The organism is Ruegeria sp. CDSC045, assembly GCF_059610725.1.
Map to the genome: position 1 here is coordinate 112,190 of NZ_JBXWOE010000009.1, position 52,339 is coordinate 164,528.

Below are 52,339 nucleotides of genomic sequence, written 5' to 3' on the forward strand. Positions count from 1 at the left end.
ATTTCGATGGATTTCTGGCCGCTTTGTCCTCGCGCAAACGCAAGAACATTCGCAAGGAACGCGCGCAGGCCTGCGCCTTTGGCGGTGAAATCCGCGCGTTGACCGGTGATGACCTGCGCCCTGAACATTGGGACGCGTTCTGGGAGTTCTATCAGGATACCGGCGCGCGGAAATGGGGCGCGCCTTATCTGACGCGGCAGTTCTTTGATATCGTTCAGGAAACCATGGCCGACGACATGGCATTGGTGCTGGCGGAACGCGGCGGCTATCCGATTGCGGGGGCGCTGAACTTTATCGGGCGTGAGACGCTGTATGGCCGCTACTGGGGCTGCGTCGAACATCATGCCTGCCTGCATTTCGAACTGTGCTATTATAGGGCAATCGACTTTGCCATTGCCCAAGGCCTGGCCAGGGTCGAGGCTGGGGCGCAGGGCGAACACAAGCTGGCGCGCGGCTATCTTCCCACGCGCACGCACAGCCTGCACTGGGTCAATGACCCCGGCTTTGCCGATGCGATCAAAAAATATCTGGACGCCGAGGCCCATGCAGTGGGAGAAGAAATCGAGATTCTGACTGATTATGGCCCGTTCAGAAAGTCGAACCCGGAGGAACACCAATGACCGAACTTCTGTCGACCGAGACCCGTGGCCCCTTGCTGGACCCGCTGTTCAAAAGCGGCTGGACCATGGTCAAGGACCGGGATGCGATCACCAAGACCTTTATGTTCGAGGACTTCGTCCACGCCTTTGGTTGGATGACCCAAGTGTCCATGTTTGCCGAGAAATGGAACCATCATCCCGAATGGTTCAATGTCTACCGCACGGTCGAGGTGACGCTGTCCACCCATGATGTCGGCGGGCTTTCGGCGCTGGACGCCAAGCTGGCCCGCAAGATGGACAGCCTGGTCTAACCGCTGTCACCGCGTGACCCGACACCTCCGGCAAGGCTGGCAACCTGACCCAGCCGCCTGAACTCGGCTGGGGTGACCAGGTTGTCACTAACGTCGATTTCGGCAGGTATCCGGGTAGTTCTGTTGCCGATCATGCGCACGGACCGTGCTGCGGGGTTGATGTCGAGACAACGCCGGTCATAGCAGGTCAGGCCATTGGTACTGATCTCTATCCTCGGTTGGCCATCAGGGCCGGTCACAATAGGGGCCTGCGGCACATCACATGCAGCAAGCAACCCCAACGCAAAAAGAGCACTCCATTTGGTCATTGCATACTCCTGTCTGGCCCAAGGCCGCAGAGCCTAGTCCAGTTGACCGTTGCTGTTCCGATCAGCAGAAATAAAATCTTCGGTCATATGCTGATCGTATTCCGTTCTTGAAATATTACTATCCCGGTCCCGGTCAACCTTTTGGAATTGCTTTATATCCAGAAACGGCTTGGCTTCATCCAGGCCCAATGTGCCGTTCTTGTCCTCATCCATCGTCTGGAACGCATAGTCGGAAAAGGCGTCGAACTCATCTTTCGACAGGAAGCCGTCATTATTGGTGTCGATGGCCTTAAGCTCATTCTCATGCAGCTCTGCCACGGTTTCGGCCGTTGCAGCACCCGCCAGGGACAATATCGACAGGACGATTGCGGTTTTCATCTTCATCCCTCTCAACATGCGAACCTCTGACCTTCAACGCCGCCGACCGCAGCACCCGCTGCCGTCAGGATGGTTTTCCCGGAACCGCCGCCAAACTGATTGCCGATGACACCGCCCAGCAAGGCACCACCCACTGTGCCGCTCAGGCAGGCGATCTCATGCTGTCGTGCGGCCTGTTGCTGCGGGGTAGGGGCCGGTCCACAAGCGCCAAGTGCGCCGGTCAGACCTAAAAGAAAGGTAAATGTCTTTAGGTTCATAAACAAACTCCCTGATGAATATGTACCAAGTATTCGCCCATCATGAGAGTGCCGCAAGTTAAATTGCGAAAATGGCCCCAGCAGCACTGGGGCCAGATCAGGTCAGATAACCTCTAACAGCCCTTCACCTGCGGAAATCTCGCAGACGCCGGGATTTTCCTCCAGGTTCATGGCGACCACTTTGCCGTCTTCGACCAGCATCGCATAGCGCTTGGACCTGCCGATCAGACCAACGGGCGGGGCGTCGAAATCCATCCCGATGGCTTTGGTGAATTCAGACGCCGCATCGGCCAACATGGTTAGGCCAGTCGCAGTTGCGCCGGTGGACTCGCCCCAGGCGCTCATGACAAAGGGGTCGTTGACCGAGATGCAGATGATTTCTTCCACGCCTTTTGCATCGAACTGGTCTTTGGTTCGCATAAAGCTTGGAACATGCGCCGTTGTGCACGTGCCGGTATAGGCGCCGGGCACGGCGAAAATGACAACCTTGCGCCCTTTGGTCTTGTCCGAAACGCGGACCTCTTCAGGGCCATTTGCCCCCATTTGGGTCAATGTGGCGTCGGGTAGAGTGTCACCTGTTGAAATCATTTTTTCGCTCCTGTCATTTGGATTTGCAGAGTCGGGCCTAGCCGCAATATAGGTGAGCTAACAAAAGTGACCACGGGAATTCGACAGGGTGAGGGGAATATGAGCCATATTGTCGTGATTGGCGCCGGCCAGGCAGGTGCTTCGCTTGTCGCCCGGCTGCGCAAAGATGGGTTCGACGGCGAGATTACTCTGATCGGCGCAGAGCCGCATTTGCCCTATCAGAGACCGCCTTTGTCCAAGGCCTATCTTCTGGGCGAGATGGGGCTAGAGCGCCTCTTCCTGCGCCCCGAAAACTTCTATACCGATAACAATATCACCCTGCGCCTTGGTCAGCGTGTGACCGGAATCGACCCTCAGGCCAAGACCGTGACGCTGGGTGATCAGGTTGTTGCTTACGACGAGCTGGCCCTGACCACCGGATCGGATCCGCGCCGCCTTCCAGCCGCTATTGGCGGCGATTTGGACGGGGTGCATGTGGTGCGTGATCTGTCCCATGTGGACGAAATGGAACCCTATGTGTCCGAAGGCGCGCGTGCGCTGATCGTGGGCGGAGGATATATCGGGCTTGAGGCCGCAGCCGTTTGCGCCAAGCGCGGGGTCAAGGTGACCCTGGTCGAAATGGCCGACCGCATTTTGCAACGGGTCGCCGCCCCCGAAACCAGTGACTATTTCCGAGCACTGCATTCCGAATATGGCGCCGATATCCGCGAAGGTGTCGGGTTGGACCGACTGCTGGGTGAAAACGGCAAGGTCACCGGCGCGGTGCTGACCGATGGAACAGAACTGGCGGTCGATTTCGTTGTTGTCGGCGTTGGCATCGCTCCTGCAACCCAACTGGCCGAGATGGCCGGGCTTGAGCTGGACAATGGCATCAAGACCGATGCGCATGGGCGCACCTCTGATCCGTCGATCTGGGCGGCGGGCGATTGCGCCTCATTCCCGCATGCTGGCGGGCGTATCCGTCTGGAAAGCGTGCCAAACGCGATTGATCAGGCCGAGATTGTTGCCCAGAACATGTTGGGCGCGGCAAAGGGTTATACTGCGACCCCGTGGTTCTGGTCGGATCAGTATGACGTCAAACTGCAGATCGCGGGCCTGAACACCGGGTATGACCGGGTGGTGACCCGCAAAGGTGACGGGCAGACCGTGTCCTTCTGGTACTATAAGGGCGATCAGCTGATCGCGGTCGACGCGATGAACGACCCGCGTGCCTATATGGTTGGTAAGCGTCTGATTGAAAGCGGAAAAACAGCTGATCCTGCTATTGTGGCCGACCCGGATGCGGACCTGAAACCGCTGCTCAGAGCGTGAGGATCATCTCCGGAGCCTTCCGAGGTCGGGCTTTGGCCTCGGTCGGCAAGGGGGACGCCGGCGCGCATCTGCGCCCGACCACAGACCGGGTACGCGAAAGCCTGTTCAACGTACTGGCCCATCAGATTGATTTTGACGGGCTGCGCGTGTTGGACCTGTTCGCAGGCACCGGTGCGCTGGGGCTTGAGGCCTTGTCGCGCGGTGCGGCACATGTGAGCTTTGTCGATGATGGCCGCGTGTCACAGGGCCTGATCCGCAAGAATATCGACCTGACCCGCAGCTCTGACTGTACCGAGCTGATCCGTCGCGACGCAACGCGGCTGGGGGCCAATCCCGACGCGCCTTATGACCTGATCTTCCTGGACCCGCCCTATGGCAAATCCCTTGGGCAAAAGGCGATTGCGGCTCTTTCTGACGGCTGGTTCGCACAAGGCGCCCTTGTCGTCTGGGAGGAAAACGCGCCCATGCAGCCGCCCGACGGGTTCGTGTTGCATAACAGCCGCAAATATGGCGACACGCATATCACCCTGATGTGGAATGGCGATCCGGATGCATGATCTGGTGATCTTTGATTGCGACGGAGTCCTGGTCGACAGTGAGCCGCTGTCCAATCAGGTACTGGTCGACAATCTTGCCCGTTATGGCCTGAACCTGACAATCGAAGACAGTATGAAGCTGTTCGTTGGGGGCACCATGACCGGGGTGCGGGACAAAGCCCGGGCGCTGGGCGCGGAGCTGCCCACAGGCTGGGTTGATGAGGTCTATGCGGAAACCTATGACCGGCTCCGACTTGGCGTGCAGCTGATGCCCGGCGTGGCGGACCTGCTGGCGGTTCTCGAGGCAAACGGGCTGCCCTTCTGTGTCGCCTCGAACGGCAGCCCGGACAAGATGCAGATCACTTTGGGTCAGAACGGGTTATGGGATCGGTTTCGCGATGTCGCCTTTTCGGCCCATGTCCTGAGAACGGCCAAGCCGGACCCGACATTGTTTCTGACTGCGGCTGAACGCTTCAACGCGTCAAACCCTCTGGTGATCGAGGACAGCCTCAGCGGCGTGACCGCAGCAAGCAGGGCACATATGCGCTGTTTGGCCTATGCACCGCATGGTGGCGGTAAAAAACTGGCCGCTGCGGGGGGCGAAGTCTTCTCTGACATGGCGCAGGTTCCGGCGCTTTTGGGGATTTGACCCGGTCATGTTACCCTGCGGGGCATGGACCGTGCACTGACCCCGTCGAATTGGTCACTTCCGCAAGAGGCTGACACCGCAACCGATCCCCAGCGCACGCCTCTGCGCGCGCCGGTTTTCATCCATGATGCGGTCACGCCATGGGGGCAGGAAACCCTGCTGCTAAAGCTGCTACGGGATCAGGCGGCGGATCAGGAAGAATAGGTCGGGTGGTACTTGCCGCCTGGCGACAGGGTAAAGATCTCGACCCCATCTGCCGTTACACCGACCGAGTGCTCAAACTGTGCCGACAGTGACTTGTCGCGCGTCACGGCGGTCCAGTCATCGGCCAACGTCTTGGTCTCGGGGCGGCCCAGATTGACCATCGGCTCGATGGTAAAGAACATGCCCTCTTCCAGAACCGCACCAGTGCCCGGACGGCCATAGTGCAGAACGTTTGGCGGTGCATGGAAGACCCGGCCCAGCCCGTGGCCGCAAAAATCGCGGACTACGCTCATCCGGTGTGCCTCGACAAATGATTGAATCGCGTGGCCGATATCGCCGAACGTGTTGCCGGGTTTGACCATCTCGATGCCCTTGAACAGGGCATCATGAGTGATCTGGATCAACCGTTCGGCTTTGCGTGGCAGCTTTCCCGCTACATACATGCGCGAAGTATCCCCGAACCAGCCGTCGACAATAACGGTCACGTCGATATTCAGGATATCGCCATCCTTCAGCTTTTTGTCGCCGGGAATGCCGTGGCAGACCACATGATTGACGCTGATACAGCTGGCATGCTGATAGCCCTTATATCCAATCGTGGCCGAAGTTGCGCCCGCATCCTCGACCATCTGCGTGATGAGCCCGTCAATCGCGCCAGTGGTCTGGCCGACGAACACATGATCGGCAATATCATCCAATATCCGCGCAGCCAAAGCCCCTGCCGCCTGCATGCCGGCAAAGTCACCCTGTTCATAGATACGGATACCGTCCTTGGTCAGACGGCCACGATGTTCTTTCATCGATGCGAGGCTCCAAATATTTCGCGCAGCACCCTTTTTACGCTGCTTGTGCAGAAAGTACCAGAGGGCGCACGGTCGCGGGTTAAGATGGGGATCAATGCCGTGGCTTCAAGGATTGGTCGGATCGCCTTTGTTGGGCGCGTGCTTTTTCAGAGCACATTGCCCAGTCAGAGGGGGTGCTAATGTCGGTTTGGTGGACAAACCGGACATTGAGGTCATGTCAGGTTTTGAATAGCTTTGGGCAACTGGCAACCTAAAGGAGGACTCTGCATTGCGCGAAGCAATCTCAATCTCGCTTTTGCTCCTGTTGCTCGGTTGTGCCTCACCATCATCTGAAAACGAAGTCGTTGAAGCATTCTTCCCATTTGCCGACCGACCAACGGAACAGGTCACGTTGCAACACGATGTTCAGATAGTGAAGGGATCTGTTTTTCACTTCGAGCAAGACGGTTCTAGAGTTATTTATCATTTCGCTCCAGTCGCCACTACATTAGACAGAAATACCTATGTTGTTTCAGTATCTTCTGTTCTGGACATCGCTGACTTCATGAGCGGCGACTTCGATGCGGAAAGCGATGTTCGCGCCGTGATAGCCGCAGCGCAAGCCTATTGTGAACAAACGGGCTATATACGCCAAGGTAGTGACGCTATCATTTGGGTCGGTGAAAATTCATCATCTCTTGTTGAATTCTGTATTCCGAAAGGCATTGAGTTACCCCCCTTCTACAAAGCAGGTGATCGGGTACCAAGAGGGCAATAAGTAAAAGGCCGTTGCTTTTTGGGGCCAAAATCCAGCCATTCGGTGCGATGCTCCCAACTAGCTAAGGGCTCAAACTACCCCTTCAACGCTTCTGCATGAACGATAGTTTTTCGGCTAAGTTCACCCAGACCCCCTCAGCCGAAACCCGCGTGCCGTAGACCAGTTTCTCGACACCCCTAGCTGCGCCGCCTCGAACGCCGCTGCATAGGTCGGGTCGATATCTGCGGCCATGGCAATTCGCCCACAATCGCCGTTTTGCCATTCCACAACCTGAGCGATGATCCAGAACAGTTTTTTCAGTGATGATATTACAGAAGACATCATCACAGGATTGTCGCGCTTTCGCACGCTTCAGTTGGTCTCAAGGAACGCCTCTTTTCGCTTCCGAGGCAAGGAAGCCGATCCAGCTGAAATTGCAGCGACTTTGGGCGCGGATTATCTTGTCGAAGGTAGTGTGCGAAAAGCAGGGAGCCGGGTCAGAGTTTCGGTGCAGCTCTCCGACTCAATTTCGGGATCGCAGTTGTGGTCGGATCGAAATGATCGTGAATTAGAGGATATTTTTGAGGTTCAAGACGATGTGACACGAAGCATCGTGGCGGTCCTCCCCGGGCGGGTTCAGCACGATGTTGACGATCGTTCGACCCGAAAGCCAGAAAATGAAATGAAGGCTTTCGAGCTAATGCTAAAGGGCAAAGCCCTTCGCGAGGGCCTGAATGCCCGAGATACGGCAAAGGCACGGGCCCTGCTAGAACAGGCGGTAGCCCTCGACCCGACAATCGCGCGATCGTTCATGTACCTTTCAGATACCTATGTCATTGATATTTGGCTAGAGTTAGCGGTTACCGTAGCAACCAACCATGTATTGCACATTGCTCGAAAGGGGACGGCACTGGACAACCGGGATGTCTACATCCAGGACCAACTCGGTTTCGCCTATTTGTGCGCAGGCCTTTGGCAAGAGGCTGAGACCCAGTTTGAAAAAACGTTGTCTTTGATCGAAAACGAGGCAGAGTCCATGGCTTGGTGCGGATACGCCTTTCTTTTGCTCGGGTGGCATGAGAAGGCGCGTGACGTCGTATCTGAGGCAATGCAGTTGGATCCTTTGCTCTCCCCCCCCGGCCATCGATTGGATTATGGGACAGATACAATTCTTCTGCGAAGACTTCTAAGCGGCACTCGGTTTGTTGATGGGAGAGGCTCGGCTCAATTCCTTGGCGACGGCATTCGTGGCGGCCTCCTACGCAAAGCTTGATCGTCAGGCAGAGGCCGAAGCAGCCCTCGTTGATTTTTACAGCCGAACGTCGCGACGAACTCATGAGCCGAGGTATCCGAGTGAATGAAGAAACCGTTTCTACTCTCACTCATGGGTTTCAGACGATGTGGCGGCAACCAGATGATTTCGAACACCTTGCTGCTGGCCTACGCGCAGCCGGTTTGCCCAGTTGAAGTTAAGTATAGAAATTGCTTTCGACTTTGTAGGGCTGGACCAGACCTCGGAGGCAGAAGGAAATTCGGGGTTCAGTCACATTTACTTGGATGAGGACGGCCTAGAGCAGCCACTCGATCCGGCCCTGTCATGCTGCGTCGCAGCCCGCCATTGCCACCGTTGATACATGGCGCAACATTCACAAAGGATCAGTTTTGTTGTTGGGGCAAACCAATCCCTGATGCGTTTCTACTTAAGGGTATGATCGGATTGATTTGATTCCAGTTGCCTAACATCATGTCCAAGCCTGAACTCGGTGGTATCAATCCGGTTGCAAACCTAATATGCCTGCCTGCAACCAAGAGAGGACACCCAATGCCTAAATCCAAAAAGCCCAAGGCGAGGCGCCCGGGTGCAAACCCTGTCAAGAAGCCTGCTTGGCATCAAGCGCTCAATGGTACTGCCGGACAACATGGGGAGCGGCCTACCAAAACAGGCAAAAAGGCACAGAACAAATCGGCTTAGGCAAATAGCCAATTTCGCCAAATCCATCCTTCGCAATGCTAGCGGCGTTAGCTTCTTTTTCTTACTATCAAATATGTAGTGGATTGCTTTCGACCGTGAAGTTTCTCGCAGAGCGCGTGTTCCCTAGAAGTCGTCGTATCGAGCCGCACCGACAGCTCAACACACTTCTAAAGGAACAACACAATGACCACGCAACCCCAAGACAAGCCCGTTTCAAATGGCGTAAATACCGAGGCCCTGATCGGGGCACGGGGCGCATTTGCCGAGATGCCAAAAGCTGCGTCCTTCACATTCCGCAGCACTTGCGACTGGGTCGACGGCAGTGAAAGCCGCAACACCATCAATGGCTATTTTGGCCTGGGTGAAGAACACACACGCAAAGAAACTTTTTCAATTTGCTCGGACCATCCAGAAGTTTTCGCTGCTCGTGACAGCGCGCCGACCCCCCCGGAAATCGCATTGTCCGCATTGGCGAGCTGCCTAACCGGTGGCATCGCTGCAGTTGCGCAACATCGGGGCATCCAACTGCATGACGTACAATGCGTTGTCGAGGGTGATATGGATATGCGCGGGATATTGGGCATGGACCCCGACATTCGCAACGGCTTCAGTGCAGTCCGTGTGACCTTTGATATCGATGCTGACGCAAGCGACGATGACATTCGCGCTTTGGTCGCACAGTCACAAAAACGATCCACTGTTTTTGATCTTATGACCAATCCGACCAACGTACATGTGGTCGTCGCCTAGGCCGCGATTGCTACAGGAGCGAGCGTCATGCGACATATTTCGACTGTCATCATTGGCGCCGGGCAAGCCGGGCTCGCAATGAGCAAGTGTCTTTCGGACCGTTCCGTTGCGCATGTTGTGGTGGAGCGGGGCGAGGTGGCGCAGTCCTGGATGAAAGACAGGTGGGACAGCCTGCGGCTGCTTACTCCAAATTGGCAGTCAAGGTTGCCGGGGTATGGGTATAAAGGACCTGATCCGGACGGGTATATGAACATGCCCCAGATCACTGGTTATCTGCGTGACTATGTCCATGCGATCGATGCCCCGGTCGAAGAGCACACAGCTGTTCATTCTGTGACCTTTCATGGGAACAACTATTTGGTTCGCACCAACAAGGGCGATTGGATCTGCGACCATGTCGTTGTCGCCAGTGGGGCTTGCGCACGGCCTAAACTGCCTCAGTTGGCGGGCGCTGTTCCGGAAGGCGTCACGCAGCTGTCGCTCGGAACGTATAAATCGCCTGATCAAGTTGCAAAGGGCGGTGTGTTGGTGGTTGGAGGGTCAGCCAGCGGCGTGCAGATTGCCGCTGAACTCTGCAAAGCGGGGCATGCTGTGACCCTTGCCGTTGGGGCGCATATCCGTGCGCCGCGGCGTTATCGTGGGCGGGATATTCAATGGTGGATGGATCGTAGCGGCATTCTGGACGTCCGCGTCAAGGATGTGGACGATATCGAACGCGCCCGCCGCGTGCCCTCGTTCCAACTGATGGGTGATTCTGGAATAGGCTCCATTGACCTGAATACGCTTCAGGCGATGGGGGTTGCAGTAACGGGTCGACTGGTCGGCATTCAAAACGGTATGGCGCAGTTTTCCGGCTCAGTTGCCAATCACTGTGCCATGTCGGACTTGAAGATCGGCCGCCTTCTTAAGCATTTCGACGACTGGGCCGAACGCGTGAACATTACAGGCCTTCCCGAGGCGCAGCTGTTGCCCCCGACGTTATTGTCCAACCCGCCACACCTCATGTCCAATCTGAGAAACGGAGCGATCTGCACCATCATCTGGGCAACGGGTTATTCCCCCGAATTCAGTTGGCTGAAGCTTCCTGTGTTCGACCGGAAAAGCATTTTGGTCCACGATCAGGGCATCGTTGCACCCGGTCTATACGTCCTGGGATTGCCCTTCATGCGGCGTCGGAAGTCGGCGTTGATTGATGGCGTGGGCGGTGATGCGCAGGTCCTTTCCGATCACCTTATTGCCAATCGAAACCGCCACGCGGCTTGAAGGAGTTCAATCATGAACAAGGCGATCAAAACCCGCGCAATTTCGACGGCGTTTACAGATCTGGTTGCGGTTGATCACCCTATCGCGCTGGCCCCCATGGCCGGCGCCGTGGAAAGCGACTTGGCTGCTGCTGTTGGCAATGCAGGCGGCTATCCGATCATGCCCTTCTCGTGGAGCAGCAGAGAGACTATTGAGGCTGAACTTACAAACCTGCGGGCAAAGACCGGCGCGCCATTTGCCGTAAACCTTTGCCTCGACATGCCGCAAGAAGCCCGATTAGAGCTTTGCCTATCGCATCGCCCTCATGCTGTGCATTTCTTCTGGGGGGATGCAGCGCCCTTCGTAAAACAAGTGCATGCCAGCGGGGCATTGGTAATCCAAACCGTCTCGTCTGCGAATGAGGCAAAACGCGCCGTTGATGCGGGCGTTGATGTATTGGTCGCGCAGGGTTGGGAAGCAGGAGGGCATGTTCGTGGGACCGTTGCGACCCTGCCGCTGATCCCGGCCGTCGTGGATGTGGCAGGATCGGTGCCAGTTCTGGCGGCCGGAGGTATCTCGGACGGGCGCGGGTTGGCTGCGGTCCTCTGTTTGGGGGCCAGCGGCGTTGTCATGGGAACTCGTTTTCTGGCAACCCCAGAAAGTGCGGCGCATTCCGAATACATCGCACAGCTATTAGCAGCCCAGCATTCAGATACAGTCCATGAGACCGATCTTTACAATGTTGGATGGTCAAATGCTGCACATCGCGTGCTGCGTAACGCCGTAGCGGATCGTTGGCTAGCAGAGGGCCGCCCCGGCAATCGGGCACGTCACCGGTCCGGTGAAACGGTTGCAATGCGAGGCATCGCACCAATCAAGGCCTATCAATCCACGACACCCCATCATTCGATGACCGGTGAGATTGAAGCGTTATCGATGTGGGCAGGTCAAAGCGTTGGCCTGGTGAACAGCACTGAACCCGCTGGAACGATTATCGACAGTATTACGGCACAGGCCGGCGCTGCGCTAAGATTGTCCTAACGTGCCGCCAAAATCTCTTCGGCATTCGGCAAGCTTGCAAAAATGCAATCGGAAAGCCAGCTTGATATATTACGTGTCAGAGCCGCCGGTCCGATGATCTCCATCGCGCCAGAGGCTTTGGCAGCCTTATAGGTCGTGTGACCCAACCATGCATCCGCCATCGCGCGCACCTTGGTTGTGATGAATACGTCCACGTCCAGACCGGGGTCGGTTGTGCAGACATCAACATTGCCACCTTCAACCGTGATCCACCATTTCGGTTGCTCAGCGAAATCCGTAAACTGGAACAATACGACCGTTCTGCTGCCGGGCAGGTTCTCGGGAACAATACTTCGTTGAAGATAAAGCATCAAAAGCTCGACGTCGTAATCCGCGTCGCTCATAAACGCCTTTGACCATTCCATGCCCCAACTTCCAAGTGCCAGTAGGATTGGCTGCAGCTGCCGGCAGCTTGCGGTTGGTAGGTATTCGTGCCCCCGACCGCCTTGAATACGACGCTTATAGACAAGGTCATACTCCTCGAGCGTGACCAATCTGCGCGTCAAAAGCGTGGGAGAGATCGCGCCCAACCCACGCTGGAGCTCTGAAAAACGTGTGCTGCCCATCAACAGTTCGCGTACAATCAGCATGGTCCATTTTTCGCCCAAGATTTCAGTTGATTTGGCGATGGGGCACCATTGGCCATAGCTGTGCGACATCAAAGTTACTCCAGAAAGTGTAGTAAGGCACTCCAATCGGTATAGTGCTTTGCTCCAATCTGTAAAGCATCGCGTAGGGACGCCGTCAGATAGATCTCATGACATCAAGCAGCCCAACTGCGGATCTGCAAAACAGAGAGTGCTTATGACCCTATCCATACACACGCCCCAGACAGCGGCCCCACAATCACGTCCGATATTCAACGCGATCACGCAGGCACGTGGCTTTGTTCCTAACGTTTATGCCGTCTATGGCGGTCTTCCTGATGCGATGACCGGGTTTGCCGGGCTGACCGGCGCCTTTGGGAACAGCAGCCTGTCGCCCGCCGAACGCGAGGTGATCCAACTTGCGGTTAGCGTGGCCAACAAGTGCCGCTACTGCGTCGCAGGTCACACAGCTTTTGCTGCTGATGCCGAACTGAGTGACAGCCATGTTCAAGCGATGCGTGCGGGGCGCGACCCTGAAGACGATCGTCTTGGTGCTCTGGCACGGTTTGCCCGGAAACTCACAACAGACCGTGGTCGTGACTGCACCGAAGAATACGCGGGATTTTTGGCGGCGGGGTATCACCCAGAGCAGGCGCTGGAGGTAATCATAGGCGTTGCAAACAAGACGCTAAGCAACATGACAGCCAACTTACTGGACCTGCCGCTAGACGCGGAATTTGCGCCCTATGCATGGACTCCTAAGGCAGACGCAGCATGAGCCCCGAAAGCCGCGCGAAGGGATTAAAGATCGCCTTGGCCCTGTTTGGGACCATCTGTTTTCTGATCTATCCACTGGCCGTTATCTGGCCTTCGGGGTGGGTCTGGCATGGTGGCGGAGGTCAGCACTATTTCCAGATGATCTGCGGTATTTACGCGGTTCTGGGATGGTTCCTGATCCGGGCATCCTCAGCCCCGCAAAACCATATGAGTCTGATCAGTTTTGCCATCTGGTCCAGTATCGTCCACGCAGCGATTATGGCCGCTCAAGTCAGCCGGGACCATATGGAGATCGGTCATTTGGTGGGCGATATCCCAGCCCTGATCATTATGGCTGCGGTGCTTTGGTATCTGTCGCCACGCCGATCAGAGACACCCAGAACCAGCGAAGGAACACCCAAATGAAAACCGCAGCTCTGCAGCGCGTGGCCGTCAAGACCGCCCAGACACCCGCTGAAATCGCCGCCATACAAAACATGATGCGCGCCTTGGTTGATTGGTTGTTCGTGCGCCATCACGCCTATCGCGATCTTGTCGCTCGCTATTTCGACCCGATTGAATTTGAACGAGAGCTCTCAGACCTGCGTTGCATATATGGAGCGCCCACAGGAACGCTGTTAATCGCAACCATTGATAAGGAATTCGTTGGGTGTGTCGGACTGCGCGCACTCGATACAGAATATTGCGAAATGAAGCGCATGTTCGTCGTTCCGAAATTTCACGGGCAAGGCGTAGGTCAGGCTCTTGCAACGCATCTTACCCACTGCGCCCGCGAATTTGGGTACTCAAGAATGTATCTTGATACCGGCCCAGAACAAATCGAGGCACGAGGATTGTATCTAAAGCTCGGTTTTAAGCCGATCAAACCCTATTATGATGTCAGCGAGGAAATGGCGGATTGGCTAACCTTCATGGTCCTGCAACTCGACCCACAATGACTGGATCAAGGTTGGGGACTGATTATGACAGCACTGCGTGTAATGAAGCATTCCTCAGATACTCATGGAAGATATCTGCCTGGTCGTGACTGCTGACCCAATGATCGTACATTGTTGTCATTGCCGGATGTGCCAGCGGCAAACAGGCAGCGCATTCGCCGCAATCCCACTTCTTACGGCAGACAATGGGTGTTCAGATCAGGGAGGGCCAGCGCCCCGGTTTTCTTGCTCACGCAGAGAATCCCACGTTGCTAGAAGGTCGAATTCACAGGATGGGATCAAAGGGCCTTTTCAACGCTTCTGCATGAACGATTGGCTTTCGGTCACGTTTACCCAAACCCCTTCAGGCGATATCCGTGTGCCGTAGACCAGTTTCTCAACACCCCTAGCTTGGGCCGCCTCGAACGCCGCTGCATAGGTCGGGTCGATATCTGCGGCCAATGCAATTCGCTCACAATCGGTGCGCTGGACCAGATACAGCAGGATTGCGCGATGCCCCTGGTCCACCATAGCTGTCAGTTCCCCTAGATGTTTGGTTCCGCGCGCTGTGACGCTGTCGGGGAATTCGGCCAGACCAGGTTCGCGAGACAGGGTCACGCATTTGACCTCGACATAAGCGTCCTGAAGGCCCGGCTGGGTCAGCAGGAAATCAACGCGGCTGTTCTCGCCGTATTTCACCTCGGGGCGCACAGTTTCATAGATTGCCAGTTCGGGGATCTTCCGCGCGATCAATGCCGCGCGCAACGCCCGGTTCGGGACGGATGTATCCACGCCGGTGAAATGCCCGTTTTCGTGATCGACCAGCCGCCATCCGTATTTCAGCTTTTTCTTCGGGTCGTCATTGGGCTCCAACCATATTTTCTCGCCCGGTTCGGCCAGTCCCATCATCGAGCCGGGATTGGCGCAATGCGCTGTCACCTCGCGCCCGTCCTCAAGCCTGCAATCGGCTAGAAAGCGTTTATAGCGGCGGATCAGGTGGGCGGGGACAAGAGGGGTTTCAAATCGCATGCTTCAGGGCCTATACCTGCCGAAAGGGTCGATCAAGGGGGCGCAGGCCATGCAAAATCCAACCGCAGCCATGCTGGTGATCGGGGATGAAATCCTGTCGGGTCGCACCCGCGACGCAAACATGCATTATCTCGCGCAGGAGCTGACCAAGCAAGGGATCGACCTGAAAGAGGTCCGTGTGGTCAGCGATGACGCCGCTGCAATCGAAGCCGCCGTTCAGGCGTTGTCGGAAAATTTTGATCATGTCTTCACCAGCGGCGGGATTGGACCGACCCATGATGATATCACCGCCGATTGCATCGCCCGTGCCTTTGGCGCGCATATCGACATCCGCGACGATGCCCGCGCTTTGCTTGAAGCGCATTACGAGAAATCCGGGCTGGAACTGAACGCTGCCCGTTTGCGCATGGCGCGCATCCCTGATGGTGCCGCGCTGATCGACAATCCGGTTTCGACCGCGCCAGGCTTTACCATCGGCAATGTTCATGTGATGGCTGGAGTGCCCTCGGTCTTTCAGGCGATGGTAGCGAGTGTATTGCCGGGTCTGACCGGCGGTGTTCCTCTGCTGTCCCAGACCTTGCGGGTGGATCGCGGCGAAGGCGATATCGCCGCCCCCCTTGCGGCACTAGCAGCGGATTTTCAGGATCTGTCCATCGGGTGTTATCCGTTTCAGATCAACGGTGTGTTTGGCGCCAATGTGGTCATTCGCGGAACCGAAGGTGCCCGGATTGATGCAGCCTCAACCCGGTTGGCGAAAGAGCTTGGTCTGTGAGCGTTACCTGGCCTGACGTCGTCGAGGGTACATGGCCATCTGCGCAGCGCCAAAAGCTGGGGCCGTTTCTGGTGCGTCAGGGTCTGGGCGGCGGATCGCGGGTAAGTGCGGCCAATGCGCTGGGGCCGGTCTTGGATGACGATATCGCGGCGGCCGAGGTCGCAATGCAGGCACTGGGGCAAAAGCGCATCTTTTGCCTGTGGCCAGGGGACGAGGCGCTGGATACGCAGCTTGAAGGCCGGGGCTATTCCGTGTTGGATCCGGTCAATATTTACACCTGCCCGGTTGAACATCTGACTGATCTTCCGCTCCCCCGCGTAACGGTGTTCTCGATATGGGAGCCGCTGGCAATCATGCGTGAGATCTGGGCCGAGGGCGGGATTGGACCAGAGCGGCTGGCCGTGATGGAGCGAGCCCCGGGTCCAAAGACTGGCCTGCTGCTTCGAAATAGTGACCAACCTGCTGGTACCGGGTTTGTTGCGATGCACGGGGACGTGGCCATGGTCCACGCACTTGAGATTTTGCCCGCTCATCGCCGTCAGGGCCTTGGGCAATGGGCGATGCGCGCGGCTGCGCTCTGGGCACAGGATCAGGGCGCCGGGACGCTCAGCGTGATTTGCACCAAGGCGAATGCGGGTGCCAATGGCCTTTATCGCGCGCTTGGGATGGAGCTTGCCGGAGAATACCATTACCGTCAGCTGGCTGAAGGAGAGAACCCAAAGTGACCGATCTTACCCCACCCACCGCGCTGAACCTTCCGATGGTGGATCCGCTACCGCCGGAGACGCAGAAATATTTCGACATTTGCGTCGAAAAGCTGGGTTTTGTGCCCAACGTTCTGCGGGCCTATGCCTTTGACATCGACAAGCTGAACGCGTTCACCGCGATGTATAATGATCTGATGCTGGCGGATAGTGGGTTGTCCAAGCTTGAACGCGAGATGATCGCAGTGGTCGTGTCGGCAATAAACAAGTGTTTCTATTGCCTTGTCGCACATGGGGCGGCTGTCAGGCAGTTGTCGGGTGATCCGCAACTGGGCGAAATGCTGGTCATGAACTACCGGGTTGCGCCTTTGGATCAGCGGCAGCGTGCCATGCTGGATTTCGCGGCCAAAATGACCACCGAAAGCACTAAGATCGAAGAGCCCGACCGACAAATTCTGCGGGTTGCTGGGTTTAGCGACCGCGATATCTGGGACATTGCCAACGTGACCGGCTTTTTCAACATGTCGAACCGTGTTGCAAGCGCGACTGCGATGTCCCCCAACCCCGAGTATCACGCCCAATCAAGATGATCCGCCGTCTCGTTATATTCTTGTTGCTCATGGCATCACCTGTTGTCGGGCAGGAGCTGACGCTTCCTTCGGGTACGCGATTGGTCAGCGACCGCACAAGCCCGTTGGACAGTTATGACCTGCCCACTGGCCCCTATACCGACGGGACGGTACCGGCGCGCCGGGTTGAAGGACGTGTCGAGCGCTATACCTGGCGGCTGCAGGCCGGGGCGAGCACTACTTTACAGCTGCTGGCCCCTCTGAGGGAGCAGATCAAAGCCCAGGGGTTTGAGGTTCTCTTTGACTGCGAAGCCCGCAGCTGCGGCGGCTTCGATTTTCGCTTTGGAACCGAAGTTGTCCCCACGCCTGACATGTATGTGGCCATCCAGGACTATCGCTTTTTGTCCGCTGCCAAGGGCGACGAAGTCCTGAGCCTGTTGGTCAGCCGAAACCCGCCCGATGGCTATGTGCAGATGATCCGCGTGTCACCTGAAGGGGCCGAAGCCGCGCCTCCGTTGGTGATCGAAGAAGAGGTCGATCAGGCAAAGGGGCTGTTGGCAGAGCTTGCACAGGAGGGCCATGTGATTCTGGGTGATCTGCATTTTCGCACGGGCGAGATAACCCTGGGTGACGGGCCTTTCGGCTCTCTGAATGAGATTGCGCAGTATCTGTCGGACAATCCCGGAACGCGGCTGGCTCTGGTCGGGCACACGGATGATACTGGCGCACTCGAGGCCAACATATCGGTCAGCACCGGCCGGGCGCAGACCGTGCGCGCCCGGTTGATCGAGAAATACGGCGTGGCCTCCGACCGGGTCGAGGCGCGGGGGATCGGCTATCTGGCTCCGATCACCTCGAATGCAACGGCCGAAGGTCGCGATTTGAACCGCCGGGTCGAGGCGGTTCTGCTGATCAACTGATCCCTACATCACCCACCACAGGTACAGCGGCAGCCCGATCGTGATGTTGAATGGGAAGGACACACCCAGCGACAGGGTCAGATAGATCCCGGCCTCGGCCTTTGGCAGCGCGATCTTCATCGCCGCGGGCACAGCGATATACGAGGCGGATGCAGACAGGACCATGAACAGGAACAGGCTGCCTTCGGGCAGGCCGATCACCGCCCCGACCACCCAGGCCATCGCAGCGCCGATCAGGGGCATCAGCATTCCAAAGGCAAACAGACCCAGCGAGAGCTTGTCGCGGTTCTTGATCAGGCTGCGCCCCGCGGAAATGCCCATATCCAGCAGGAAAAGGCACAGGATGCCGGTGAAGGGTGTGACGATGAAGGGCGCAATCATCTGCATCCCTTCGCCACCCGTGACCGCGCCGATCAGGAAAGCCCCGGTCAGCAGGACAATCGACCCGTTTGCCAAAAGATCACGCCACAGCCCCTTGTCCTTGACGCCATTACTGCTGGTTTTATGCGCCAACCACAGGGCCGACAGGATGGCCGGAACCTCCATTGCGGCGGCAACAGCGACCATGAACCCATCATGGCTGAGCCCCACCAGATCCAGCAGGCTGATTGCGGTGACGAAAGTCACGATTGAGATTGACCCATAATGCCCGGCAACAGCCGCCGCATTCAACGCGTCCAGCCGTGTCATGACCCGGAGCAGGCCGAATGCCACAAGGGGGATGACAAATGACAGCGCCACCCCGCCCAGCAATGTCAGGAACAGGACTATATGGATGCCGTGCTCGGCCAGGCTGCTGCCGCCTTTGAAGCCGATGGCCAGCAGCAGATACAGCGACATGAACTTGGCCGCCCCAGCGGGGATCGACAGATCGCTGCGGGCAAAAGCCGCTAGCAGCCCGAGGACGAAGAAAAGGATGGTTGGGACCAGCAAGTTGCTGGAAAGGGTTTCGATTACGCTGGGCATTTTGGCTCCTGTCCCGATTTCACGGGCTAAGTGCCTTGCCTATATTTGTTATCCAAATATTATCTTTCTAAATTTTGGATAGTTTAAAGCTATGAAATGCGCCCAACACTAAGGCAACTGGAATATATCGTTACGGTCAGCCGACTGGGTCGATTTGGATTGGCAGCTGAGGTTCTGAATGTCAGCCAGCCCAGCCTCTCGGCGCAAATTGCCTCTGTAGAACAAGAACTTGGCCTGCGCATCTTTGATCGTAACCGGGGTGGTGTTCAGGTGACTGCCAAAGGCCAAGAGTTCATCGAGCGCGCCCAGAAGATCCTTGCCGATGTCCGGGATCTGCGCCACGCGATGAGCAGCGAGACACCGGTCTCAGGACGGCTAAGGCTGGGCGTGTTGCCCTCAATCGGGCCCTACCTGCTGCCTCAGGTCATCAAAAAGGTCCATCAAGACCGCCCCGGTCTGCGCATTGTCGTGCGCGAGGAAAACACGCGTGATCTGGAACAAGGGCTGAAATCCGGTCGGTTCGATCTGATCCTGTCCACGCCCGAGGACCATCCGAACACAATCCAGCAGCGCCTGTTCAACGAATCCCTGTGGATCGGGGTCGCTGTGGATGATGTGCTGGCGGGTGATACCCAGGGTGTCACCGCCCAGGATTTGCGCGACCGGCTGATCCTGACCCTGGACCAAAGCCACCGTCTGTCCCGGATCGTCTATGCGCTTGCGGCGGAATGCGGCGGGGTGGTGTCGGATGAATACGAGGGCACCACGCTTGATTCCATCGTGCTGATGGCAGCCTCGGGGGTTGGGGTTGCGGTGTTGCCGGACCTGTATGCAAGACGTCAGGGGATTTACCGCGATGAAGTCCATTTGCGCCCGTTGACCATAACAAATGCCAACCGCGATATCGCGCTTCTTTCCCGCAGAAAAGAAGCTGATCTGCCCGGACAGAATATCCTGATCCAATCCTTGCGTACGGTCGCGCAGAGTATGGGGCTGGCCGTGTTAAGCGACTAAAAAAATGGCCCACACAACATGTGCGGGCCGTTCAGTTTCCACCGGGAGAAATTAGAATTACCAGTCCATCGGGCCTTTTTCGTTGAAGGCATCGACAAGGAAATCAATGAATGCCCGCACCTTGGGCTGCGTAAAGCGGCCGGGCGGGTAGACGGCATAAACGCCTTGCACTTCATCGGGCAGCGACGGCATTGCGTCGACAACTTCGCCCGACTTCAGCGCCTCGGCATAGAGATAGCTGGGCAGATGCGCGATCCCAAGCCCCGAGACCGCAGCGTTCAACAAGGATTGCCCATCATTCACGCTGAGCCACCCGGCGGTGCGGACCTGACGTTTTTCACCCGAAGGTGCGGTCAGTTTCCACACATTGCCCGAAGACTGGCTGGAATAATGTAACAGCTTGTGTTCGTTCAGGTCGTCGATCTTTTGCGGACGCCCGAATTTCTCGATATAGGTGGGCGCGGCGACCATCCGCTTGACGGTTTCGGTCAGCTTGCGGGCGCGCAATGTACTGTCTTCCAGCTCACCAATCCGCACAGCAACGTCGAACCCTTCCGAGATCAGCTCAACATAGCGATTGTTCAGCACCATATTCACCGTGATGTCGGGATAGGCAGCTAGAAATCCTGACAGAACCGGAGAAAGGTGATTCACGCCGAAATCTGTCGCCACACTGATCCGCAGCAGACCAGAGGGGGCAGATTGCATCGAGGTGACCAGCGCATCAGCCTCGCCCGCGTCATTCAGAACGCGGCGGGCCCGGTCATAATAGGCCAGCCCGATTTCGGTTGGTGACACGCGGCGCGTCGTGCGGTTCAGCAGTCTTGCGCCCAGGCGTGCTTCCAGGCTGGAAACGTGCTTGGACACAGCCGATTTTGAGATGCCCATTTTCTTGGCCGCGTCGGTGAAACCGCCTTGGTCCACCACGTTGGCGAAGGCTTCCATTTCGGTCAGTCGGTCCATTCTTGTTCCCCAGGTGTAGGTTCTTTAACTGATCTTTACGTCAAATCTGGGCGGAAACAGGGCGGACATGGGATAATATCAGGGATTTGAATCGGATCGTTTGCGCTTGGGAAACTCTGAAACAGTGGTTTCCATATGGGCCACAAGCCTTTTGACAACGGGTATCCTCGATTTCGGGCCGAAACATGCTACCATGAGGATGGCAAATTTGTGACAACGGAGAAGATTATGAAAGCTGTTTTAGCTATTGCCGCAACCTGCCTGTCGGCGACATTTGCTCTGGCCGGGGGTGAAACACCATCAAACCCCGAAGCGCAGGTCTATTTTGTGAAATTGTCTGACGGCGACGTTGTCCAATCTCCGGTCACCGTGGTCTTTGGCCTCAGCGGCATGGGGGTCGCGCCGGCGGGTACTGAAAAGGAAAACACCGGGCATCATCATCTGCTGATCGACCGACCGCCTTTGGGGCAGGGAGAGGACGGTGCGGAGGAGTTGTCTTATGGTCTGCCCGCGGATGACAATCATATCCATTTTGGCGGCGGTCAGACCGAGGTGACGCTGGAAATGGCTGCAGGCGAACATACGCTTCAGCTAGTGCTGGGCGATGCAGGTCATGTACCGCATTCCACGCCCATCGTGTCTGAGGTGATTACGATAACCGTTGAATAAGCGATAAGGGACTTCTGCTGTTGGTATCCGGCGGGCTTTCAGGAATGTCGCCGGGCCACAGTGATGTATGGCGTTTACTTTTCCTTTCGAACCGGAAATTCTGCGTGCTAGGAAAGGGAGGGCTGGGATGTCGACAGAGTTCCTACTGACGTCTCTGATCGTTGTGCTTTTACCAGGCACCGGCGTGATCTATACGCTTGCGGTTGGGTTGGGGCGTGGCTTTTGGGCCAGTTTTGCGGCGGCGATTGGCTGTACCATAGGGATCGTACCTGCTGCGCTGGCCAGTATCGTCGGTCTTGCGGCCCTGCTGCATACCAGCGCGCTGGCCTTTCTGGTGCTAAAATACCTTGGGGTGCTGTATCTGTTTTACATGGCCTGGGGGATCGTCCGGCAAGGCGGAGCATTGGATGTACAGAGCCAGAAACCCGCAAAAGGGTATGTGAAGATTGCAATCACGGGCACCTTGATCAATGTGTTGAACCCCAAGCTATCTTTGTTCTTTCTGGCCTTTCTGCCGCAATTCATTCCCGCCGGTACAGGTGCCGCCGAAGCAGAGCTGATCAAGTTGGCCTTGTCCTTCATGGCCATGACCTTTGTCGTATTTGTTGGCTATGGCGCTTTCGCTGCGGTGGCACGCGACTATGTGATCCAGCGGCCCACTGTCATGGCTTGGGTCAGGCGCTGTTTCGCCGGGGCCTTTGGGGCATTGGGTGCAAAGCTGGCGCTGGCCGACTGACCCCAATACCAGCAGAGCGATTGGCCCGGTTCTGGACCGGGCCAAGGCAAATCAGAAAGTGGTTGCCAGCCGCGTGCCCTGATTGATGGCCCGTTTGGCGTCCAATTCGGCTGCAACATCCGCGCCGCCGATCACATGTGGGGTGATGCCACGTTCGATCAACGTATCGGCCAGGCTGCGGTCCGAGATCTGGCCCGAGCACAGAACAATCGTATCCACCGCAATTACTGTCGGGTTCTCGCGTGCTTCGCCGAAACTCACATGCAGCCCGTCATCGTCGATCCGCTCATAATTCACGCCACCGACGAAATTGACGTTTTTCATCTTCAGCGTTGCGCGATGAATCCAGCCGGTGGTCTTGCCCAACCCTTTGCCATGGGCTTGCGCCTTGCGCTGCAGCAAAGTCACCTGGCGCGCGGGGACGGCAGGTTGTGGCCCTTCAGGTGCCAGCCCCGAGCGATGCTCGGCCGGGTCGGTAACGCCCCATTCCTTCATCCAGGCAGGCAAGTCGGTGGTGATGCTGTGGCCTTCTTCCAGCAGGAATTCGGACACGTCAAAGCCAATCCCACCTGCTCCGATCACGGCCACTGATTTGCCAACCGGGGTCTTGTGGCGCAGGACGTCGATATAATCGACGACATTGTCTCGGTCCTGACCAGGGATTTTCGGATCACGCGGAACGACACCGGTGGCAATTACCACCTCGTCATAACCAGTCAGATCGTCGGCGCCCACTTCGCGCTCAAGCACTACCTTAATGCCCAAATCGGCAATCATGGTGCGGTACCATTCGACCAGACCCCAGAATTCTTCTTTGCCCGGAACCTGCTTGGCCATGTTCAACTGGCCGCCGATCTCACGGGCACGGTCAAAAATGGTCACGTCATGGCCACGCTGCGCGGCGGTCATTGCGGTGGACAGGCCTGCCGGGCCCGCCCCTACGATGGCGATTTTCTTCACGCTGTCGGCCTGTGTGATCACCAGTTCGGTTTCGTGACAAGCGCGCGGGTTTACCAGGCACGAGGTCAGTTTGCCCTGGAATGTGTGATCCAGACAGGCCTGGTTGCAAGCGATGCAGGGTGCAATCGTCGCCGCCTCAGCAGCGATGGCTTTGTTAACGAAATCCGCATCTGCCAGCATCGGGCGGGCCAGCGAGACCATGTCGGCGCACCCCGTGGCAAGAACTTCTTCGGCGACCTCCGGCGTGTTAATCCGGTTTGACGTAATGACCGGGATCGAGACCTTGCCCATCAGCTTTTTGGTCACCCAAGCAAAGGCCGCGCGCGGAACGCTGGTGGCAATGGTGGGAATCCGCGCCTCGTGCCAGCCGATGCCGGTGTTGATGATCGTGGCGCCGGCCTGTTCGATCCGCTGCGCCAGTTCCACAACCTCATCATGAGTAGATCCGTTGGGAACCAGGTCAATCATCGACAAGCGGTAGATGATGATGAATTCCGTGCCGACGGCCTCGCGCGTGCGGCGAACGACCTCGATCGGCAGGCGCATCCGGTTCTCATAAGAGCCGCCCCAACGGTCCTCGCGCTTGTTGGTGTGAGTCACCAGAAATTGGTTGAGGAAATACCCTTCGGATCCCATGATCTCGACCCCGTCATAGCCCGCTTTCTGGGCCAGGACCGCGGCGTTCACGATATCGCTGATCTGTTTCTCGATACCCTCTTCGTCCAACTCGGTCGGCGGGAACGGAGAGATCGGAGATTTCACAGGGCTGGGTGCGACACATTTCGGTCCGTAGGCATAGCGCCCCGCATGTAGGATCTGCATCGCGATCTTGCCACCGGCCTCATGCACCCGTTGGGTGACGATGGAGTGGTTTGCCACTTCTTTGTCGTTGGTCATCATTGATGCCCCCGGCAGTACCGAACCTTCAAGATTTGGTCCAATCCCTCCAGTCACCATCAGCGCCACGCCACCGCGCGCGCGGTCGGCATAGAACTCGGCCACCCGATTCCAATCGCCAGTCTCCTCAAGCCCGGTATGCATCGAGCCCATCAGCACGCGGTTCTTCAGCGTGGTAAAGCCCAGATCCAGCGGGGCCAGCATGTTTGGGTATGCAGTCATCCAGAACTCTCCCTTATAGAATTTGGCTGCCAGATTGACCTTCGCGTCATCTTTGTCACGCGAAACCTAACGTCATACCCTTTGCCTTGGGCCCGCTGCTTGTTACAGACGCTCCAAAGCATGTTTACGAGGCCGCGTATGACCCCCGAAGAGATTGCCAAACTGCCCTACCGCCCCTGCGTCGGGCTGATGTTGATGAATGCCGAGGGTAAGATATTCGTCGGCCAGCGCAACGACCGCCACAAGGACGCCTGGCAGATGCCTCAGGGTGGTGTGGACCAGGGTGAAGACCCGCGCGATGCGGCGCTGCGCGAGCTGTGGGAAGAAACCGGCGTCACGGCAGATCTGGTCGAGATCATCGCCGAGACCGAGGGGTGGTTGCCCTATGATCTGCCGCATGACATCGTGCCGAAGATCTGGAAAGGTCGGTATCGGGGGCAAGAGCAGAAATGGTTTCTGATGCGGTTCTCTGGCCGCGACGATCAGATCAACATTCAGACTGAGCATCCCGAATTCACCCGATGGAAATGGCAGGAACCGGGCCAGCTGGTTGCCGAAATCGTGCCGTTCAAACGCGACGTGTATGAACACGTGGTTGCAGCGTTTTCGGATCACCTGAACTGACATGATCCCACAGACCTATCCCAGTCCGGACCCACGCCACCGCCGCGCCGATCTGGTCGTGCATCTTATCGGTCTGGCGTTGATTTTGACCGCTGGCGGAGCGCTGATCCGCAAATCGTACCTGATGCTCGACAGCGGGCTTATTCTTGCGGTTCTGGTTTATGTAGCCTGTGCGTTGGGCTCTAATCTGGCCTCGTGTTTTTATCACTTTTCCCGCTGGCACCAGCGTCGGCAGCTGCTGCGACGCATAGACCATGCCGCAATCTATTCCAGTATCTGCGGCACCTTCACACCCTTTTTCCTGCTGGCCGGTACCGGCTGGACCATGACTTTGCTCTGGTTGTGCTGGGGGCTGACTGTGGTGGCCATCTGGAACAAGATCGCCAACAAGACGGTCAAATCCCGATGGTCAACAGCATCCTATCTGGGTCTGGGCGCGCTGGGGCTGTGCGCCATACCCGATCTGAAAGATGTCCCCGTTTCAGTCCTGTGGTGCATTCTGGCCGGGGCGGCAAGCTACGTGATCGGCACAGTCTTTTATGCCCGCAAGGCACTGCCTTTCCGCTATGCGATTTGGCACGCTTGGGTCAATCTTGGCGGCATATTCATGTTCGTAGGCATCTGGATCGCCCTGTTCGTGCAGGGATACCCGTGAGGGGAGGGGCTCTGCCCCTCCCACAAACTATAGGCCAGTCCTGATCCGATTAGAGCAAGCCGCCCTGCTTGAGCAAATCGATCATATCCGCCTTGGGGCGCGGGCCGATATGGCTGATCACCTCACGGGCGCAGACATTGCCCATCTTGGCGCAGGTCTCATAGTCTCGCCCAGTGGCCATGCCAAACAGGAACCCGGCTGCGAATTGGTCGCCTGCGCCGGTGGCGTCGACGGGAACGATTTTTTCCACCGGAATGTCAAAGCGCTGACCTTCATTCAGCACAGTTACCCCGTCGCCTGACCGGGTGCAGACCACCAGTGGGCAGATATCGGCGGTTTTCGCCAGTGCATCCTCAAGATCATTGGTTTCGAATAGGGATTTGATCTCGGCCTCGTTGCCGATCACAAAATCCAGTTCATTTTCGATCAGCAGTAGGAAATCGACCCGGTGCCGTTCAACGCAGAACGGGTCAGAAATGGCGATCCCGGCCTTGCCGCCGCCCTTGTGGCAATCCCGTGCGGCCTGAAGGAACGCAGCTTTGCCTTTTTCCTTGTCGAACAAATAGCCTTCAAGGAACATGATCTGGCTGTTACCCGCGACCTCGGCTGACACATCCGCCGAGGAAAGCTCCGAGGAAATTCCCAGATAGGTGTTCATCGACCGTTCGCCGTCGGGTGAGACAAAAATCATCGAGCGCGAGGTCGGAAGCTCTCCACCCGGTACGGGAGGGTTCACGAAATCCACACCGTCCTCGTGCATCGCCTCTGCGTAGAATCGTCCCAACGCATCATCATGTACGCGTCCGATAAAGGCTGCGCTCAGTCCCAGTGCGCCGGCACCGGCAATCGTGTTCGCAACGGATCCGCCCGGCGTTTGCACGCGGCCTTCCATAGCGGCATAAAGAAGTTCACCCCGCTCCTGTTCTATCAGCTGCATGATGCCCTTCTCGATGCCCATCAATTCCAGAAAACTGTCATCGGCCTGAGAGATCACGTCCACAACGGCGTTTCCAATACCGGTGAGCTGGTAGGTTTTCATAGGTTCTTGTCCTCGAATTGGCAGAGATCGCGGATGATACAGGTTCCGCACATAGGTTTGCGTGCTTTGCAGTGATACCGGCCATGCAAGATAAGCCAGTGATGTGCGTGCAGTTGGAAATCGGTCGGGATGTTATCTTCGATTGCGCGTTCAACCGCATCCACATGTTTTCCCGGGCAGATGCCTGTTCGGTTTCCGACACGGAAAATATGCGTATCTACGGCCTGAGCCGGATAGCGCCACCACATGTTCAACACCACATTGGCGGTCTTACGCCCGACGCCCGGCAGCGATTGCAACGCGGCGCGGGAATTGGGAACTTCGCCGTCATACTCTTCGACCAGAATACGGCTGAGCTTGATGACATTCTTTGCCTTTTGGCGGAATAGACCGATGGTTTTGATATGCTCGATCAGGCCATCTTCGCCCAGGTCCAGCATCTTTTGCGGGGTGTCGGCGGTTTTGAAAAGGGCGCGCGTAGCCTTGTTGACGCCGACATCGGTGGCCTGTGCAGACAGCGCCACCGCTACGACCAGAGTATAGACATTCACATGCTCTAGCTCACCCTCAGGTTCCGGGTCAGCCTGCTGAAAGCGGGTAAAAATCTCTCGGATCGTGTGGTAATCAAGTTGCTTGGCCATGCGGCGACGTATGCACGTATTGCGGCGCAGGGCAAGCCGATGGCTCGGGTAACCACACAAGCAAGAATCTGCTTAGCGGATAGCTGTGGGTTTTGGATTACGTAGGGTAAGCCTGATTCGTGTTATTCTTGCCATGCGCAGCCTAATTTTATTTCAGCGCATTTTTCCCGCATTGGCGGATATTTTATTTAATTATTGAAAGGTTGATCCATGGCGAACCCAGATCTTGCCGCAAAAATGCAGTCCCGTTATCGGTCTGTTGAGCTGGCCCATCAAGGTGACGAAGACCTCGGCCCCCTGAAATTACTGCCCGGAGTTTGGAAGAACGGCGACAGCACGCGCGGACGTGGCTGGAACATGATCGCGCTTCCGTTTGCGACCGAGCCTGGCAGCCGTCTCAACTATCGTCTGCTGGTTAATCAATTCGAGGAAACGCTTCAATTCACGACCGTTGACAAAGCGGTTCCAAACCGCGGGATTGAGCGTCCGAACCCGGCCTCAGGAGACCCGACCATTAACACCGATCAGTTTGTCGTCACGCTGGACTATCAGCAGTCCATCGCGCAGCTCTCGGCTGAAGATCGCCCCGACAGCGGACTGGCGGGACCTGCCGATCTGGCCATCCATCACGAGCCCGGTCTGTTCCTGCATATGACCAATCTGACCACAAACGATCTGAACGTTGCACGTTTGGGAACGGTGCCACATGGCGACTCGTTGTTAGGTCTTGGAGAAGCGAGCGAGATCGATGGACCGCCAACGATTCCGGTGGTGGACGGGCTGCCCGAAGGGGCCACAAAGGACCTGAACAGCGGATATCTTTCGCCCTACAAACATTATCACGATAATCCGTTCAACGGCGTTGTGACCGCCCCGGGGTTCCCAGGCTTCGACCCTGTGCACCCGCATCTGTTGCTGGCAGCTGGAATACCGAACAATGTGAAAAAAACCACGATATTGCCGTTCAACACCGCGCTTGAGGATGCTGGGATCGTCAACATTCCGTTTGTTGTCAAACAAGCCAACGCGGCGGTGATGGATTCGATCTTTTGGATCATGGAACTGGACGAGCCGGGAATTGGCGGTGAACCCAAGCTGCTGATGATGTATCTGCAGAATGTCGGTCTGGATTTCTTCCCACGCTTTGACGGGAAGCCCGGTCTGATCCGCTGGCCGCATGTCAGCATCAACGTCATGGAAAAGGTTGCACCCCCGGAAGAGGCGGCACCCTATACCGTTATCCCGCAGGTCTGAGGGGCAGATAGCGCAAGAATCGGGTCGCACTCTGGTCGGTAACAGGCCATCTTCTGTCTATCGAAGGAGTGCGACCATGAATGTCCAGACCCCAGAAAGCGGCTATCATTATAATGTCATGCGCCGGGCGATTGACCTGATTGATCAGGGTGGAGAGGCCCTGAGTCTTGAGGAACTGGCACAGCAGATGGATATGAGCCCCGCGCATTTCCAGCGCCTGTTCTCACGTTGGACCGGGGTATCGCCCAAGCGGTATCAGCAATATCTGACGCTAGGCCATGCCAAGGCGTTGCTGCGCGAGCGATTCACGACACTGGAAACCGCTCTGAATGTTGGCCTGTCCGGCAGCGGTCGCCTGCATGATCTGTTCCTGAAATGGGAATCCATGAGCCCCGGCGAATATGCCCGTAGGGGTGCCGGTTTGACCATCTATTGGGGATGGTTTGAATGTCCTTTTGGTCCTGCTTTGGTGATGGGCACCGACAAGGGCATCTGCGGAATGGCCTTTGGGGCCGAAACCGGCGAAGAAAATGCCATGGCGGATATGTTGTCGCGTTGGCCCAATGCCAATTTCGTCGAGGACCCGATGCGCCTGCGGCCCTGGGCGCTCAGTGCATTTGGCGCGGTGAGCGACCGATTGGAACCAACGCCTCTGTATCTGATAGGCTCGCCCCTGCAGATCAAAGTGTGGGAAGCGCTGATGCATATCCCTTCGGGCCAGGTCACAACCTATTCCGAGATCGCGCAACGGGTGGGATCACCGCAAGCTGTGCGCGCCGTCGGGACGGCCGTGGGTCGAAACCCGGTCAGTTGGCTGATCCCTTGCCACCGCGCGCTGCGAAAATCCGGGGGGCTGGGTGGGTATCATTGGGGCCTGCCGGTGAAACGCGCCATGCTGGCCTATGAGGCGGCACAAGCAGACGCTTGATTTCTGATCAGAAAAAGCCATAGGGATCATCGAACAAAGTGATAGACCTGTCCCAAGGTTGCAGGACACCAATGCGATGATCCAGAAATTTGCCCTGTGGTCGATCCCGATTTCCATCGCGGTTCTGGCCTTGAAACTCTTGGCCTGGTGGTTGACGGGATCAGTCGCCTTGTTGTCCGATGCGATGGAATCCGTGGTCAATGTGGTCGCGGCCTTGCTGGCGTTCTTTGCGGTTTCGATCGGCGGCAAACCTCCTGACGATAATCACCCCTTTGGGCACAAGAAAGCCGAATACCTGTCTGCTGTTGTCGAAGGTGTGCTGATCGTGCTGGCGGCACTTCTAATCCTGCGAGAGGCCGTTGCCGCGCTGTCATCGTCGCATCTGGACCAGGCCCCGCTGACCGGGGTGGCAATCAATGTGCTGGCAACCGCTCTGAACGGTGCCTGGGCCTATATGTTGCTGCGGGTCGGGCGGCAGTACGCCTCTCCGGCGCTTGAGGCCAGCGCAAAGCATATCTTTACCGATGTGTTCACCTCGGTGGGCGTTGTCATCGGATTGGTGTTGGCCCTTGCCACCGGCTGGCTGATCCTGGACCCGATCCTGGCCATTCTGGTCGCCCTGAACATTCTGTGGGAGGGATGGAAGGTCATTCGCAAGTCGATTGACGGTCTGATGGACGTGTCCCTTACTGATCCCGAACTGGATGAGGTGCGGAGCATCATCGATGCAAATCTGGGCCGGGCGCTGGAATATCACGACCTGCGGGGCCGTCGATCCGCCAGCATGATCTTTGTCGAGTTCCATCTGGTCGTTGACGGTGGCATGAGCGTGGCGACGGCCCATGATATCTGTGACGATATCGAAGACGCTTTGACCGATCAGTTCCCCGGATCGGTTTTTGTGATTCATCTCGAGCCGGAATCAGAGTCTAAAGGGCCCGGCGCAGATAGCGCACGGGCCCCGAAAACAGGTTAGACGGCAGGTGGGTTACTCGGCAGCCCAGCCGCCGACGGCCTTGACCTCAAGGAAATCCTCCAGCCCCCAGACGCCGCCTTCGCGCCCGTTGCCGGATTGTTTCATGCCGCCGAACGGGGAACCCGCGCTGCGGGATTTGCCATTCATCTCGACCATACCCGACCGCAAAGCGCGGGCCATGCGGTTGGCACGGACGTTATCCTGCGTCTGGACATAGTTGGTCAGCCCATAAGGTGTGTCATTGGCGATTTCGATGGCCTCTTCCTCAGTATCGAAGGGGATCATGGTCAGAACCGGTCCAAAGATCTCTTCGCGGGCGACGGTCATCTGGTTGTTGACGTCGGCAAAGACCGTGGGCCGCACGTAATAGCCCTTGTTCAGCCCTTCGGGCCTGCCAGTGCCACCAGCGACAAGGCGCGCGCCTTCGTCGATACCCTTTTGGATCAGGTCCTGAATCTTGCCCCATTGCAGCTCGTTCACAACCGGGCCGATATGGCGGCCTTCTTCCATCGCCGGGCCAACGGTGACACCTTCGGCAACCTCAGCTGCGGTTTCTACCGCCGCGTCATAGATGGGACGCTGAACCAGCATCCGGCTAGGGGCGTTACAGCTTTGACCGGTGTTGTTCATCATGTGCAGCACGCCACGTTTGACGGCCTTTTCATCCGCATCGGCAAAGACCACGTTTGCACCCTTGCCGCCCAGTTCCAAATGCACCTTCTTCAGTGTATCGGCTGCGGCTTTGGAAATAGCCGTGCCCGCGCGGGTGGATCCCGTAAAGCTGACCATATCCACATCGGGGTGCGTGGACAGCTGAGACCCGACGCCAACCCCGTCACCGTTGACAAGGTTGAAGACACCGGGTGGGAATCCGGCCTCATCCATCAGCTCGGCAAAGATCATCGCGTTCAGCGGGCTTTGCTCCGAGGGTTTCAGAACCATTGTGCAGCCCGCAATCGCAGCCGCACCGACCTTCAGCGTGACCTGGTTCATTGGCCAATTCCACGGTGTGATCAGGGCGGCGACACCGACGGCCTCATAGATGATCTGGTCGTTGGGAGCGTGATCGCCCAGCGGCCGCTCGAAAGGAAACGCTTTGGCAGCGCGGATGAAATTTGCCAGGTGCCAACTTCCTGCTCCGACTTGCTGGCTACGCGCCATGTCGATCGGGGCGCCCATCTCCAACGACATTGCCTGGGCTAGATCCTCGGACCGTTCGGCATAAAGCGCGATCAGCTTTTCGACCATCGCGATGCGGGTTTCCGCCGGGGTTTCCATCCAGCCGGGCAACGCCGCCTTGGCCGCTGCAACAGCCGCGTCCGTATCGGCCTGATCGCCCAGCGAAATCACGGCACATGGTTCTTCGGTCGAGGGGTTGATGACCTGAAAATCATGCGTAACCGATGGGGCAACCCACTGACCGTTGATGTAAAAATTGCGTTTCTCGATCATGGTGCATCCTCCTGACCATGCGACGGGGATTCTTGGTTCGGCGCCACTGTGTCAGGCCTTCAGGAAACCGGCAAGCGCGATTTGATCAAATGGAATTTTGAGGTCTGGCCTAGGGCTAAAGTGACTTGCTGACTGTTTAACATCGGCGCAAAGTGATTAGGTTCTGGACAACCGACTCGGTTTTGTAATTAGCAAAGGAGATGCTTCATGGGTTTGCGCATCAACGACACAGTCCCCAATTTCACTGCAGAAACGGATCAGGGCACCATTCAGTTCCACGACTGGATTGGGGATAGCTGGGCCATTCTGTTCTCGCACCCCAAGGATTTCACTCCTGTCTGCACCACCGAGTTTTCGGCCGTCGCGCAGCTAAGCGATGAGTGGGCCGCGCGCAACACCAAGGTCCTGGGCGTTTCGGTTGACGGCGTCGAAGACCACAAGAAGTGGAAAAAGGATATCGAGGCCTATGGCAACGCGCATCCCGGTTTTCCAATCATTGCCGATGATGGTCTGGCCGTTTCAAAGGCCTTCGACATGCTGCCCGCCGAGGCCTATTTGCCGGACGGGCGTACCCCGGCCGACAGCGCGACCGTGCGGTCGGTCTTTATCATCGGGCCGGATAAGCAACTGAAGCTGTCGATGACCTATCCTATGACTGTGGGACGTAACTTTGCCGAGATTCTGCGTGCACTGGACGGGTTGCAGATGTCGTCGAAAGGCGTGGCTACCCCGGCGAACTGGGTGCCTGGCGAAGACGTAATCATTCCGCCTGCTGTCTCAAACGACGACGCCAAAGCAAAGTTTGGCGAGTTCGAGACTATCTTCCCCTATCTGCGCAAGACCAAGGCGCCGTCGTAAGACGGCCCAGGTCAGGGGGGCTGTCTGCCCCCCATCGCGCCTCGTGGCGCGATTCCCCCCGGAAGGTATTTTCAGCCAGATGAAGCAGGCGGGCGCTGCGGGTGCAGGTGCAGCTTGGCGCGGTAGGCTGCGCGCTTGAACTCTCGGGTTAATTTGTCTGACAGGGGCGGTTTTGTCTGAATGGTCGAGCCGCCGATTTCCTGTGCCACTTCCTGATTTCCGCTGCCTTGCAAGGCGTGAACCGGCTGGTCTGTCAGCCAGTGCATCTGCAAGAAGGTATCGACAGGGCGGTCGATTTGGTCGGTGGTCGCCAAAAGGCGTTCGGCGGCGTTTTTCCCCACCATCTGACATACGCATTGCAGGCCGATCACCTTGGGTAGGATCAGCCGCAGGCCATCTTGTTCTGCCAAGACCTCTGCCGGTACTTCGCGCTGTTTTACGGGGATGCGGATATAGTGATCGGGGGTGGCGATTGAGGCCAACAACCCAAGCGCCTGTTCCATTCGCGCCCGATCTATGCGCAGGTCATCCTCGGTGATGATGGCCAGGTCGATATCGTCCTCGACCAGCTTGCGCCAGATGCGTCGATGGCTTTCGAACACGCCGATTTCTGCGGGTCGCAAGGGGAATGGGTAATGCGGGCGGTGCAGATTTCCGGAATGCAGTTCGACACCGGAAATCTGGTCAGGGTCGCGGCCATTTACGGCCTCAAACAGTTCAGCATTGGGCAGGGCCGCGCAGAGCTGATCAGCATTGGGACGGCGCGCGGTGCTCGAGGACATATGGATGACAAAGGATCGCATGCCCCGTGCATAGAACACCGCGTCAGGCGGGGAAAGAGCAACCGTGGATTAAGCCTGGCTCTGGTCGGCGGGTTCTGACGACGAGGACGTGTTGACTAGGGGTTCGGACAAAAGCTCTTCGACAAAAAAGCTGAGCAGTTGAAGCCGTCCCGAGACACCCGCCTTGCGGTAAATCGCAGCGCTTTGTGCCTTGATAGTCCCTTCTTTCGTCTGTCTCATCTCGGCGATTTCTGCGATCGACAAACCTTTGATAGACAAGATTGCGACATCGCGTTCCGCATTGCTGAGCTGCCATTGCGTGAACTGGTTTTCGATGACCTGCGAGAATGCGCCCTGCGCCACGCCCAATTGACGCTGCATGTCCTGTACGCGCAGGCCTTGCGCCCGGATCAGCGTGATTGTTGCAATCAGACCACCAATCAGAGCCAGGGACAGGAACAGTTCGAACTCGTGCAGATGCCGGAACCCGGCAGTTTCGCCACCAAACCAGTCAAGCGCCGCATCGGTCAGGAAAAAGGTGGCGCAGACAGCCTGCACCACCAGAAGGAGCCAGAGAAAAGACGTCTGTGAAATCTTCATAGCGCTCCTTTAAGATTGTCTGGTCAGTCGTCGTCCTCTTCAAGCTCGATCGCGGTGACAACGCCATCGGTCTTGTTCAGGACCAGTTCAGTTTCCACGCCATCCTTGACGAGTTCAACCTCGATCTCGCCATCTTCGAATTCGATCTCTTCGATCTGGTATCCCTGCGCCTCGAGAGTGGTACGGATATCGGTCTCGGTGGTGCCCAGCTTGTCCCCGACTGTCACGTTGGCAAAAGCCAGCACCGGGGCGGTCGCGATCAGTCCGACCAGAGTCAGCATTTTGAAAGTCTCCATTTCGCATCTCCTAGATTTGTTGCGTCGATGTAGGAGACGTGGGTTCACCTGGCCGGTGGTGCGATTGGATTTCGGTTGAATTGGGCGGAATTGGTCCAAGGTTTATGCTGACTGAACAAAAAAAAGACCCCGGACAAAGCCGGGGTCTTTCGAGAAATCAGAGGGGCGAGCAGATTATTCTGCGCCTTCCTCTTTCTTTTCTTTCTTCTCAGGTGCGATCTCTTCGCCGGTTTCCTGATCGACGATTTTCATCGACAGGCGCACCTTGCCGCGGTCGTCAAAGCCCAGCAGCTTGACCTTCACTTCCTGGCCTTCCTTCAGAACATCCGACGGATGGTTCAGGCGACGGTTTTCGATCTGGGACACATGGACCAGACCGTCGCGCTTGCCAAAGAAGTTCACGAAAGCACCAAAGTCGACGATCTTGACCACTTTACCGGTGTAGATCTGGCCTTCTTCGGGTTCGGCAACGATCGAATGGATCATCTCGTATGCCTTCTTGATCGATTCACCATCGGGCGAGGCGATCTTGATCACGCCATCGTCGTTGATGTCGACCTTGGCACCCGAAACTTCGACGATTTCGCGGATGACCTTGCCGCCGGAACCGATCACTTCACGGATCTTGTCGGTCGGGATGTTCATGGTTTCGATGCGCGGTGCGTGGACCGAGAAATCATTGGTCTCGGACAGGGCTTTGCCCATCTCGCCCAGGATGTGCATCCGGCCGTCCTTGGCTTGCGCCAGGGCTTTCTCCATGATCTCGGGCGTGATGCCCGCAACCTTGATGTCCATCTGCAGAGAGGTGATGCCGTTTTCGGTACCCGCAACCTTGAAGTCCATGTCGCCCAGGTGGTCTTCGTCACCCAGAATGTCCGACAGGATCGCGTAATCGCCGTCATCTTCCAGGATCAGACCCATGGCAACACCGGCAACCGGTGCTTTCAGCGGAACGCCCGCATCCATCATCGACAGCGAACCGCCGCAAACAGACGCCATCGAGCTTGATCCGTTGGATTCGGTGATCTCGGACACGATGCGGATCGTGTAGGGGAAATCGGTTGCCGCAGGCAGAACCGCCTGCAACGCGCGCCATGCCAGTTTGCCGTGACCAATCTCACGACGTCCCGGAGGGCCCACGCGACCCGCTTCACCAACCGAATAAGGAGGGAAGTTGTAATGCAGCAGGAAGTTCGATTTGAAGTTGCCGTGCAGGGCGTCGATGAACTGCTCATCATCACCGGTGCCCAGCGTGGTTACAGCCAGCGCCTGTGTTTCACCACGGGTGAACAGGGCCGAGCCGTGTGTCCGCGGCAGCATCGAGGTTTCTGCAACGATCGAACGGATATCGGTGGTCGAACGACCGTCGATCCGCTTGCCGCCTTTGACGACGTCGCCGCGCAGGATGCCTGCTTCCAGCTTTTTCATCGCCGAGCCAAGGTTCGCGTCTTCCAGCTGTTCCTCGGTGAGGGCTTCCTTGATTGCGTCGCGGGCAGCGGAAACAGCGGCAGTGCGCTCTTGCTTGTCGGTGATCGCGAAGGCTGCGCGCATCTGCTCTTCACCTGCGGCCTTAACGGCAGCGGACAGCTCAGAATAATCGGGCGCCTGGAAATCAAACGGCTCTTTTGCCGCGTCTTCGGCCAGTGAAATGATCAGGTCGATCACCGGCTGAATCTGCTCGTGTGCGAATTTGACCGCACCCAGCATCTCGGCTTCGGACAGTTCGTAAGCCTCCGATTCAACCATCATCACGGCGTCTTTGGTGCCGGCAACAACCAGATCCAGACGCTGTTCAGGGTTCAGGCGCAGGTCCTGCATGTCGTCTACGGTCGGGTTCAGAATGTATTCGCCATCCTCGAAACCAACGCGGCAACCAGCAATCGGGCCTCTGAACGGTGCGCCGGAAATGGTCAGCGCGGCAGAGGCTGCGATCATCGCCACCATGTCAGGGTCGTTGACCAGATCGTGGCTCAGCACGGTGCACATCACCAGAACTTCGTTTTTGAAGCCGTCAACAAACAGCGGGCGGATCGGCCGGTCGATCAGACGCGCGGTCAGCGTCTCTTTTTCAGTCGGGCGCGCCTCGCGCTTGAAAAAGCCACCCGGAACTTTACCGGCGGCATAATATTTCTCTTGGTAGTGGACGGTCAGCGGGAAAAAGTCCTGACCGGGTTTTTGCTTCCGCGCAAAGGTCACGTTTGCCATCACGCTGGTCTCGCCCAGCGTGGCAATCACACTGCCGTCCGCCTGACGGGCAACCTTGCCGGTTTCCAGTGTCAGCGTCTCTTCGCCCCACTGAATTGATTTCTTTGTTACATCAAACATTTGCGTATCCTAGAAGGGAGCACTCCCGCCCCTGCGGGTCTCCCGTTTGCGTGGCGGCCCCATTGCCGCCGACCCCACTTTATCTTCCATTCGAGTGCCGGAGTCAGAGCACAACGTCTCAGATGGACCGCCCATACAGCAGTTTGGGGGCTTTGGAAAGGCAGGAGTTCCGAGGAAGAGTAAGGGTATAAAGGGCGCATGCCCGATCCATCGAGGATCGGGCATGCGCTGCGATCCTACAGGATCGCGTGGACCAGGATCATGACGATACCACAGCCCAGCGCATAGCCGGTGTCGACCGCAATGGCGAAGCCGCTTTTTTGCGCCCATGTCCCGACCGAGGCTGTCTGCGCCGCCACCGCAAGGATCGCAAGCAGGGCGACGCCCAGGCTATTGGTGGTCTCGGTCACCGCGATTACCGCAGCCAGCAGGATCAGGAACACGATCTGTGTGGCCATCGCGCCCAGTGGCGGGGTTTCGGGCGGCGTCGGGTCGATGCGGGTGCCCTCGGCCCAGCGTTTCTGAAAACCCATAGGGCCGTAGACCAGCCAGCCCAACAAAAAGGCAGCGACCACCCCTGCACCGAGGGCCAGCCAGTTGATCATAGTGCCGTCTCCAGCGCCGCAAGGATAGAGGACCAGCCGCCCTCGTGATTGTCCCGGCTTTCCTGCGAGGGAAAGCGGATGTGGTGCAGCCGCAGCTCGGTACCCTTTTCGGTGGGTGTGAAATCCAGTGTGACCGTGGAATCGTCTTGGCTGTAGGGCGAATTCCAGGTGAATTGCAGCCGGTTGGGGCGGTCGATGACCTTGTATTCACCCTCATGCGGCAGATCGCCAGCCTCGGGCGCGCGCATGATGATTTTGAACCGGCCGCCGACCTTGGCGTCGGAATGCGCTTCGGGCACGGTCATGCCCGGTGCCGGCAGCATGAATTTTGCCAGCATCTCGGGGTTGAGCCAGGCATCAAACACCTTTTCGGGTGGATGTGGAATGGCGCGCGTTATTTCAAGTGACAGGTCCGTCATCTTCTGGGTCCTCCAAAGCAGTTTCCAAGGCGTCCAGCCGAAGCGCCCAAATCGAACGCAACCCGGCAAACCAAGAATCAACGGCTGATAAAGGAGCCATCTGAACCTCGATCAGATGTTCGCGCCATTCGGTCCGGCGCTGCACCAGCTCGGCGTTTTCCAGCACCTTGATGTGCTTGGAGACCGAGTTGAGGCTCATATCGAATTGCCGCGCTATGTCCGTCACCCGCAATGGTCCCTGCTGCGCAAGCATCGTCAGAATAGCGCGGCGGGTCGGGTCGGACGCGGCCTTCAATATTGCATTGAGGTCATATCGACTCTCTCGTTCAACCATTTGGATGAATTACAACCTTATTCTGCTTCAGTCAACCATTTGGATGAATAACATGTTGAAACCCTGATTGACCAGTCGCCAAATGCACCCTGTTGGATAAGGGTTTGGCCCTGATCGGAGCAGATGTGGCCGAATACAGTCTGAGTCAGGTAAAATTTGGGGAGGACTTGTGTGGCTAACGATTTTGGTGGAGCCACTGATTACAGGTGAGATCGGACCGTATTGGCCCCGTCTCCAGTTTAAAGAAGATGATCCATTCTAATATGATCGTGCAGAAAGCGGTTTTCATATATCCGGGATCAAAGCGGGTCTGGGCCTATTGCAACGAATCTTCTTTGCTACGCGGTTGGGGAAACCCCAATTCTTCTTCTTTCAGTATGCCGCGGAGGATTGCGGCAGTTTCCACCTCGGACATTCTTTTTACGATGCCATCTGTGCCAGAGACCATTGTTGACTTTTTTTCTGATTTAGGAGCCTGGGAAAGGTTAGCTGCAAAAACGCGGTTCAAAACTGATTTTAGAGGCATTGTTAAACTCCAGTAAAATAGTCGTCAGACACTGTCGCTGCGGGCCAGTCCGAACCACGAGGGTGGGAGGGCTCAAAGACCGTTTGCCGTGAGTGTGTACCCGCAGCGACAGGCGGCATTTAGGAACCGACCGATCCTGTGCAAAGGGGGAAGATATTGGCCTTTCGCGTCATTTTTTGACTCTCTGATAAAAAAACACGACGTTGCTTACGTTTACGTCAACTTTCTAAACCAGCGCTGAGATTCTGCGACGCAACGTCACAATTTGACACCTGTTCATCACGGGCAAATTCAACGGTCCTGAAGGCAAAAAAGCGGCCGCCTTTAGGGGCGATTCTATCGTGTAAGCAGGCGGAACCGTGGCTCCCAATAAAAACGGGCGCGCCCATTGTGGGCGCGCCCTGAAAAGGGAGGACTATGAAAAACCTAACGCTCGAAAAAAAATAAGCGCCTACTCACTACAGTTCCTAGACTGCAGCGATTTGAGCAGCTTGTCGGTGAAGTGGATCACACGGCGCGAAAAAAGTTTCCATCGTCCGAGATGTTGTCGTGATCGGTCATCGAGAAGGCAGCGAAAGGCTTTGCTTCAAGGTCGGAGAGAACCCCAAAACCAAATACGCCCGCCGAATGGCGAGCGTATCATGATCTATAGGCTTTTCAGCCTCTGTATCAAAAACAGCAGCGTGCGCTTAGCGGCGGATGCCCAGCTTTTTGATCAGGTCCTGGTACCGTGCTTCTTCTTTGCCTTTCAGATAGTCCAGCAGCTTACGGCGCTGGGCAACCATCTTCAGCAGACCACGGCGACCGTGGTTGTCTTTCTTGTGGGTCTTGAAGTGCTCGGTCAGGGTGGTGATACGCGAGGTCAGGATGGCAACCTGGACTTCTGGCGAACCGGTATCGCCGTCCTTGGTTGCGAATTCTTTCATGACGCGATCTTTTTCAGCGGCAGTAATCGACATCGGGGTCTCCTTTGAAAAGGTTAGGGTTGATGGCACAGGCCGGGATGTCGTCCAGCGCAGGCCCATGGAGAAAACCGCATCGATTCCGACACGGATGCGCGCGTATAGGCGCAATTGCGGTCAATGGCAAAGGGATTCTGGAAATTCAGCCCAGCGCGCAGAGCTGCGCCAGATCGCCTGAGGATATCAGTTGAATGTCATCGGCGCTGACTCCGTCTGCCCCGATCAGCTGCACCACGTTCTGCCCGTCGACAATTACATGGGTCAGGTTCTCGTCTTCGGTGTCTGTCTCGATCTGGATGTCCGGGTTTTCCTGACCTTCCCATGAGATCAGCAGCTTGTCTTGACCGGGCTGAAAATCCATGACGGTTACGGCGTCGTCATCCGGTTCGGGCGAAACAGCGATGTCATCATCGCCTTCGCCTCCGGTTACGATATCCCCGCTTTCAGCAATGATCGTATCATCCCCGGCGCCACCGTTCAGGAAATCCACCGCGTCGGGGTGCTCTCCATCCTGACCGTCCAGAATATCGTCGCCATCACCGCCGAACAGCACGTCCTCGCCTTCGCCACCGCTCAACCGGTCATCACCAAACCCACCATGCAGTGCGTCATCGCCCTCACCGCCGGTCAGAATGTCGTCATCCTGCCCGCCATACAGCTCATCCTCGCCCATCCCGCCGTCCAGGTGATCTGCGCCGAAATGCCCGTAAAGTGCATCACCCCCCTCACCGCCTGAGATTTGATCATCGCCCGCTTCGCCGTGAATGACATCCTGGCCAGTGCCGCCAAAGATCGTATCAGCGCCTCCTCCCCCATGCAGGGTGTCATCGCCTTCGCCACCATAAATCGTGTCATCCCCCGCATATCCATTGATCTGATCGTCGCCGTCCTGGCCGGTCAGGATGTCCAGATCCTCGGTACCCGCGATGATCATGTCGCCCTCGATTTCGGATATGATCGTCCCGGTCGAAATCTCGGGCGCTTCGGGTTCCTCGACATTCTCACCGACGTCAAGGAATTCGCCGGTTTCGACCGCAGGAGGCTGGTCGTCGGCGACATCGTCCTCACCGGGATCTTCATCTATGTCAAAGACATCGCCGATGGCATAGGCGGCCCCGCCGACAGCTGCCAGACTCAGCAATCCGATCAGAAACATGACAACCTCCTTGAACGCATTGCTTCGAGGGTGAAATGTCTCATGCAATCAGGGCTTTGGTCAAAGCCTAGCTGAGCTTGTGGTTAACCCTTTGTCACCAGGGTTCGGGGTTTTGCGTGTAAGCGATATAGAGCGGATGCTTGGGGTGGCCGTCCTTGGTAAGCCCAAGGTGGTACATCGGCTGACCGGTGTCGCGCAGCAGGGTTTCGACGGCGGTGCCTCGATCCAAATGCGCGCCATGGGTGCCCCAGGCAGCGATGACCTGATCGGCCCAGTCCACGCCATTCAGAATGGCCATGTCATTCTCAGGCCCCACCGGATCGGCAGCGGCCCGCATCTTGCGTGGATCAGTATCGCGCCATGCAAAGATATTGGTGACCTGAAACGCGCCGAACCCCAGCGCGCGCGCCCGGCGTTCGCAGCGTTCCACCGTGGGATCGTTCTGCACTTCGGTCGCGGTGGACGGATTCAGCATCACAAACAGCGCCTTGCGCCCGGCCGGATCCCAGATGCGCGTCAGGCTATAGCGGTATCTCTCGCAATCTGAATAAACAGCGGTCGAGGGCGCGTCGCCCTTGGTATGTGTGCGCGTGATCATGGGTTTCGACTAGCACGCAGATTACGTGACGAACACCCGGCTGGGATGCAATTCGCCGGATTTATAGATGCCGACCGCCACCGCCTGACCATCCAGCGAGGCCCAGGCCTCATCCCCGTATTCCACATCGGACGCCAGAACCATACCAGGGTTGCCGTTACGCAGACGGGTCGCACCTTCGGGGGTGCATTTCAGTTCGGGCAGGTCCGATAGGCCAGTTTCCAGCGGGTGCAGGTAATCATCCAGCGCGGTGGTTTTGGCCATCTCGTCGATCTGTTCAATGCTCAGTCCGTCTTTGGTCTCGAACGGGCCGGACCAGATACGGCGCAGCTCGCGGACATGGCCGTAGCATCCCAGCGCCGCGCCCAGATCACGCGCGATCGATCGGACATAACCACCCTTGCCGCAGGTCATTTCCAGCATGACGTGGTCGTCGTCGGGGCGGTCGACTAGAACCAGTTCCTCGACCCACAGAGGGCGCGCAGCGAGTTCCACATCCTCGCCATCGCGAGCCAGCTTATAGGCACGTTGCCCGTCGATCTTCACCGCCGAGAATTTCGGCGGAACTTGCATGATCTCACCGATAAAGGGCGCGAGGGCTTCTTTGATCTGTTCATCCGAGGGGCGCGTATCGCTGCTTGCGATCACCTCGCCCTCGGCATCATCGGTATTGGTGGCCTGACCCAGACGCACGGTGAAGGTATAGGCCTTCAAAGCGTCGGTGATATAGGGAACGGTTTTGGTCGCCTCACCCAAAGCCACGGCCAGAACGCCGGTGGCCTCGGGGTCCAGCGTGCCCGCATGGCCCGCCTTCTTTGCGTCCATTGCCCAGCGCACCTTGTTGACCACGGCGGTCGAGGTCATGCCCGCGGGCTTGTCCACCACCAGCCAACCGGAAATGTCGCGACCCTTGCGTTTGCGTCCCATTGTGCACCTTGTTCTATGCCGAGGCGCGCGAGTTAGCGGATCGGTCTGGCCCTGTCAATTTCAGGGCGTGTCTTCAACCACACCGACAATCGGCCCCAGCGAGAACCCGACATCGGATCTGCTGTTCGCCCGGTCATACATGCGAGAGATATTGCCGTCGAAGAACAGCGCATTCGGCGTTTCCAGCACATCGCGGAACAGGCTGCCGAATTGGTGGAAGGTGACGTAATCCTCGGAAATGGCGAACACCGCGCGGGTGCCATCGGCGCTGGTGCCCACGCCATTGCGCACATAAACCGACGTCGAATCAGGCAGGAACCTTGGGTGCAGCTCTCCGTCGATGACAAGCATCGGGCCGGATTGGCTGGCAAAGCGACATTCGAGGGCCTGATCAATAAACTCGAGCGTCTCATACACGTCGGCGCGGCCCTCACGGATGCAGAACACCCCGTTGGGCAGAAGGCCGAAGTTTCCGGGACCGGGGTTCGGGATCACACGCATCTGCTCCTGCCCGTCCTCGACATAATGGCCGACGGGCGAGCGGTCGTCGTGATACATGCCTGCGTTCATCGCAAAGGCCAGACGCTTGCCAACGGGCTCCAGCGCCTCATTCACCGCCGAGAAATGCCCTAGCAGGTCGCCATTCTCGTCATTGAGGAACAAGCGCATGTCCTCATTCGCGGCATCCACCTCGCAGACAGTGTAGCGTTTGTTACTATGCGTGACCTTTTCGCATGTCACTGCCCCGGTTTGTGCCGCCCACAGGAAAGCGCCCAAAGTGACAAATGCCCGGATCACTCGTCGAGATCGCGGCGCACCGCGTCCTGATCGAACATGCGGCGGGTGTCATCCAAACGGTCGAATGTGTCATCCAGCCGGAATCGCAGATCGGGGGAGAATTTTAGCCCGACCTTTTTACCAACCATGCGCCGCAGCTCGTGTTTGTTGCGGGCCAGCAGTTCGATTACATCCTCCTGCCCTTTGCCGCCCAGGGGCAGCACAAAGGCGGTGGCGATCTTCAGATCGGGTGAGGTGCGCACCTCACCCACGGTGATTGACATGCGATTCAGGTCGGGATCGTGGACATCTCCGCGCGCCAGAACCTCGGACAGGGTGCGGCGGATCAGTTCGCCGACACGCAGCTGTCGTTGGGACGGGCCGGGGCCATCGTGGAATTTGTTCTTAGCCATATCCCCGATCTAAGCGCAAAGCGGGGCTTTGCCAAGCGGGTGCGAACCGGGTAGGAGGCTTTGAGCCAATCAATGCGAAAGGACCAGCGCAATGACCCATATTCCGGGGATCGTCATCACAGGGGCTTCGGGCCGTATGGGTCAGATGTTGATCAGGACCGTGACCGACAGTGATCAGGCCCGCCTGGTCGGCGTGGTCGAGCGCACGGGTCATGATTGGGTTGGGCAGGATGTGGGCGTGGCCATGGGCGGTGCAGCGCTGGGCGTTACGGTGACCGACGATCCGCTGGAGGCCTTTGCCCAGGCGCAGGCCGTGATTGATTTCACCGCACCCGAGGCGACGCTGGAATTCGCCGCGTTGGCGGCGCAGGCGCGCTGTGTGCATGTGATCGGCACTACCGGGATGAGTGACGAGCAGATTGCCGCTTTGGAGCCGGCCTCACGTCATGCGGTGATCGTGCGGGCGGGAAATATGAGCCTGGGTGTGAACCTGCTGGTACAGCTGACCAAAAAGGTCGCTGCCGCGTTGGATGAAGATTTCGATATCGAGGTGATCGAAGGGCATCACCACCACAAGGTCGATGCGCCCTCGGGCACCGCGCTGATGCTGGGCGAGGCCGCTGCCGAAGGGCGTGGTGTAGATCTGGCTGAGGTGTCCGATCGGGGCCGCGATGGTATGACCGGCGCGCGCAAACGGGGCGATATCGGGTTCCATGCCATTCGCGGCGGCGACATCGTGGGTGAGCATGACGTGCTATTCGCGGCACCGGGCGAACGCATCGTGCTGCGCCACCTGGCCACTGACCGCGCCATTTTCGCGCGCGGCGCCCTGAAAGCCGCACTTTGGGGGCAGGGTAAAGCGCCTGGCCAATATGACATGGTGGACGTTCTGGGGCTTTGACACCGCCCGGGAGCCGACAGACCGACTACAACTCTCGGATCTTATCTGCGCGCAAAGGGCAGGCGAGATAGACGCCGAATTCTTTGCCGATATCCGCACTGACCCGCGCGTGAACCTTGCCCTGCCGATCCAGAAAACGCTGATTGTCCTCGACCGGGAATATCCCCTCGTGCCAGATGCCAGGATGGATATACAGCCCGCGTGACCCATCACACCAAAAGGCCACCACTTTTTCCGGTGTCAGATTGTCGCCCGGCAATGCGGCAGGGATGATGAAAGGCTTGTTGTCGATCGGCCAGAACATCTGTCCGCCATCGGGGTGATAGTTCATGTGCCAAAGCAGAACTTGATCACGCGGAGCAGTTTGCCGGTTGGCGTTGGCCTGTTGCGGATCAGTGGACCAGCCGAGGACATAGTGGCCGTTGACCGCTTCGTTCTCGCCGTAAAGGACGTCCCCTTTCCACTCACCATGAAATGTGCCTTCGACCCAACCGGCTTCATCGCCGGTACCTTCGTCGATGGACCGCCAACCCTGTTGCGGCCAACGGACGATTTCAATTTCGAATTCGGGGTCGTCGACCAGACAGCCATAGTCCTTGACCGACTTGTCTGTAGCACGGATCAGGGGGACCTCGTGCCAAGGCAGGGAGGGTTTGGTGTTGGCCTCAAAAATGTATTCTGGGGCGTTCATGTGAGCTCCTGATATTTTTCGACCATTCGCTGCACCATCGGCGCAAAATGGTTGAAACCGGGGGTTTCCATGTCTGCACGTTTACCTGCTTCGTCCAGATAACGCACCTGAATGATCTCTTTCAGGTTCGGGTTCTGCTCGAATTCGGCAACTTCTCTGGCACTCATCGGCCCGCCTTGCAGTTCCAGTGTATGAACCGAAGCCGTGGACAGGCGGTTGAAATATTCGGGCTTGGTAGCGCAAAGATACCGTTTGGCCGCCACGTGATAGCGGCAGCAATCGGTGATAACTGACGGAAAGAACTGTTCCAGCACCTCGGCGCCTGCATCTTCGTGATGGCGGTCTTCGGTGTCGTCGGGGTGGTACGTGCCGAATTCGGATGTGAAATGACCGATATCATGCAGCAATGCCCCTACGATGATCTCTTCGGGCATGCCGTTCTGTTCGGCAATGGTCGCGCCCTGCAGCATGTGTTCTGCCATGGTGACGGGTTCGCCCAGATATTCCTCGCCGCCGCGGCGGTCAAAGATATCCCCGATGAAGGCCACGATATTGTCGGGGGTCAGGGTCGAGAAATCAGGTTTCATTCCGCCGCCTCCAGTGTCGCCAGTTCCATCGCCGCCAGGGTTGACAGTAAGCCGTCCTTGTCGGCGTAGCAGCCTTGCAACCACCGCGATCCGGCGCCGGAATAGCCCAGACGCGCGTGCAGGACGCGGGTGTTGTCAACGATGAAGCTTTCACCCGGCTCCAGCTTGAACGACACGCCCATGGCCGGATCGTCGATTATCTCACCCAACTGGCGATAGGCGGCGTAATAGGCCTCCATCAGATCGAAAGGGATGTCCACAAACGGAGCCGACGAGCGGTTGTTAAAGCGGATACCGATCAACTCGCCATCGGGCGATAGCTCAATCATTGGGCGGCGCGACCGCAGGCAGACCCCGTCCGAGCCCTTGTATTCGAACCGCGCCGGGAAACCTGCCAACAGGGCAAATCCATCGGGGTTCTGATCGCGCAGTTTCTCCGCCGCGCGGAACCCGTCCACAACAATGGAATCTCCACCCTCGGCGCTGTTCTCCAGGCAGTAGAGGATCTGCAATGTCGGTACCGGGTCGCGATAGGGGTTGTCCGTGTGCGCCTGAAGGCCAAGCCCTGTAAATGCCAGGTTGGTCGGGTTCACCTCGGTTCGAACCTCGAAATAGGGGCCATAGTTGGTCTGACGGACGTATCCGAACAGATCGGCCACCTTCAACAGAGATTCCGGTTCGGTCGGGCCGCTGGTCAGTTTGGCAAACCCGTATTCGGCGACCATTGCCAGCCAGCCGCGCTTGGCTGCGGGGTTGGCGTGGACGTCGCTCCAGTCAGCGCTGGGCGCGTCGAGCCCTTGCTCCCAGGTGGTGATCCCGGGCGCGGTGCGGCCAAAGGTGCGGCTGTCCTCTTGGTCATAGCTATGCGCAGCCAGCCAATCAGCGGGGAAAGTGACAGTCTTGTTTTCGGGTTGAAATGTGACTGTGAGGTCGCCGTTGGCCACTGAGGCAGCGCTGACCATGGTATCGGCGGGGATATCGCCAATGGTGATCAGGCGCTGTCCGTTGCCCGGTGCCCGTGTGTCAGGATCAAGCGCGTTGTCGCGTAGCCAGATGGCGTGAAAGCGGGTACTTGGGCCTGTATCGAATTCCACGGTGACGATTGACGGAGTATGGGTGGCAGAGCGCAGCATGGGGTTTCTCCTGTTCGCGCGGGCTTTGCTTGAGGATATACGCCCCCTATGGCATTACGACAATTAATCCTTGTTGCTGCTGAGGCCTGGAAAATCTTATGGATAAAAAGAAGATCGGCTTGCCCCCGCTAGACTGGTTGCGCGTATTCGAAGCGGCGGGGCGGTTGGGTGGATTCTCGGCAGCGGCGCGCGAGTTTGGGCTAACACAGGCTGCCGTCAGTCAGCGCATCGGCAACCTTGAGGCCTGGTTGGGCCGCACGCTGTTTGTGCGCGAGGCGCGCGGTGTATCGCTGACCGTCGAGGGCGAAAGCTATCTACCGCTGGTTCAGGACAGCTTGCAGGCGCTCGAGCGCAATACCGAAGACCTTTTCGGAAAATCCCCGCGCGAATTGCGGGTGGCTGGCCTGTCTTCCCATATTAAGGCCCTCGTCATACCCGCTCTTGCACGTTTTCACGTCCTGCGCCCCAAAGTGCGGGTGCTGACAGATTCTGTAGCGCGACGGTCTTCGCTGGATGAAGAGAGGACTTGGCTTCAAATCCGCTATGGGCGTGGGGCGTGGCCCGGGCGCGATGCCGAACTGATTGCGGCCGAAGTGCTAGTGCCGATGGCAGCGCCGGGTGTGGATTGGTCCGCGCCCTTGATTGATCTGCGCGGTGAAAGGCCCGGCTGGCGTGATTGGGCGAAAAACACCACTCAGACCGACCTGCCGCCTTCGAAAATCAGCTTTGATTCGATGGAACACGCGATTTCCGCGGCCCGGCAGGGTTTGGGCGTTGTGTTGGGATCCATGCCCTTGGCGCAATCGGACTTGCGAGCGGGACGGTTGCGTCGACTGGATTTGCCCGAATTGAACGCAAAAGATGGCTATTGGCTGACTTGGCCCGAAGAGCGTGCGAAATCCAATAAGCAACGGGCGCTCATCGCGGATTTTCTGCAGGCCCTGTGCGGGGACTGATCAGAAATCTATCGCGATGCCTTTCTTTTCCCAATCGCCATAACGTGCAGGATCGGGGCCGTCGCGTCCGCCCAGCTCTTTGGGTTGCGATTTTGCGTCGGCTTCGGCCTTGCGGCGACGGTCCTCCGCCTCGGCCAGCGCGCGTTGTGCGGCAGGCGGCAGGTCTTTGGGCTCGTCATTCATGACATCGGGTTCCTTTCAGTGCATTGGCTTGATATACGCCCCCGTCCGCCCTTGGCAATGCGGACGAGGGTCACATCAAAGGCGATTCAATGTCCGATAACGCAACGGCCGCGCGACGCAGCGCAATCTACCTTCTGGATCAGATCTTGGGTGAGGGGCGGCTGATGTCAGAATGTCTGGCTGCAGGTGCGCTGGAGCGATTGGCACCAGAAGATCGGGCGCGGGCACAGCGGCTGGCGTTGCAAACGCTGCGTGGGCTCGAACGCGCCGACCGTCTGTTGGACAATCACCTGAACCGCACCCCCGCCCTGACCGTGCATAATGCCCTGCGTCTGGGAGCGGTTGAGCTGTGCCATGGCGAGGCAGCGCATGGCGTCGTAAATTCCATGGTTGAGATTGTCGGTCGCTCGCGCAAGCATGGGCGGCTCAAGGGGTTGGTGAACGCGGTTCTGCGCAAGGTCGCGGCGGAAGGGCCAGAGGCTTGGCCGAAAATGCGCGTGCCGCGCCTACCCGAGTGGCTGCGCGATCCGTTGATCATGGCCTGGGGTGCCGAGGCCGTGACCGGCATGGAGCTGGCGCATTTCGAGGGCGCGCCGCTGGATCTTTCGGTCAAGCCAGGGGCAACTGCGCCGGGTGAGGAACTGCCGACCGGATCAATGCGGATAAAGGATGCCGGGCAGGTTTCGGCCCTGCCGGGATATGATCGCGGCGATTGGTGGGTTCAGGATGCCGCCGCCGCGCTGCCCGCCCGTGTTCTGGCACCCAAGGCCGGAGAGAAAATTCTGGACCTATGCGCCGCGCCCGGCGGCAAGACGCTGCAGCTGGCGGCTGCGGGGGCGGATGTAACCGCACTCGATATCTCGGAATCGCGGCTGGAACGGGTGCGCGAGAACCTGACGCGCACCGGGCTGAAGGGCGAAGTCATCGCAGGCGACGCGCTGGAACACCAGGGCCAGTATGACGCCATCCTGCTGGACGCGCCCTGTTCTGCAACCGGCACGATCCGCCGCCATTCCGATCTGCCCTTTGCCAAGGATGGTTCGGAATTCGGCGCACTGATCGAGCTGCAAACGCAGATGCTTGCCCATGCCTGGACCTTGCTGAAACCCGGCGGGCGGCTGGTATACTGCACCTGTTCCCTGCTGCCGGATGAGGGCGAGGTGCAGGTCGAAGAGGCGCTGCAGATGTATCCGGACATGCAGGTGGACCGGGCCGCTTTGCAGGTCGCAGGGATCGAAACCAGCTGGATCACGGAAGAGGGCGGTTTGCGTCTGCGGCCTGACTATTGGCCGGGCACGGGCGGCATGGACGGGTTCTATATCGCCTGTCTGACGAAATCGACCTAAAGGCACGCTTTTCGATGACTTGACGATTGCTCCGGTCTATCGTTGGGTCTCAGGCGCCAGCAGAGCGCAAGGGGCAGAGTAACGAGCGTCATGTCAAATTCGGACACCATGGCAAACCGATGGTCGCGGTTTCAGAACCGGCTTTATGCGCGGCTCAGTCAGCGGCGCAAGGCCGTTACCGGATTTGTGGGCGATCCGGAACCACGCACGGTTGGATCATTTGCGCGCGGGCGTCAGTTGGTGGCTGGGAACCTGCTGTTCTCGGGCTATCTTGTTGAGGCGCAGGATACAGGCTTATGGGATGTCACCGCGCCCAGCACCGGATTCGATGATGAACGCCACGGTTTTGCCTGGCTGGATGATCTGGCGGCTGTTGGCGACATCCGGGCGCGCGAAAAGGCGCAACGCTGGGTCTGGGGCTGGATCGAAGCACATGGGCGCGGGCACGGGCCCGGTTGGGCACCTGATCTGACAGGCCGGCGAGTGATGCGTTGGATCAATCACGCGATCTTTTTGCTGCGCGGTGTGGATGAGCAACAAAGCAAGGTCTTTTTCAGTTCGCTATCTCAGCAGGCCTGGTTCCTGTCGAAACGCTGGCATGCTGCGACGCCTGGCCTGCCCCGGTTCGAGGCGCTAGCCGGTCTGGTGCAGGCTGGTTTGGCTTTGGAAGGGCTTGAGCAGATGGCAGAGCCCGCCCTGCGCGCTCTGGCGCGGGAATGTGACAGTCAGATAGATCAAAAAGGTGGTATCTCCACGCGCAACCCCGAGGAGCTGCTGGAAGTCTTCACGCTGCTCGCCTGGACATCGGCAGCACTTAGCGATTTGGGGCGGGGTACACCTGGGGCGCAGGCGAATGCGATTAAACGGATGGCCCCGACCATGCGTAATCTGCGTCATTCGGATGGTGCACTGGCCCGTTTCCACGGGGGCGGGCGCGGGGTCGAGGGTCGTCTGGATCAGGCTCTGGCGCAAAGCGGCGTCAGACCGCAGAGCGAGAACGGCCTGTCCATGGGATTTGCCCGTCTCTATGCGGCAAGGACCAGTGTGATAATTGACGCCAGTTCGCCGCCCAAAGGGGATGCGTCATATAACGCACATGCGTCGACCTTGGCGTTCGAGCTGACCTCGGGCCGCCGACCTCTGATTGTGAATTGTGGGTCTGGGGAAACCTTTGGGCTGGAATGGCGTCGGGCCGGGCGCGCCACGCCGTCGCATTCGACACTTTGTCTTGACGGCTTTTCAAGTGCGCGTCTGACCTCAGCTGTTCCTGGTACGGAACGTGAAGGGCTGGTCGACGCGCCAAAGGATGTTCCGGTCGAGTTCGAAGACGCGTTCGAGGGAACCCGGTTCATGGCCGGGCACGATGGCTATACCAAAGTGTTCGGCCTGACCCACGCCCGAACGTTCGAGCTGCGCTTTGACGGGCGGGAGCTGACCGGCGAAGATATTCTGCTTACCACAAGTGACAGGGCCAAGCGGCAATTTGACAAGGCGCTGGATGCGTCGAACCTGACTGGTATCGGCTTTGACATACGGTTCCATCTGCATCCGGACGTGGATGCGGCGATAGATTTGGGCGGTGCGGCGGTGTCCATGGCGCTCAAAAGCGGTGAGATTTGGGTGTTCCGCCATGATGGTGTGGGGAAATTGTCAATCGAGCCAAGTGTTTATCTTGAAAAGGGCCGTTTGAAGCCACGCGCGACAAAACAGATCGTTCTATCTGGCCGCGCAATGGAGTATGCGACGCGCATCCGGTGGACGTTGAGCAAGGCGCAGGATACAGCCTTTGCCGTGCGCGACCTGCACCGGGACGAGCCCGAGTTTGACTGACGCCAAAAGGACCTTTGGACCCATGACCGATCTTCACCCCGTGCGCCGCGCGTTGCTTTCCGTATCCGACAAGACCGGGCTGATCGAGCTGGGTAAGGCGCTGGCCGACCGCGGGGTCGAGTTGTTGTCGACCGGCGGCACAGCAAAAGCGTTGCGCGATGCGGGGTTGGAGGTGAAGGATGTCAGCGAGATCACCGGTTTCCCCGAGATGATGGATGGCCGGGTCAAAACGCTGCACCCGATGGTGCATGGCGGCTTGCTGGCCTTGCGTGACAATGACACCCATGTCGCCGCGATGAACGAACACGGCATCGACGCGATCGACCTGCTGGTAGTGAACCTCTATCCGTTCGAGGCGACCGTGGCTAAAGGCGCTGGCTATGACGAATGTATCGAGAATATCGACATCGGCGGCCCAGCGATGATCCGTGCCGCGTCCAAGAACCACGCGTTCGTCAATGTCGTGGTCGATGTCGAGGATTACTCGTCGCTGTTGGATCAGCTGGACGAGAATTATGGCAAGACCTCATATGGTTTCCGTCAATGGCTGGCCCAAAAGGCGTATGCGCGCACCGCTGCTTACGACACCGCCGTGTCGAACTGGATGGCCGATGCGCTGCTGCTTGAGGCCCCCAAACGCCGCGCTTTTGCGGGCGAGTTGAAACAGACACTGCGCTATGGCGAGAACAGCCATCAGACCGCTGCATTCTATACCGACGGTACCAACCGACCCGGTGTGGCGACCGCCCTTCAGCATCAGGGCAAGGAACTGAGCTATAACAACATCAACGACACTGATGCGGCGTTTGAGCTTGTTGCGGAATTCGATCCCGTCAAGAGTGCGGCCTGTGCCATCATCAAACATGCCAACCCGTGCGGCGTTGCGACAGGCGGCACGCTGCTGGACGCCTATAAGGCCGCGTTCGACTGTGACCGTACCTCGGCCTTTGGCGGGATCGTGGCCCTGAATCAGCCGCTGGACGCTGAAACCGCGCAGGAGATCACAGGGATTTTCACCGAGGTTGTGATCGCACCTGGCGCCTCGGATGAGGCCAAGGCGATCTTTGCCGCCAAGAAAAACCTGCGCCTTCTGACGACCGAAGGCCTGCCGGATGTGACCGCTGGTGGCAAAACCGTGC

64 protein-coding genes (2 of these 64 cut by a window edge) are annotated in these 52,339 nt (G+C 57.9%); 33 read left to right on the forward strand and 31 right to left on the reverse strand.

Going from position 1 to position 52,339, the window contains the following annotated elements; genetic code table 11:
- Together AC2FH6_RS15715 and AC2FH6_RS15720 are read left to right on the forward strand one after the other, a co-directional pair.
- Positions 1 to 620: the 3' portion of a GNAT family N-acetyltransferase gene (locus AC2FH6_RS15715; RefSeq protein WP_496703500.1), read on the forward strand. It extends 568 nt beyond the left edge of the window; only the last 620 of its 1,188 coding nucleotides appear in the window; the start codon falls outside the window, past its left edge; it ends in the stop codon at positions 618 to 620.
- Positions 617 to 910 carry a 4a-hydroxytetrahydrobiopterin dehydratase gene (locus AC2FH6_RS15720; RefSeq protein ID WP_142638667.1) on the forward strand — a complete coding sequence of 98 codons (294 nt, stop codon included), beginning with the start codon at positions 617 to 619 and terminating at the stop codon, positions 908 to 910. Before AC2FH6_RS15715 ends, AC2FH6_RS15720 begins: the two co-directional genes overlap by 4 nt.
- On the opposite strand, the gene AC2FH6_RS15725 is transcribed toward AC2FH6_RS15720, so the two are convergent.
- From AC2FH6_RS15725 to AC2FH6_RS15740, 4 genes are all read right to left on the reverse strand, one after another.
- Positions 907 to 1,218 (reverse strand): hypothetical protein, encoded by a 312-nt coding sequence (locus AC2FH6_RS15725; RefSeq protein WP_281973287.1) that lies wholly within the window; start codon positions 1,216 to 1,218, stop codon positions 907 to 909. The genes AC2FH6_RS15720 and AC2FH6_RS15725 overlap by 4 nt on opposite strands.
- 33 nt (positions 1,219 to 1,251) lie before the next feature.
- Positions 1,252 to 1,596, reverse strand: a complete 345-nt coding sequence (locus AC2FH6_RS15730) for an EF-hand domain-containing protein (protein WP_496703503.1) — start codon at positions 1,594 to 1,596, stop codon at positions 1,252 to 1,254.
- Positions 1,597 to 1,607: 11 nt separating this feature from the next.
- Positions 1,608 to 1,853: a glycine zipper 2TM domain-containing protein gene (locus AC2FH6_RS15735; protein WP_271952399.1), complete on the reverse strand. Its 246-nt coding sequence runs from the start codon at positions 1,851 to 1,853 to the stop codon at positions 1,608 to 1,610.
- Positions 1,854 to 1,955: 102 nt separating this feature from the next.
- Positions 1,956 to 2,441: a peroxiredoxin gene (locus AC2FH6_RS15740; protein ID WP_142638675.1), complete on the reverse strand. Its 486-nt coding sequence runs from the start codon at positions 2,439 to 2,441 to the stop codon at positions 1,956 to 1,958.
- A 99-nt stretch (positions 2,442 to 2,540) separates the two neighbouring features.
- Between AC2FH6_RS15740 and AC2FH6_RS15745 the strand changes: the two genes are divergently transcribed.
- The 4 genes from AC2FH6_RS15745 to AC2FH6_RS15760 are packed head-to-tail and all read left to right on the forward strand — an operon-like array spanning position 2,541 to position 5,141.
- A complete protein-coding gene (locus tag AC2FH6_RS15745) occupies positions 2,541 to 3,752 on the forward strand; it encodes an NAD(P)/FAD-dependent oxidoreductase (protein ID WP_496703504.1) in 1,212 nt (403 codons plus the stop codon).
- Positions 3,749 to 4,309, forward strand: coding sequence for a 16S rRNA (guanine(966)-N(2))-methyltransferase RsmD (gene rsmD, locus AC2FH6_RS15750; RefSeq protein WP_496702536.1), 561 nt, complete (start codon positions 3,749 to 3,751; stop codon positions 4,307 to 4,309). Before AC2FH6_RS15745 ends, rsmD begins: the two co-directional genes overlap by 4 nt.
- The gene (locus AC2FH6_RS15755; RefSeq protein WP_496678389.1) at positions 4,290 to 4,937 is read left to right on the forward strand and encodes an HAD family hydrolase; all 648 of its coding nucleotides are present in this window, start codon (positions 4,290 to 4,292) and stop codon (positions 4,935 to 4,937) included. The genes rsmD and AC2FH6_RS15755 overlap by 20 nt, the downstream gene beginning before the upstream one ends.
- A gap of 24 nt (positions 4,938 to 4,961) precedes the next feature.
- Positions 4,962 to 5,141 carry a hypothetical protein gene (locus AC2FH6_RS15760; RefSeq protein ID WP_496678387.1) on the forward strand — a complete coding sequence of 60 codons (180 nt, stop codon included), beginning with the start codon at positions 4,962 to 4,964 and terminating at the stop codon, positions 5,139 to 5,141.
- On the opposite strand, the gene map is transcribed toward AC2FH6_RS15760, so the two are convergent.
- Entirely contained in the window at positions 5,129 to 5,941 is an 813-nt protein-coding gene (gene map, locus AC2FH6_RS15765) for a type I methionyl aminopeptidase (RefSeq protein ID WP_271952408.1), read from the reverse strand. The two genes, AC2FH6_RS15760 and map, sit on opposite strands and share 13 nt — an antisense overlap.
- 271 nt (positions 5,942 to 6,212) lie before the next feature.
- On the opposite strand from map, the gene AC2FH6_RS15770 reads away from it, so the two are divergent.
- From AC2FH6_RS15770 to AC2FH6_RS15790, 5 genes are all read left to right on the forward strand, one after another.
- Complete coding sequence (locus AC2FH6_RS15770; protein ID WP_496703506.1) at positions 6,213 to 6,701, forward strand: hypothetical protein; 489 nt, start codon at positions 6,213 to 6,215, stop codon at positions 6,699 to 6,701.
- 277 nt (positions 6,702 to 6,978) lie between these two features.
- On the forward strand, positions 6,979 to 7,953 hold the full coding sequence (locus AC2FH6_RS15775; protein ID WP_496703508.1) for a hypothetical protein: 975 nt from the start codon (positions 6,979 to 6,981) through the stop codon (positions 7,951 to 7,953).
- Between the two features lie 882 nt (positions 7,954 to 8,835).
- Entirely contained in the window at positions 8,836 to 9,402 is a 567-nt protein-coding gene (locus tag AC2FH6_RS15780) for an OsmC family protein (protein WP_496692757.1), read from the forward strand.
- Between the two features lie 27 nt (positions 9,403 to 9,429).
- Positions 9,430 to 10,665 (forward strand): NAD(P)-binding domain-containing protein, encoded by a 1,236-nt coding sequence (locus AC2FH6_RS15785; RefSeq protein WP_496703510.1) that lies wholly within the window; start codon positions 9,430 to 9,432, stop codon positions 10,663 to 10,665.
- Positions 10,666 to 10,677: 12 nt separating this feature from the next.
- Positions 10,678 to 11,685, forward strand: a complete 1,008-nt coding sequence (locus AC2FH6_RS15790; RefSeq protein WP_496703512.1) for an NAD(P)H-dependent flavin oxidoreductase — start codon at positions 10,678 to 10,680, stop codon at positions 11,683 to 11,685.
- On the opposite strand, the gene AC2FH6_RS15795 is transcribed toward AC2FH6_RS15790, so the two are convergent.
- Positions 11,682 to 12,383, reverse strand: coding sequence for a winged helix-turn-helix transcriptional regulator (locus tag AC2FH6_RS15795; protein WP_496703513.1), 702 nt, complete (start codon positions 12,381 to 12,383; stop codon positions 11,682 to 11,684). The genes AC2FH6_RS15790 and AC2FH6_RS15795 overlap by 4 nt on opposite strands.
- Before the next feature lie 145 nt (positions 12,384 to 12,528).
- Here AC2FH6_RS15795 and AC2FH6_RS15800 point away from each other — a divergent pair, with 145 nt between their 5' ends.
- The 4 genes from AC2FH6_RS15800 to AC2FH6_RS15815 all read left to right on the forward strand — a co-directional run bounded on the left by AC2FH6_RS15800 (position 12,529) and on the right by AC2FH6_RS15815 (position 14,393).
- Entirely contained in the window at positions 12,529 to 13,089 is a 561-nt protein-coding gene (locus tag AC2FH6_RS15800; protein ID WP_496703515.1) for a carboxymuconolactone decarboxylase family protein, read from the forward strand.
- Positions 13,086 to 13,493 carry a DUF6632 domain-containing protein gene (locus AC2FH6_RS15805; protein WP_496692752.1) on the forward strand — a complete coding sequence of 136 codons (408 nt, stop codon included), beginning with the start codon at positions 13,086 to 13,088 and terminating at the stop codon, positions 13,491 to 13,493. The genes AC2FH6_RS15800 and AC2FH6_RS15805 overlap by 4 nt, the downstream gene beginning before the upstream one ends.
- Entirely contained in the window at positions 13,490 to 14,026 is a 537-nt protein-coding gene (locus tag AC2FH6_RS15810) for a GNAT family N-acetyltransferase (protein WP_496703517.1), read from the forward strand. Before AC2FH6_RS15805 ends, AC2FH6_RS15810 begins: the two co-directional genes overlap by 4 nt.
- 64 nt (positions 14,027 to 14,090) lie before the next feature.
- The gene (locus tag AC2FH6_RS15815; RefSeq protein ID WP_496697802.1) at positions 14,091 to 14,393 is read left to right on the forward strand and encodes a GFA family protein; all 303 of its coding nucleotides are present in this window, start codon (positions 14,091 to 14,093) and stop codon (positions 14,391 to 14,393) included.
- Here the strand turns inward: AC2FH6_RS15815 and sfsA are convergent.
- Positions 14,318 to 15,034: a DNA/RNA nuclease SfsA gene (gene sfsA / locus AC2FH6_RS15820; RefSeq protein WP_496703519.1), complete on the reverse strand. Its 717-nt coding sequence runs from the start codon at positions 15,032 to 15,034 to the stop codon at positions 14,318 to 14,320. The two genes, AC2FH6_RS15815 and sfsA, sit on opposite strands and share 76 nt — an antisense overlap.
- A gap of 49 nt (positions 15,035 to 15,083) precedes the next feature.
- On the opposite strand from sfsA, the gene AC2FH6_RS15825 reads away from it, so the two are divergent.
- The 4 genes from AC2FH6_RS15825 to AC2FH6_RS15840 are packed head-to-tail and all read left to right on the forward strand — an operon-like array spanning position 15,084 to position 17,999.
- Positions 15,084 to 15,806 (forward strand): competence/damage-inducible protein A, encoded by a 723-nt coding sequence (locus AC2FH6_RS15825; protein WP_496703584.1) that lies wholly within the window; start codon positions 15,084 to 15,086, stop codon positions 15,804 to 15,806.
- Complete coding sequence (locus AC2FH6_RS15830) at positions 15,803 to 16,531, forward strand: GNAT family N-acetyltransferase (RefSeq protein ID WP_496703521.1); 729 nt, start codon at positions 15,803 to 15,805, stop codon at positions 16,529 to 16,531. The genes AC2FH6_RS15825 and AC2FH6_RS15830 overlap by 4 nt, the downstream gene beginning before the upstream one ends.
- Positions 16,528 to 17,100, forward strand: coding sequence for a peroxidase-related enzyme (locus tag AC2FH6_RS15835; protein ID WP_496697794.1), 573 nt, complete (start codon positions 16,528 to 16,530; stop codon positions 17,098 to 17,100). The genes AC2FH6_RS15830 and AC2FH6_RS15835 overlap by 4 nt, the downstream gene beginning before the upstream one ends.
- Positions 17,097 to 17,999 carry an OmpA family protein gene (locus AC2FH6_RS15840; RefSeq protein ID WP_496703523.1) on the forward strand — a complete coding sequence of 301 codons (903 nt, stop codon included), beginning with the start codon at positions 17,097 to 17,099 and terminating at the stop codon, positions 17,997 to 17,999. The genes AC2FH6_RS15835 and AC2FH6_RS15840 overlap by 4 nt, the downstream gene beginning before the upstream one ends.
- Positions 18,000 to 18,002: 3 nt before the next feature.
- Here the strand turns inward: AC2FH6_RS15840 and AC2FH6_RS15845 are convergent, their stop codons facing one another.
- On the reverse strand, positions 18,003 to 18,965 hold the full coding sequence (locus AC2FH6_RS15845; RefSeq protein ID WP_496679078.1) for a sodium-dependent bicarbonate transport family permease: 963 nt from the start codon (positions 18,963 to 18,965) through the stop codon (positions 18,003 to 18,005).
- Positions 18,966 to 19,061: 96 nt separating this feature from the next.
- Between AC2FH6_RS15845 and AC2FH6_RS15850 the strand changes: the two genes are divergently transcribed.
- A complete protein-coding gene (locus AC2FH6_RS15850; protein ID WP_496679081.1) occupies positions 19,062 to 19,979 on the forward strand; it encodes a hydrogen peroxide-inducible genes activator in 918 nt (305 codons plus the stop codon).
- A gap of 57 nt (positions 19,980 to 20,036) precedes the next feature.
- Here the strand turns inward: AC2FH6_RS15850 and AC2FH6_RS15855 are convergent, their stop codons facing one another.
- Positions 20,037 to 20,942 carry a LysR family transcriptional regulator gene (locus tag AC2FH6_RS15855; protein ID WP_271952071.1) on the reverse strand — a complete coding sequence of 302 codons (906 nt, stop codon included), beginning with the start codon at positions 20,940 to 20,942 and terminating at the stop codon, positions 20,037 to 20,039.
- A 228-nt stretch (positions 20,943 to 21,170) separates the two neighbouring features.
- Between AC2FH6_RS15855 and AC2FH6_RS15860 the strand changes: the two genes are divergently transcribed.
- Positions 21,171 to 21,611 carry a DUF4399 domain-containing protein gene (locus AC2FH6_RS15860; RefSeq protein ID WP_496703525.1) on the forward strand — a complete coding sequence of 147 codons (441 nt, stop codon included), beginning with the start codon at positions 21,171 to 21,173 and terminating at the stop codon, positions 21,609 to 21,611.
- 127 nt (positions 21,612 to 21,738) lie between these two features.
- The gene (locus tag AC2FH6_RS15865) at positions 21,739 to 22,347 is read left to right on the forward strand and encodes a LysE family translocator (protein WP_142639979.1); all 609 of its coding nucleotides are present in this window, start codon (positions 21,739 to 21,741) and stop codon (positions 22,345 to 22,347) included.
- 51 nt (positions 22,348 to 22,398) lie between these two features.
- Here AC2FH6_RS15865 and AC2FH6_RS15870 read toward each other — a convergent pair whose 3' ends face one another.
- Positions 22,399 to 24,426: an FAD-dependent oxidoreductase gene (locus AC2FH6_RS15870; protein ID WP_496703527.1), complete on the reverse strand. Its 2,028-nt coding sequence runs from the start codon at positions 24,424 to 24,426 to the stop codon at positions 22,399 to 22,401.
- Positions 24,427 to 24,564: 138 nt separating this feature from the next.
- Between AC2FH6_RS15870 and AC2FH6_RS15875 the strand changes: the two genes are divergently transcribed.
- Together AC2FH6_RS15875 and trhA are read left to right on the forward strand one after the other, a co-directional pair.
- Complete coding sequence (locus tag AC2FH6_RS15875; protein WP_496703528.1) at positions 24,565 to 25,050, forward strand: RNA pyrophosphohydrolase; 486 nt, start codon at positions 24,565 to 24,567, stop codon at positions 25,048 to 25,050.
- 1 nt (position 25,051) lies between these two features.
- A complete protein-coding gene (trhA, locus tag AC2FH6_RS15880) occupies positions 25,052 to 25,705 on the forward strand; it encodes a PAQR family membrane homeostasis protein TrhA (RefSeq protein WP_496703530.1) in 654 nt (217 codons plus the stop codon).
- A gap of 49 nt (positions 25,706 to 25,754) precedes the next feature.
- Here the strand turns inward: trhA and AC2FH6_RS15885 are convergent, their stop codons facing one another.
- Together AC2FH6_RS15885 and nth are read right to left on the reverse strand one after the other, a co-directional pair.
- Positions 25,755 to 26,744: an adenosine kinase gene (locus tag AC2FH6_RS15885; protein ID WP_142639987.1), complete on the reverse strand. Its 990-nt coding sequence runs from the start codon at positions 26,742 to 26,744 to the stop codon at positions 25,755 to 25,757.
- A complete protein-coding gene (gene nth, locus AC2FH6_RS15890) occupies positions 26,741 to 27,385 on the reverse strand; it encodes an endonuclease III (RefSeq protein ID WP_271952085.1) in 645 nt (214 codons plus the stop codon). Before nth ends, AC2FH6_RS15885 begins: the two co-directional genes overlap by 4 nt.
- A 210-nt stretch (positions 27,386 to 27,595) precedes the next feature.
- Here nth and AC2FH6_RS15895 point away from each other — a divergent pair, with 210 nt between their 5' ends.
- The 3 genes from AC2FH6_RS15895 to AC2FH6_RS15905 all read left to right on the forward strand — a co-directional run bounded on the left by AC2FH6_RS15895 (position 27,596) and on the right by AC2FH6_RS15905 (position 30,543).
- Positions 27,596 to 28,639, forward strand: a complete 1,044-nt coding sequence (locus tag AC2FH6_RS15895; protein ID WP_496703532.1) for a heme-binding protein — start codon at positions 27,596 to 27,598, stop codon at positions 28,637 to 28,639.
- A gap of 76 nt (positions 28,640 to 28,715) precedes the next feature.
- Positions 28,716 to 29,567, forward strand: coding sequence for a bifunctional helix-turn-helix domain-containing protein/methylated-DNA--[protein]-cysteine S-methyltransferase (locus AC2FH6_RS15900; protein ID WP_281973788.1), 852 nt, complete (start codon positions 28,716 to 28,718; stop codon positions 29,565 to 29,567).
- 76 nt (positions 29,568 to 29,643) lie between these two features.
- A complete protein-coding gene (locus tag AC2FH6_RS15905; protein ID WP_496703534.1) occupies positions 29,644 to 30,543 on the forward strand; it encodes a cation diffusion facilitator family transporter in 900 nt (299 codons plus the stop codon).
- A gap of 12 nt (positions 30,544 to 30,555) precedes the next feature.
- Here the strand turns inward: AC2FH6_RS15905 and AC2FH6_RS15910 are convergent, their stop codons facing one another.
- Positions 30,556 to 31,995, reverse strand: a complete 1,440-nt coding sequence (locus AC2FH6_RS15910) for an aldehyde dehydrogenase family protein (RefSeq protein WP_496703536.1) — start codon at positions 31,993 to 31,995, stop codon at positions 30,556 to 30,558.
- 207 nt (positions 31,996 to 32,202) lie between these two features.
- On the opposite strand from AC2FH6_RS15910, the gene AC2FH6_RS15915 reads away from it, so the two are divergent.
- Positions 32,203 to 32,853, forward strand: coding sequence for a peroxiredoxin (locus AC2FH6_RS15915; protein ID WP_142639998.1), 651 nt, complete (start codon positions 32,203 to 32,205; stop codon positions 32,851 to 32,853).
- 71 nt (positions 32,854 to 32,924) lie between these two features.
- Here the strand turns inward: AC2FH6_RS15915 and AC2FH6_RS15920 are convergent, their stop codons facing one another.
- The 14 genes from AC2FH6_RS15920 to rbfA all read right to left on the reverse strand — a co-directional run bounded on the left by AC2FH6_RS15920 (position 32,925) and on the right by rbfA (position 43,573).
- The gene (locus AC2FH6_RS15920) at positions 32,925 to 33,656 is read right to left on the reverse strand and encodes a glycosyltransferase family 25 protein (protein WP_282027884.1); all 732 of its coding nucleotides are present in this window, start codon (positions 33,654 to 33,656) and stop codon (positions 32,925 to 32,927) included.
- Positions 33,657 to 33,704: 48 nt separating this feature from the next.
- Positions 33,705 to 34,235 (reverse strand): helix-turn-helix transcriptional regulator, encoded by a 531-nt coding sequence (locus AC2FH6_RS15925; RefSeq protein ID WP_496697767.1) that lies wholly within the window; start codon positions 34,233 to 34,235, stop codon positions 33,705 to 33,707.
- Positions 34,236 to 34,258: 23 nt separating this feature from the next.
- Positions 34,259 to 34,531: a PepSY domain-containing protein gene (locus tag AC2FH6_RS15930; protein WP_496697765.1), complete on the reverse strand. Its 273-nt coding sequence runs from the start codon at positions 34,529 to 34,531 to the stop codon at positions 34,259 to 34,261.
- Between the two features lie 174 nt (positions 34,532 to 34,705).
- On the reverse strand, positions 34,706 to 36,856 hold the full coding sequence (pnp, locus tag AC2FH6_RS15935; protein WP_281973783.1) for a polyribonucleotide nucleotidyltransferase: 2,151 nt from the start codon (positions 36,854 to 36,856) through the stop codon (positions 34,706 to 34,708).
- A 236-nt stretch (positions 36,857 to 37,092) separates the two neighbouring features.
- A complete protein-coding gene (locus AC2FH6_RS15940; protein ID WP_496703539.1) occupies positions 37,093 to 37,461 on the reverse strand; it encodes a DUF1761 family protein in 369 nt (122 codons plus the stop codon).
- Positions 37,458 to 37,880, reverse strand: a complete 423-nt coding sequence (locus tag AC2FH6_RS15945; RefSeq protein ID WP_496703540.1) for an SRPBCC family protein — start codon at positions 37,878 to 37,880, stop codon at positions 37,458 to 37,460. The genes AC2FH6_RS15940 and AC2FH6_RS15945 overlap by 4 nt, the downstream gene beginning before the upstream one ends.
- Positions 37,861 to 38,214, reverse strand: a complete 354-nt coding sequence (locus AC2FH6_RS15950; protein ID WP_142640011.1) for an ArsR/SmtB family transcription factor — start codon at positions 38,212 to 38,214, stop codon at positions 37,861 to 37,863. Before AC2FH6_RS15950 ends, AC2FH6_RS15945 begins: the two co-directional genes overlap by 20 nt.
- A gap of 316 nt (positions 38,215 to 38,530) precedes the next feature.
- Positions 38,531 to 38,740, reverse strand: coding sequence for a hypothetical protein (locus tag AC2FH6_RS15955; RefSeq protein WP_496703542.1), 210 nt, complete (start codon positions 38,738 to 38,740; stop codon positions 38,531 to 38,533).
- A gap of 689 nt (positions 38,741 to 39,429) precedes the next feature.
- Entirely contained in the window at positions 39,430 to 39,699 is a 270-nt protein-coding gene (gene rpsO, locus AC2FH6_RS15960) for a 30S ribosomal protein S15 (RefSeq protein ID WP_142640015.1), read from the reverse strand.
- Between the two features lie 145 nt (positions 39,700 to 39,844).
- Positions 39,845 to 40,858 (reverse strand): calcium-binding protein, encoded by a 1,014-nt coding sequence (locus tag AC2FH6_RS15965; protein ID WP_496703543.1) that lies wholly within the window; start codon positions 40,856 to 40,858, stop codon positions 39,845 to 39,847.
- A gap of 94 nt (positions 40,859 to 40,952) precedes the next feature.
- Positions 40,953 to 41,456, reverse strand: a complete 504-nt coding sequence (locus AC2FH6_RS15970) for a DUF1643 domain-containing protein (RefSeq protein WP_496693050.1) — start codon at positions 41,454 to 41,456, stop codon at positions 40,953 to 40,955.
- A 21-nt stretch (positions 41,457 to 41,477) separates the two neighbouring features.
- Positions 41,478 to 42,383 (reverse strand): tRNA pseudouridine(55) synthase TruB, encoded by a 906-nt coding sequence (truB, locus tag AC2FH6_RS15975; protein WP_496703545.1) that lies wholly within the window; start codon positions 42,381 to 42,383, stop codon positions 41,478 to 41,480.
- A gap of 60 nt (positions 42,384 to 42,443) precedes the next feature.
- Positions 42,444 to 43,181, reverse strand: a complete 738-nt coding sequence (locus AC2FH6_RS15980; protein WP_496703547.1) for a phosphodiester glycosidase family protein — start codon at positions 43,179 to 43,181, stop codon at positions 42,444 to 42,446.
- Positions 43,178 to 43,573 (reverse strand): 30S ribosome-binding factor RbfA, encoded by a 396-nt coding sequence (rbfA, locus tag AC2FH6_RS15985; RefSeq protein WP_142640024.1) that lies wholly within the window; start codon positions 43,571 to 43,573, stop codon positions 43,178 to 43,180. Before rbfA ends, AC2FH6_RS15980 begins: the two co-directional genes overlap by 4 nt.
- 91 nt (positions 43,574 to 43,664) lie before the next feature.
- Here rbfA and dapB point away from each other — a divergent pair, with 91 nt between their 5' ends.
- A complete protein-coding gene (dapB, locus tag AC2FH6_RS15990) occupies positions 43,665 to 44,474 on the forward strand; it encodes a 4-hydroxy-tetrahydrodipicolinate reductase (protein WP_142640026.1) in 810 nt (269 codons plus the stop codon).
- Between the two features lie 25 nt (positions 44,475 to 44,499).
- On the opposite strand, the gene AC2FH6_RS15995 is transcribed toward dapB, so the two are convergent.
- Genes AC2FH6_RS15995 through tmpA form a run of 3 tightly spaced genes read right to left on the reverse strand, consistent with a single transcriptional unit; the run spans position 44,500 to position 46,885 of the window.
- Positions 44,500 to 45,165: an ureidoglycolate lyase gene (locus tag AC2FH6_RS15995; RefSeq protein WP_496697748.1), complete on the reverse strand. Its 666-nt coding sequence runs from the start codon at positions 45,163 to 45,165 to the stop codon at positions 44,500 to 44,502.
- Positions 45,162 to 45,752 carry a (R)-1-hydroxy-2-trimethylaminoethylphosphonate oxygenase gene (tmpB, locus tag AC2FH6_RS16000; protein ID WP_496703549.1) on the reverse strand — a complete coding sequence of 197 codons (591 nt, stop codon included), beginning with the start codon at positions 45,750 to 45,752 and terminating at the stop codon, positions 45,162 to 45,164. Before tmpB ends, AC2FH6_RS15995 begins: the two co-directional genes overlap by 4 nt.
- A complete protein-coding gene (tmpA, locus tag AC2FH6_RS16005; protein WP_496703550.1) occupies positions 45,749 to 46,885 on the reverse strand; it encodes a 2-trimethylaminoethylphosphonate dioxygenase in 1,137 nt (378 codons plus the stop codon). The genes tmpB and tmpA overlap by 4 nt, the downstream gene beginning before the upstream one ends.
- 98 nt (positions 46,886 to 46,983) lie before the next feature.
- Between tmpA and AC2FH6_RS16010 the strand changes: the two genes are divergently transcribed.
- Positions 46,984 to 47,841 carry a LysR family transcriptional regulator gene (locus AC2FH6_RS16010; RefSeq protein WP_496703552.1) on the forward strand — a complete coding sequence of 286 codons (858 nt, stop codon included), beginning with the start codon at positions 46,984 to 46,986 and terminating at the stop codon, positions 47,839 to 47,841.
- Here the strand turns inward: AC2FH6_RS16010 and AC2FH6_RS16015 are convergent, their stop codons facing one another.
- Positions 47,842 to 48,024, reverse strand: a complete 183-nt coding sequence (locus AC2FH6_RS16015) for a DUF1674 domain-containing protein (protein ID WP_496703553.1) — start codon at positions 48,022 to 48,024, stop codon at positions 47,842 to 47,844.
- An 89-nt stretch (positions 48,025 to 48,113) separates the two neighbouring features.
- Here AC2FH6_RS16015 and AC2FH6_RS16020 point away from each other — a divergent pair, with 89 nt between their 5' ends.
- From AC2FH6_RS16020 to purH, 3 genes are all read left to right on the forward strand, one after another.
- Positions 48,114 to 49,370 carry an RsmB/NOP family class I SAM-dependent RNA methyltransferase gene (locus AC2FH6_RS16020; RefSeq protein ID WP_271952129.1) on the forward strand — a complete coding sequence of 419 codons (1,257 nt, stop codon included), beginning with the start codon at positions 48,114 to 48,116 and terminating at the stop codon, positions 49,368 to 49,370.
- 90 nt (positions 49,371 to 49,460) lie between these two features.
- Entirely contained in the window at positions 49,461 to 51,200 is a 1,740-nt protein-coding gene (locus tag AC2FH6_RS16025) for a heparinase II/III family protein (protein ID WP_496693042.1), read from the forward strand.
- Between the two features lie 22 nt (positions 51,201 to 51,222).
- On the forward strand, positions 51,223 to 52,339 hold the 5' portion of the coding sequence (purH, locus tag AC2FH6_RS16030) for a bifunctional phosphoribosylaminoimidazolecarboxamide formyltransferase/IMP cyclohydrolase (protein WP_496703556.1). It continues 473 nt past the right edge of the window; the window shows 1,117 of its 1,590 coding nt (coding positions 1–1,117); it begins with the start codon at positions 51,223 to 51,225; the stop codon falls past the right edge of the window.

What these genes read in the sequence shown, in the direction of transcription:
- AC2FH6_RS15720 (WP_142638667.1), top strand. Translation starts at nt 617, where the DNA reads ATGACCGAACTTCTGTCGACCGAGACCCGTGGCCCCTTGCTGGACCCG.
- AC2FH6_RS15725 (WP_281973287.1), bottom strand. Translation starts at nt 1,218, where the DNA reads ATGACCAAATGGAGTGCTCTTTTTGCGTTGGGGTTGCTTGCTGCATGT.
- AC2FH6_RS15730 (WP_496703503.1), bottom strand. Translation starts at nt 1,596, where the DNA reads ATGAAAACCGCAATCGTCCTGTCGATATTGTCCCTGGCGGGTGCTGCA.
- AC2FH6_RS15735 (WP_271952399.1), bottom strand. Translation starts at nt 1,853, where the DNA reads ATGAACCTAAAGACATTTACCTTTCTTTTAGGTCTGACCGGCGCACTT.
- AC2FH6_RS15740 (WP_142638675.1), bottom strand. Translation starts at nt 2,441, where the DNA reads ATGATTTCAACAGGTGACACTCTACCCGACGCCACATTGACCCAAATG.
- AC2FH6_RS15745 (WP_496703504.1), top strand. Translation starts at nt 2,541, where the DNA reads ATGAGCCATATTGTCGTGATTGGCGCCGGCCAGGCAGGTGCTTCGCTT.
- AC2FH6_RS15755 (WP_496678389.1), top strand. Translation starts at nt 4,290, where the DNA reads ATGGCGATCCGGATGCATGATCTGGTGATCTTTGATTGCGACGGAGTC.
- AC2FH6_RS15760 (WP_496678387.1), top strand. Translation starts at nt 4,962, where the DNA reads ATGGACCGTGCACTGACCCCGTCGAATTGGTCACTTCCGCAAGAGGCT.
- map (WP_271952408.1), bottom strand. Translation starts at nt 5,941, where the DNA reads ATGAAAGAACATCGTGGCCGTCTGACCAAGGACGGTATCCGTATCTAT.
- AC2FH6_RS15775 (WP_496703508.1), top strand. Translation starts at nt 6,979, where the DNA reads ATGATCCAGAACAGTTTTTTCAGTGATGATATTACAGAAGACATCATC.
- AC2FH6_RS15780 (WP_496692757.1), top strand. Translation starts at nt 8,836, where the DNA reads ATGACCACGCAACCCCAAGACAAGCCCGTTTCAAATGGCGTAAATACC.
- AC2FH6_RS15785 (WP_496703510.1), top strand. Translation starts at nt 9,430, where the DNA reads ATGCGACATATTTCGACTGTCATCATTGGCGCCGGGCAAGCCGGGCTC.
- AC2FH6_RS15790 (WP_496703512.1), top strand. Translation starts at nt 10,678, where the DNA reads ATGAACAAGGCGATCAAAACCCGCGCAATTTCGACGGCGTTTACAGAT.
- AC2FH6_RS15795 (WP_496703513.1), bottom strand. Translation starts at nt 12,383, where the DNA reads ATGTCGCACAGCTATGGCCAATGGTGCCCCATCGCCAAATCAACTGAA.
- AC2FH6_RS15800 (WP_496703515.1), top strand. Translation starts at nt 12,529, where the DNA reads ATGACCCTATCCATACACACGCCCCAGACAGCGGCCCCACAATCACGT.
- AC2FH6_RS15805 (WP_496692752.1), top strand. Translation starts at nt 13,086, where the DNA reads ATGAGCCCCGAAAGCCGCGCGAAGGGATTAAAGATCGCCTTGGCCCTG.
- AC2FH6_RS15810 (WP_496703517.1), top strand. Translation starts at nt 13,490, where the DNA reads ATGAAAACCGCAGCTCTGCAGCGCGTGGCCGTCAAGACCGCCCAGACA.
- AC2FH6_RS15815 (WP_496697802.1), top strand. Translation starts at nt 14,091, where the DNA reads ATGGAAGATATCTGCCTGGTCGTGACTGCTGACCCAATGATCGTACAT.
- sfsA (WP_496703519.1), bottom strand. Translation starts at nt 15,034, where the DNA reads ATGCGATTTGAAACCCCTCTTGTCCCCGCCCACCTGATCCGCCGCTAT.
- AC2FH6_RS15825 (WP_496703584.1), top strand. Translation starts at nt 15,084, where the DNA reads ATGCAAAATCCAACCGCAGCCATGCTGGTGATCGGGGATGAAATCCTG.
- AC2FH6_RS15840 (WP_496703523.1), top strand. Translation starts at nt 17,097, where the DNA reads ATGATCCGCCGTCTCGTTATATTCTTGTTGCTCATGGCATCACCTGTT.
- AC2FH6_RS15845 (WP_496679078.1), bottom strand. Translation starts at nt 18,965, where the DNA reads ATGCCCAGCGTAATCGAAACCCTTTCCAGCAACTTGCTGGTCCCAACC.
- AC2FH6_RS15850 (WP_496679081.1), top strand. Translation starts at nt 19,062, where the DNA reads ATGCGCCCAACACTAAGGCAACTGGAATATATCGTTACGGTCAGCCGA.
- AC2FH6_RS15855 (WP_271952071.1), bottom strand. Translation starts at nt 20,942, where the DNA reads ATGGACCGACTGACCGAAATGGAAGCCTTCGCCAACGTGGTGGACCAA.
- AC2FH6_RS15860 (WP_496703525.1), top strand. Translation starts at nt 21,171, where the DNA reads ATGAAAGCTGTTTTAGCTATTGCCGCAACCTGCCTGTCGGCGACATTT.
- AC2FH6_RS15865 (WP_142639979.1), top strand. Translation starts at nt 21,739, where the DNA reads ATGTCGACAGAGTTCCTACTGACGTCTCTGATCGTTGTGCTTTTACCA.
- AC2FH6_RS15870 (WP_496703527.1), bottom strand. Translation starts at nt 24,426, where the DNA reads ATGACTGCATACCCAAACATGCTGGCCCCGCTGGATCTGGGCTTTACC.
- AC2FH6_RS15875 (WP_496703528.1), top strand. Translation starts at nt 24,565, where the DNA reads ATGACCCCCGAAGAGATTGCCAAACTGCCCTACCGCCCCTGCGTCGGG.
- trhA (WP_496703530.1), top strand. Translation starts at nt 25,052, where the DNA reads ATGATCCCACAGACCTATCCCAGTCCGGACCCACGCCACCGCCGCGCC.
- AC2FH6_RS15885 (WP_142639987.1), bottom strand. Translation starts at nt 26,744, where the DNA reads ATGAAAACCTACCAGCTCACCGGTATTGGAAACGCCGTTGTGGACGTG.
- nth (WP_271952085.1), bottom strand. Translation starts at nt 27,385, where the DNA reads ATGGCCAAGCAACTTGATTACCACACGATCCGAGAGATTTTTACCCGC.
- AC2FH6_RS15895 (WP_496703532.1), top strand. Translation starts at nt 27,596, where the DNA reads ATGGCGAACCCAGATCTTGCCGCAAAAATGCAGTCCCGTTATCGGTCT.
- AC2FH6_RS15900 (WP_281973788.1), top strand. Translation starts at nt 28,716, where the DNA reads ATGAATGTCCAGACCCCAGAAAGCGGCTATCATTATAATGTCATGCGC.
- AC2FH6_RS15905 (WP_496703534.1), top strand. Translation starts at nt 29,644, where the DNA reads ATGATCCAGAAATTTGCCCTGTGGTCGATCCCGATTTCCATCGCGGTT.
- AC2FH6_RS15910 (WP_496703536.1), bottom strand. Translation starts at nt 31,995, where the DNA reads ATGATCGAGAAACGCAATTTTTACATCAACGGTCAGTGGGTTGCCCCA.
- AC2FH6_RS15915 (WP_142639998.1), top strand. Translation starts at nt 32,203, where the DNA reads ATGGGTTTGCGCATCAACGACACAGTCCCCAATTTCACTGCAGAAACG.
- AC2FH6_RS15920 (WP_282027884.1), bottom strand. Translation starts at nt 33,656, where the DNA reads ATGCGATCCTTTGTCATCCATATGTCCTCGAGCACCGCGCGCCGTCCC.
- AC2FH6_RS15925 (WP_496697767.1), bottom strand. Translation starts at nt 34,235, where the DNA reads ATGAAGATTTCACAGACGTCTTTTCTCTGGCTCCTTCTGGTGGTGCAG.
- AC2FH6_RS15930 (WP_496697765.1), bottom strand. Translation starts at nt 34,531, where the DNA reads ATGGAGACTTTCAAAATGCTGACTCTGGTCGGACTGATCGCGACCGCC.
- pnp (WP_281973783.1), bottom strand. Translation starts at nt 36,856, where the DNA reads ATGTTTGATGTAACAAAGAAATCAATTCAGTGGGGCGAAGAGACGCTG.
- AC2FH6_RS15940 (WP_496703539.1), bottom strand. Translation starts at nt 37,461, where the DNA reads ATGATCAACTGGCTGGCCCTCGGTGCAGGGGTGGTCGCTGCCTTTTTG.
- AC2FH6_RS15945 (WP_496703540.1), bottom strand. Translation starts at nt 37,880, where the DNA reads ATGACGGACCTGTCACTTGAAATAACGCGCGCCATTCCACATCCACCC.
- AC2FH6_RS15950 (WP_142640011.1), bottom strand. Translation starts at nt 38,214, where the DNA reads ATGGTTGAACGAGAGAGTCGATATGACCTCAATGCAATATTGAAGGCC.
- AC2FH6_RS15955 (WP_496703542.1), bottom strand. Translation starts at nt 38,740, where the DNA reads ATGCCTCTAAAATCAGTTTTGAACCGCGTTTTTGCAGCTAACCTTTCC.
- rpsO (WP_142640015.1), bottom strand. Translation starts at nt 39,699, where the DNA reads ATGTCGATTACTGCCGCTGAAAAAGATCGCGTCATGAAAGAATTCGCA.
- AC2FH6_RS15965 (WP_496703543.1), bottom strand. Translation starts at nt 40,858, where the DNA reads ATGTTTCTGATCGGATTGCTGAGTCTGGCAGCTGTCGGCGGGGCCGCC.
- AC2FH6_RS15970 (WP_496693050.1), bottom strand. Translation starts at nt 41,456, where the DNA reads ATGATCACGCGCACACATACCAAGGGCGACGCGCCCTCGACCGCTGTT.
- truB (WP_496703545.1), bottom strand. Translation starts at nt 42,383, where the DNA reads ATGGGACGCAAACGCAAGGGTCGCGACATTTCCGGTTGGCTGGTGGTG.
- rbfA (WP_142640024.1), bottom strand. Translation starts at nt 43,573, where the DNA reads ATGGCTAAGAACAAATTCCACGATGGCCCCGGCCCGTCCCAACGACAG.
- dapB (WP_142640026.1), top strand. Translation starts at nt 43,665, where the DNA reads ATGACCCATATTCCGGGGATCGTCATCACAGGGGCTTCGGGCCGTATG.
- AC2FH6_RS15995 (WP_496697748.1), bottom strand. Translation starts at nt 45,165, where the DNA reads ATGAACGCCCCAGAATACATTTTTGAGGCCAACACCAAACCCTCCCTG.
- tmpB (WP_496703549.1), bottom strand. Translation starts at nt 45,752, where the DNA reads ATGAAACCTGATTTCTCGACCCTGACCCCCGACAATATCGTGGCCTTC.
- tmpA (WP_496703550.1), bottom strand. Translation starts at nt 46,885, where the DNA reads ATGCTGCGCTCTGCCACCCATACTCCGTCAATCGTCACCGTGGAATTC.
- AC2FH6_RS16010 (WP_496703552.1), top strand. Translation starts at nt 46,984, where the DNA reads ATGGATAAAAAGAAGATCGGCTTGCCCCCGCTAGACTGGTTGCGCGTA.
- AC2FH6_RS16015 (WP_496703553.1), bottom strand. Translation starts at nt 48,024, where the DNA reads ATGAATGACGAGCCCAAAGACCTGCCGCCTGCCGCACAACGCGCGCTG.
- AC2FH6_RS16020 (WP_271952129.1), top strand. Translation starts at nt 48,114, where the DNA reads ATGTCCGATAACGCAACGGCCGCGCGACGCAGCGCAATCTACCTTCTG.
- AC2FH6_RS16025 (WP_496693042.1), top strand. Translation starts at nt 49,461, where the DNA reads ATGTCAAATTCGGACACCATGGCAAACCGATGGTCGCGGTTTCAGAAC.